Source organism: Nocardia altamirensis NBRC 108246, from assembly GCF_001612685.1.
Taxonomy (GTDB): Bacteria; Actinomycetota; Actinomycetes; order Mycobacteriales; family Mycobacteriaceae; genus Nocardia; species Nocardia altamirensis.
On record NZ_BDAY01000008.1, the window covers coordinates 1 to 57,671 of the forward strand.

At 66.6% G+C, this 57,671-nt stretch carries 49 protein-coding genes (1 of these 49 running past the window's edge); 23 read left to right on the forward strand and 26 right to left on the reverse strand.

What is annotated here, in order from left to right:
• Window positions 1-744 precede the first annotated feature (744 nt).
• Complete coding sequence (locus tag NA11_RS04460; RefSeq protein ID WP_084654130.1) at window positions 745-1,461, reverse strand: TVP38/TMEM64 family protein; 717 nt, start codon at window positions 1,459-1,461, stop codon at window positions 745-747.
• A 134-nt stretch (window positions 1,462-1,595) separates the two neighbouring features.
• On the opposite strand from NA11_RS04460, the gene NA11_RS04465 reads away from it, so the two are divergent.
• The gene (locus NA11_RS04465) at window positions 1,596-2,747 is read left to right on the forward strand and encodes an alpha/beta hydrolase family protein (protein ID WP_069160511.1); all 1,152 of its coding nucleotides are present in this window, start codon (window positions 1,596-1,598) and stop codon (window positions 2,745-2,747) included.
• A gap of 457 nt (window positions 2,748-3,204) precedes the next feature.
• Here NA11_RS04465 and NA11_RS46255 read toward each other — a convergent pair whose 3' ends face one another.
• A complete protein-coding gene (locus tag NA11_RS46255) occupies window positions 3,205-3,687 on the reverse strand; it encodes an excalibur calcium-binding domain-containing protein (protein ID WP_084654132.1) in 483 nt (160 codons plus the stop codon).
• 301 nt (window positions 3,688-3,988) lie between these two features.
• Here NA11_RS46255 and NA11_RS04470 point away from each other — a divergent pair, with 301 nt between their 5' ends.
• On the forward strand, window positions 3,989-5,236 hold the full coding sequence (locus NA11_RS04470; RefSeq protein WP_069160461.1) for an APC family permease: 1,248 nt from the start codon (window positions 3,989-3,991) through the stop codon (window positions 5,234-5,236).
• A 217-nt stretch (window positions 5,237-5,453) separates the two neighbouring features.
• Here NA11_RS04470 and NA11_RS04475 read toward each other — a convergent pair whose 3' ends face one another.
• Window positions 5,454-6,242: an aminoglycoside adenylyltransferase domain-containing protein gene (locus NA11_RS04475; RefSeq protein WP_069160462.1), complete on the reverse strand. Its 789-nt coding sequence runs from the start codon at window positions 6,240-6,242 to the stop codon at window positions 5,454-5,456.
• A gap of 120 nt (window positions 6,243-6,362) precedes the next feature.
• Here NA11_RS04475 and NA11_RS04480 point away from each other — a divergent pair, with 120 nt between their 5' ends.
• On the forward strand, window positions 6,363-6,995 hold the full coding sequence (locus tag NA11_RS04480; RefSeq protein ID WP_069160463.1) for a VOC family protein: 633 nt from the start codon (window positions 6,363-6,365) through the stop codon (window positions 6,993-6,995).
• A gap of 66 nt (window positions 6,996-7,061) precedes the next feature.
• Here NA11_RS04480 and NA11_RS04485 read toward each other — a convergent pair whose 3' ends face one another.
• From NA11_RS04485 to NA11_RS04505, 5 genes are all read right to left on the reverse strand, one after another.
• Window positions 7,062-7,559 (reverse strand): carboxymuconolactone decarboxylase family protein, encoded by a 498-nt coding sequence (locus tag NA11_RS04485; RefSeq protein WP_069160464.1) that lies wholly within the window; start codon window positions 7,557-7,559, stop codon window positions 7,062-7,064.
• Between the two features lie 101 nt (window positions 7,560-7,660).
• A complete protein-coding gene (locus NA11_RS04490; protein ID WP_069160465.1) occupies window positions 7,661-8,314 on the reverse strand; it encodes a TetR/AcrR family transcriptional regulator in 654 nt (217 codons plus the stop codon).
• A gap of 81 nt (window positions 8,315-8,395) precedes the next feature.
• Window positions 8,396-9,367, reverse strand: a complete 972-nt coding sequence (locus NA11_RS04495; protein ID WP_069160466.1) for an LLM class flavin-dependent oxidoreductase — start codon at window positions 9,365-9,367, stop codon at window positions 8,396-8,398.
• Between the two features lie 191 nt (window positions 9,368-9,558).
• A complete protein-coding gene (locus tag NA11_RS04500; protein WP_245745720.1) occupies window positions 9,559-10,032 on the reverse strand; it encodes a nitroreductase family deazaflavin-dependent oxidoreductase in 474 nt (157 codons plus the stop codon).
• Window positions 10,033-10,147: 115 nt separating this feature from the next.
• Window positions 10,148-11,035: a Sco1979 family transcriptional regulator gene (locus NA11_RS04505; RefSeq protein ID WP_069160513.1), complete on the reverse strand. Its 888-nt coding sequence runs from the start codon at window positions 11,033-11,035 to the stop codon at window positions 10,148-10,150.
• A gap of 342 nt (window positions 11,036-11,377) precedes the next feature.
• Between NA11_RS04505 and NA11_RS04510 the strand changes: the two genes are divergently transcribed.
• Complete coding sequence (locus tag NA11_RS04510) at window positions 11,378-12,169, forward strand: SAM-dependent methyltransferase (RefSeq protein WP_069160467.1); 792 nt, start codon at window positions 11,378-11,380, stop codon at window positions 12,167-12,169.
• Between the two features lie 25 nt (window positions 12,170-12,194).
• On the opposite strand, the gene NA11_RS04515 is transcribed toward NA11_RS04510, so the two are convergent.
• The gene (locus NA11_RS04515) at window positions 12,195-13,574 is read right to left on the reverse strand and encodes an acyl-CoA dehydrogenase family protein (RefSeq protein ID WP_069160468.1); all 1,380 of its coding nucleotides are present in this window, start codon (window positions 13,572-13,574) and stop codon (window positions 12,195-12,197) included.
• Window positions 13,575-13,722: 148 nt separating this feature from the next.
• Here NA11_RS04515 and NA11_RS04520 point away from each other — a divergent pair, with 148 nt between their 5' ends.
• A complete protein-coding gene (locus NA11_RS04520) occupies window positions 13,723-14,139 on the forward strand; it encodes a Fur family transcriptional regulator (protein ID WP_281196814.1) in 417 nt (138 codons plus the stop codon).
• Window positions 14,140-14,173: 34 nt separating this feature from the next.
• Window positions 14,174-16,393, forward strand: coding sequence for a catalase/peroxidase HPI (gene katG / locus NA11_RS04525; protein ID WP_069160470.1), 2,220 nt, complete (start codon window positions 14,174-14,176; stop codon window positions 16,391-16,393).
• A 62-nt stretch (window positions 16,394-16,455) separates the two neighbouring features.
• On the opposite strand, the gene NA11_RS04530 is transcribed toward katG, so the two are convergent.
• Window positions 16,456-17,628 (reverse strand): GGDEF domain-containing protein, encoded by a 1,173-nt coding sequence (locus NA11_RS04530; RefSeq protein WP_084654157.1) that lies wholly within the window; start codon window positions 17,626-17,628, stop codon window positions 16,456-16,458.
• 325 nt (window positions 17,629-17,953) lie between these two features.
• Between NA11_RS04530 and NA11_RS04535 the strand changes: the two genes are divergently transcribed.
• Window positions 17,954-18,328, forward strand: coding sequence for a VOC family protein (locus tag NA11_RS04535; RefSeq protein ID WP_069160514.1), 375 nt, complete (start codon window positions 17,954-17,956; stop codon window positions 18,326-18,328).
• A 265-nt stretch (window positions 18,329-18,593) separates the two neighbouring features.
• Complete coding sequence (locus NA11_RS04540; protein ID WP_069160472.1) at window positions 18,594-19,535, forward strand: esterase/lipase family protein; 942 nt, start codon at window positions 18,594-18,596, stop codon at window positions 19,533-19,535.
• Between the two features lie 81 nt (window positions 19,536-19,616).
• On the opposite strand, the gene NA11_RS04545 is transcribed toward NA11_RS04540, so the two are convergent.
• Complete coding sequence (locus NA11_RS04545) at window positions 19,617-20,486, reverse strand: AfsR/SARP family transcriptional regulator (RefSeq protein ID WP_218023244.1); 870 nt, start codon at window positions 20,484-20,486, stop codon at window positions 19,617-19,619.
• A 402-nt stretch (window positions 20,487-20,888) separates the two neighbouring features.
• Between NA11_RS04545 and NA11_RS04550 the strand changes: the two genes are divergently transcribed.
• The 8 genes from NA11_RS04550 to NA11_RS04585 are packed head-to-tail and all read left to right on the forward strand — an operon-like array spanning window position 20,889 to window position 32,582.
• Window positions 20,889-21,149 carry an acyl carrier protein gene (locus NA11_RS04550; protein WP_069160473.1) on the forward strand — a complete coding sequence of 87 codons (261 nt, stop codon included), beginning with the start codon at window positions 20,889-20,891 and terminating at the stop codon, window positions 21,147-21,149.
• Window positions 21,146-22,906: an aminotransferase class I/II-fold pyridoxal phosphate-dependent enzyme gene (locus tag NA11_RS04555; RefSeq protein ID WP_069160474.1), complete on the forward strand. Its 1,761-nt coding sequence runs from the start codon at window positions 21,146-21,148 to the stop codon at window positions 22,904-22,906. Before NA11_RS04550 ends, NA11_RS04555 begins: the two co-directional genes overlap by 4 nt.
• Window positions 22,903-24,597, forward strand: coding sequence for an amino acid adenylation domain-containing protein (locus tag NA11_RS04560; protein WP_069160475.1), 1,695 nt, complete (start codon window positions 22,903-22,905; stop codon window positions 24,595-24,597). Before NA11_RS04555 ends, NA11_RS04560 begins: the two co-directional genes overlap by 4 nt.
• A complete protein-coding gene (locus NA11_RS04565; RefSeq protein WP_069160476.1) occupies window positions 24,594-25,649 on the forward strand; it encodes an SAM-dependent methyltransferase in 1,056 nt (351 codons plus the stop codon). Before NA11_RS04560 ends, NA11_RS04565 begins: the two co-directional genes overlap by 4 nt.
• Complete coding sequence (redH, locus tag NA11_RS04570; protein ID WP_069160477.1) at window positions 25,646-28,348, forward strand: undecylprodigiosin ligase RedH; 2,703 nt, start codon at window positions 25,646-25,648, stop codon at window positions 28,346-28,348. The genes NA11_RS04565 and redH overlap by 4 nt, the downstream gene beginning before the upstream one ends.
• A gap of 12 nt (window positions 28,349-28,360) precedes the next feature.
• Window positions 28,361-31,090, forward strand: a complete 2,730-nt coding sequence (locus NA11_RS04575) for a polyketide synthase (RefSeq protein ID WP_084654135.1) — start codon at window positions 28,361-28,363, stop codon at window positions 31,088-31,090.
• Complete coding sequence (redW, locus tag NA11_RS04580; protein ID WP_069160478.1) at window positions 31,087-32,259, forward strand: L-prolyl-[peptidyl-carrier protein] dehydrogenase; 1,173 nt, start codon at window positions 31,087-31,089, stop codon at window positions 32,257-32,259. The genes NA11_RS04575 and redW overlap by 4 nt, the downstream gene beginning before the upstream one ends.
• Window positions 32,260-32,273: 14 nt before the next feature.
• Window positions 32,274-32,582 (forward strand): RedY/HapK family protein, encoded by a 309-nt coding sequence (locus NA11_RS04585; RefSeq protein ID WP_069160479.1) that lies wholly within the window; start codon window positions 32,274-32,276, stop codon window positions 32,580-32,582.
• A gap of 23 nt (window positions 32,583-32,605) precedes the next feature.
• On the opposite strand, the gene NA11_RS04590 is transcribed toward NA11_RS04585, so the two are convergent.
• Entirely contained in the window at window positions 32,606-33,847 is a 1,242-nt protein-coding gene (locus tag NA11_RS04590; RefSeq protein WP_084654137.1) for a hypothetical protein, read from the reverse strand.
• Window positions 33,848-34,143: 296 nt separating this feature from the next.
• Here NA11_RS04590 and NA11_RS04595 point away from each other — a divergent pair, with 296 nt between their 5' ends.
• From NA11_RS04595 to NA11_RS04605, 3 genes are read left to right on the forward strand one after another with little or no spacing between them, the layout of a single operon-like run.
• Window positions 34,144-36,225, forward strand: a complete 2,082-nt coding sequence (locus tag NA11_RS04595; protein ID WP_084654138.1) for an AMP-binding protein — start codon at window positions 34,144-34,146, stop codon at window positions 36,223-36,225.
• Window position 36,226: 1 nt separating this feature from the next.
• Window positions 36,227-37,270 carry a 3-oxoacyl-[acyl-carrier-protein] synthase III C-terminal domain-containing protein gene (locus tag NA11_RS04600; protein WP_069160481.1) on the forward strand — a complete coding sequence of 348 codons (1,044 nt, stop codon included), beginning with the start codon at window positions 36,227-36,229 and terminating at the stop codon, window positions 37,268-37,270.
• A gap of 22 nt (window positions 37,271-37,292) precedes the next feature.
• The gene (locus tag NA11_RS04605) at window positions 37,293-39,911 is read left to right on the forward strand and encodes an aminotransferase class III-fold pyridoxal phosphate-dependent enzyme (RefSeq protein WP_069160482.1); all 2,619 of its coding nucleotides are present in this window, start codon (window positions 37,293-37,295) and stop codon (window positions 39,909-39,911) included.
• Window positions 39,912-39,932: 21 nt separating this feature from the next.
• Here NA11_RS04605 and bla read toward each other — a convergent pair whose 3' ends face one another.
• Window positions 39,933-40,853, reverse strand: a complete 921-nt coding sequence (gene bla / locus NA11_RS04610) for a class A beta-lactamase (RefSeq protein ID WP_084654160.1) — start codon at window positions 40,851-40,853, stop codon at window positions 39,933-39,935.
• A 166-nt stretch (window positions 40,854-41,019) separates the two neighbouring features.
• On the opposite strand from bla, the gene NA11_RS04615 reads away from it, so the two are divergent.
• Together NA11_RS04615 and NA11_RS04620 are read left to right on the forward strand one after the other, a co-directional pair.
• Window positions 41,020-41,895, forward strand: a complete 876-nt coding sequence (locus NA11_RS04615) for a LysR family transcriptional regulator (RefSeq protein ID WP_069160519.1) — start codon at window positions 41,020-41,022, stop codon at window positions 41,893-41,895.
• A gap of 8 nt (window positions 41,896-41,903) precedes the next feature.
• Window positions 41,904-42,827 (forward strand): serine hydrolase, encoded by a 924-nt coding sequence (locus NA11_RS04620; RefSeq protein ID WP_069160483.1) that lies wholly within the window; start codon window positions 41,904-41,906, stop codon window positions 42,825-42,827.
• Window positions 42,828-42,830: 3 nt separating this feature from the next.
• On the opposite strand, the gene NA11_RS46130 is transcribed toward NA11_RS04620, so the two are convergent.
• A complete protein-coding gene (locus tag NA11_RS46130) occupies window positions 42,831-43,109 on the reverse strand; it encodes a hypothetical protein (RefSeq protein WP_174567657.1) in 279 nt (92 codons plus the stop codon).
• Between the two features lie 268 nt (window positions 43,110-43,377).
• Here NA11_RS46130 and NA11_RS04630 point away from each other — a divergent pair, with 268 nt between their 5' ends.
• Together NA11_RS04630 and NA11_RS04635 are read left to right on the forward strand one after the other, a co-directional pair.
• Window positions 43,378-45,567 (forward strand): aminotransferase class III-fold pyridoxal phosphate-dependent enzyme, encoded by a 2,190-nt coding sequence (locus tag NA11_RS04630; RefSeq protein ID WP_167837567.1) that lies wholly within the window; start codon window positions 43,378-43,380, stop codon window positions 45,565-45,567.
• A gap of 309 nt (window positions 45,568-45,876) precedes the next feature.
• Window positions 45,877-46,593: a response regulator transcription factor gene (locus NA11_RS04635; RefSeq protein ID WP_069160486.1), complete on the forward strand. Its 717-nt coding sequence runs from the start codon at window positions 45,877-45,879 to the stop codon at window positions 46,591-46,593.
• On the opposite strand, the gene fabG is transcribed toward NA11_RS04635, so the two are convergent.
• The 12 genes in view from fabG to NA11_RS04695 are tightly spaced (at most 25 nt apart) and all read right to left on the reverse strand, a layout consistent with a single transcriptional unit that may run on beyond the window.
• On the reverse strand, window positions 46,539-47,243 hold the full coding sequence (gene fabG / locus NA11_RS04640) for a 3-oxoacyl-ACP reductase FabG (protein WP_069160487.1): 705 nt from the start codon (window positions 47,241-47,243) through the stop codon (window positions 46,539-46,541). The two genes, NA11_RS04635 and fabG, sit on opposite strands and share 55 nt — an antisense overlap.
• A gap of 19 nt (window positions 47,244-47,262) precedes the next feature.
• On the reverse strand, window positions 47,263-49,620 hold the full coding sequence (locus NA11_RS04645; RefSeq protein WP_069160488.1) for an ABC transporter permease: 2,358 nt from the start codon (window positions 49,618-49,620) through the stop codon (window positions 47,263-47,265).
• Window positions 49,617-50,375 (reverse strand): ABC transporter ATP-binding protein, encoded by a 759-nt coding sequence (locus NA11_RS04650; RefSeq protein ID WP_084654142.1) that lies wholly within the window; start codon window positions 50,373-50,375, stop codon window positions 49,617-49,619. Before NA11_RS04650 ends, NA11_RS04645 begins: the two co-directional genes overlap by 4 nt.
• Window positions 50,376-50,378: 3 nt before the next feature.
• A complete protein-coding gene (locus NA11_RS04655) occupies window positions 50,379-51,200 on the reverse strand; it encodes a class I SAM-dependent methyltransferase (protein ID WP_069160489.1) in 822 nt (273 codons plus the stop codon).
• A 25-nt stretch (window positions 51,201-51,225) separates the two neighbouring features.
• Window positions 51,226-51,981 (reverse strand): SDR family oxidoreductase, encoded by a 756-nt coding sequence (locus NA11_RS04660; protein ID WP_069160490.1) that lies wholly within the window; start codon window positions 51,979-51,981, stop codon window positions 51,226-51,228.
• A 22-nt stretch (window positions 51,982-52,003) separates the two neighbouring features.
• On the reverse strand, window positions 52,004-53,284 hold the full coding sequence (locus NA11_RS04665) for a beta-ketoacyl-[acyl-carrier-protein] synthase family protein (protein WP_084654144.1): 1,281 nt from the start codon (window positions 53,282-53,284) through the stop codon (window positions 52,004-52,006).
• Window positions 53,281-53,757 (reverse strand): 3-hydroxyacyl-ACP dehydratase FabZ family protein, encoded by a 477-nt coding sequence (locus tag NA11_RS04670; protein WP_141717410.1) that lies wholly within the window; start codon window positions 53,755-53,757, stop codon window positions 53,281-53,283. The genes NA11_RS04665 and NA11_RS04670 overlap by 4 nt, the downstream gene beginning before the upstream one ends.
• Window positions 53,758-53,766: 9 nt before the next feature.
• Window positions 53,767-54,528, reverse strand: coding sequence for an SDR family NAD(P)-dependent oxidoreductase (locus tag NA11_RS04675; protein ID WP_069160493.1), 762 nt, complete (start codon window positions 54,526-54,528; stop codon window positions 53,767-53,769).
• The gene (locus NA11_RS04680) at window positions 54,525-54,968 is read right to left on the reverse strand and encodes a holo-ACP synthase (RefSeq protein ID WP_141717411.1); all 444 of its coding nucleotides are present in this window, start codon (window positions 54,966-54,968) and stop codon (window positions 54,525-54,527) included. Before NA11_RS04680 ends, NA11_RS04675 begins: the two co-directional genes overlap by 4 nt.
• Window positions 54,965-56,323, reverse strand: a complete 1,359-nt coding sequence (locus tag NA11_RS04685; RefSeq protein WP_167837568.1) for a B12-binding domain-containing radical SAM protein — start codon at window positions 56,321-56,323, stop codon at window positions 54,965-54,967. Before NA11_RS04685 ends, NA11_RS04680 begins: the two co-directional genes overlap by 4 nt.
• 11 nt (window positions 56,324-56,334) lie before the next feature.
• Window positions 56,335-57,633 (reverse strand): beta-ketoacyl-[acyl-carrier-protein] synthase family protein, encoded by a 1,299-nt coding sequence (locus tag NA11_RS04690; RefSeq protein WP_069160496.1) that lies wholly within the window; start codon window positions 57,631-57,633, stop codon window positions 56,335-56,337.
• Window positions 57,630-57,671: the final stretch of a hotdog family protein gene (locus tag NA11_RS04695; protein WP_069160497.1), read on the reverse strand. The gene runs 447 nt beyond the window's last position; only the last 42 of its 489 coding nucleotides appear in the window; the start codon falls outside the window, past its right edge; the stop codon is at window positions 57,630-57,632. The genes NA11_RS04690 and NA11_RS04695 overlap by 4 nt, the downstream gene beginning before the upstream one ends.

The window sequence follows — 57,671 nt, forward strand, 5'->3', positions numbered from 1 at the left end:
GAACCCGTGAGCGACTGCGGAGGTCAGCCGGGTACGGCACACGAAGCAACCACGCTATCCAGTGCAAACCCCGTGATGTCCTGGTGCTTGGAAACCGTCGAACCCGCGGATAAACCACCACCCCAAACGCAACCCGCCCTGACCAAAGCCGCACTCGCCCAAAGCCGCGTCCGTCCGGGCCGGGTTGGTCTGACACTGCTCCGCTTTGGGCTCGGCGAAGGCAAAGCTCCTTCGGCTCTACGGGTCTCCTGACGAGTACAGCATCTCGGGGTTTGCATCCGATTAGCGTGGTGGCGTCGTCTGCCGTACCCGGCTGACCTCCGCAGTCGATCACGCGGCGTCTCGTCCCAGCCGGGTTACTTGGCTGTGCTCTCGTTTCGAGAGCTTTCAAGATCGAAGAAGTCGAATGGTTAGGCACACCAAGAAGTTTGCTGCTCATCGGTTTCCCCGGGCGCACTTGACGTACAGAACATGCACTTGACCCTGCTGCAGCATGGGTCAAGAGCGCAATTCCTACGTCAAGTCACGTCAGGTCGCGCGCGGGTCCGGGGTTCACGGCCGAAGGCTCGAATCCGTACTCGCTCTGTGGATTCGCACTGGCTCTGGGCTGCTAGAAGGGTGCGGATTCACAGAACGAGTGCGGATCTACAGGAGAGGTGCGGATCTTGGGCCGGGCGATGCTGACGGGTGGTGGGTGGGGCGACGCCGAAGGGTGGGGTCGACGGGGTGTGCGCGGCGGCGGGGTTAGTCGGCTGGATTCGGGTCGGGGGACTGTGTGGTGTGGGGGCGGGCGTCTCGCCAGGTTCGGTAGCCGCGGTGGGCGGCGAAAGCGCCGATGATTGCCACGACGCACCAGACTGCGATTGCGGTGTAGGCCAAGGGTGCTGAGAGGTCGCCGATCGATGCGCCGAGTGCGGTGTAGACGAATGCGCGTGGTGCCGATCCGATGAACGCGCCGACTGCCATCTGCCACAACGGGATTCCGAGTGCGCCGAACACGTAGGAGGCCAACGCATCCGAGATGCCTGGGACGAAGCGTTGTCCGACGACCGCCCACAGACCGCGCCGTTCGATCTGTGCGTCGATGCGCTCGGTTCGGTCGGCGCCGAGCAGTCTGCGTGCACTGTCGCGTCCGGCCTGCCGTCCGAGCAGGTTGGTGATCATCGCGGTGCCTACCGTCGCACCGAGTGTCACGAACGTCCCGAGCAGTGGTCCGAACAGTAGGCCGCTCGTCGCTGCCAGGATCGGGCCGGGGACGAAGATGGCGCCGAGGGCGGCCGACACCAGCACGTAGAGCAACGGTGCTGCCGGACCGGTCGCCGCGATGAAGCTGCGCACGCCGTCGACGTCGATCACTCGCGCGATGGCAACCAGGTAGAACATCGCGAACAGGAACACGGCGAGCAGAGCGAGCCGCGCGATGTCTCGCCGTCGGCCGCGGCGGGCGTCGTTGTCAGTCATGGTGCGCCTCATCCTGCCAGCGGCGACTTCTTACATGGTTTTGCCGTTGTCCTGTCGTCGCTGTGTGGTTCGGCGGTGAGGATCGGGATGTCGGCGACTCGCGCCGAGCAGGTTTCGGAGAGGAGCTCACCACGATGCGCATCGCCGCTGCACTCGTGCTTGCCCTGGCGACAGCACTTTCGGTGGTTGCCTGTTCATCGGGGACCACGGACGTGCCGTCATCGACCGAGTCCGCTGCGGTCGACACGAAGCCGGTGCTCAGGCCTTCAGGGCCGTCAGCGGTCGGACGCGATGTTCTGCATCTTGTGGACTCCGGTCGCACGGATCCGTGGACGCCCGGCACGCCGCGGGAGCTGATGGTCAGCATGTACTACCCGGCGCAGCGAGGTGGTGGTGCGCACGCGCCGTACGCGACCACCGCCGAAAGCCGCGCGATGCTGGTCGGATTGGGGCTCGACAAGGAGGTGCCCGCCGAAGTGCTCGCGGCGGTGCACACCAACAGTGTCGAGGGGGCGCCGCCCGTTGACGGTTCGCATCCGCTGGTTGTCCTTTCGCCGGGTTTCACCGCGCCGCGTTACACGCTCACCGCGCTGTCCGAAGAGCTCGCCAGCCGCGGCTATGTCGTTGCCGTCGTCGACCATGCCGGTGAATCGTTCGGTACCGAGTTCCCTGGCGGACGGATGTCGACCTGCGTTGCCTGTCAACGCACCGACGAGGGGGAGCCTCTCACCACCATTGTCGAGACCAGGGCTCGCGATGTGGCATTCCTGCTGGATCGGTTGACCGGTCCGCAACCGAGCTGGCCGCACGCCAAGCTCATCGACCGCACCCGGATCGGCATGGCGGGTCACTCGATCGGCGGCGCCGCCACCGCCGAGACGATGGCCACCGATCAACGCGTCCGCGCGGGACTGAACATGGACGGCACCTTCTTCGGCGACGCACCGCTGTCGGCGTTGGGCGACCGCCCGTTCCTGCTGTTCGGCACCGACGCCGACACCAGGCCCGGCGGCCACGATCCGAGCTGGGACCGAGCCTGGTCGGAACTCCCCGGCTGGAAGCGCTGGCTGACCGTGGTCGGCACCGACCACAACTCCTTCATCGACACCGTGATGCACCTGGAACAGGCTGCCACGCAGCAAGATTCGCTGTCCGGCCGACGTGCCGTCGAAATCACCCGCGCCCACGTAGCCGCCTTCTTCGACCAACACCTACGTGGAATCCACCAACCCTTGCTCGACCATCCGGACCCGGCCTACCCGGAAGTGCGTTTCAACAATCCGTGACGCACCTCCGCGCCGCCCGCCCTCAACGCAGTGGTCGGAAGAAGGCACGGACTTCTCCGACGAGCCGCTCGGCGCATTCCAGCGCGGGGAATTACCGCCGCGGTCGAGCACGGCGTATCGCTGCGGGTTGCTGCTGCGGTCGCGTCCCGGTCGAGCCGACCGCCTCAGCAGCTTTGCCACCCGCTCGAACCGAATCTCGCGAGGGCGGCCGCGGAAAGGCCTCGACCGCCACTGGACAAGTGATCACTGGAACTGGTGCAGGTGGCTTCTCGGCCGATGCCGCCACCAGTTCCCAGTATTCGGATGACCAACTGAGAGCCGCTGGATCAACCGATGCGTCAACTGCTCGGGCGCATTTTCTACGACGAACCCGGGTAGGGCGATCCTCTGTCGCTGAGCGAACTGCCTCGGTTGGGCCAGTCGACGACCAAGTGGTTTGCGACCGGGTCGGTTGTGCTTACTCGCAGGCGACTCCGTCGCCGTCGCGGTCGAGCTTCGCGCTGTAGCCTGGGTCGCCGCGGTGCAGGGGCGCTGCGCCGGCCGCGCGGGCGGCGGCACAGCTGGCGTAATAGACGCTCGGGGCGGGTTGGGCGGCGGTAGTTGTGCGAGGTGGGGGTGCGGGGGCGACTGGCTGTTGCGGCACAAATGGTTGTGGTGCAGGTGGTTGTGGCGCGGCTGGTTGTGGTGCAGGTTGTGGCGCGATCGTCTCGGCCGGTGGTGGCGGGACGGGTGGTTGTGCTGGGACTGGTGTCGTCGTCGAAGTCGGAGGGCGGGTGGTGGATGCTGGTGTGGTGGTTGTCGGTTGGGTGCGCGTGGTCAGGGTGGCTGAGGGGGTCACCTTCGGAGCGGGGGTGGTCTCGCCGCTGCATGCGGCGGATCCGAGTGACGTTGCAGCGATCAGGATTGCGGCGATTGCGTAACGTCGCGGTGAGATTGTCATTGTGTATGCCTTGGGTTCAGCCGGGTACGCGCGTTCGCGTTATGGACGATTGTTGGGCGCGTGGTGTTGGCCTGCTTCGTATCCCGCACTCGCTGTCCCCCCTGGGATGTGCCGATAGCTACGCAGACGGTGGCACGGGTGGAGCGCTCGATTTCGTTGTTGCGCTGTCGCGTTCGTTGGTGAGGCGAAGTCTATTGTGCGCCTGGTGCGGTGCGTATCCGTCGAACAACGGACGTGCTGTGCCGGGATACGAGCATCCGGCGGAACACCCTCGAGAATCGACTGCCATGAGGAACTTGTTGTGACTGAAGAGGTTTCGGCGAAACTGGCTCGTCGGCTCGGAGTCGGGGATGCGGTGGTCATCGGGCTCGGTGCGATGCTCGGGGCCGGCATCTTCGCTGCCATGGCCCCGGCCGCCCAGGCGGCGGGGTCGGGTTTGCTGGTCGGGTTGGCGATCGCCGCGGTGGTCGCCTATTGCAACGCGACGTCGTCCGCGCGGCTCGCCGCCCGATATCCCGCGTCCGGTGGAACCTACGTCTACGGGCGCGAGCGGTTGGGGCCGTTCTGGGGATATCTGGCGGGCTGGAGTTTCGTGGTTGGCAAGACGGCGTCGTGCGCGGCGATGGCGTTGACGGTTGGCGCATATCTGTGGCCCGGTCACGCCCATGCCGTGGCCGTTGCGGCGGTGGTGGGGTTGACCGCTGTGAACTACGGCGGAGTGCAGAAGTCGGCGTTGCTGACTCGCGTCATCGTCGCAGTGGTCATCGCGGTGCTTGCCGCCGTCGTTGTCGCTGCCCTGACCTCCCAGGAAATGGATGGGAGTCGACTGGAATTCGATAGTGGCATAACCGCTTTCGGCGTCCTGCAGGCCGCAGGATTCCTGTTCTTCGCCTTCGCGGGTTATGCCCGCATCGCCACCCTCGGCGAAGAAGTGCGTGATCCGGCCCGAACCATCCCGCGCGCAATCCCGTTGGCCCTTGGCATCACTCTTGTCGTGTACGCGGCAGTCGCGGTTGCGGCACTGAGCGTGCTCGGCCCGCACCGGCTCGCCGCAGCTACCGCGCCCCTGTCATCTCTCGTGCACGTCGCGGGTGTCGGATGGCTGGAACCGGTTGTCCGCGCGGGCGCCGCGATCGCCGCCCTCGGCTCGCTGCTCGCGCTGATCCTCGGCGTCTCCCGCACCACGCTGGCCATGGCTCGTGACCGGCACTTCCCACCCGCGTTGGCGGCGATACATCCTCGCTTCCAGGTTCCGCACCGCGCGGAGTTGGCTGTCGGTGCGATCGTCGCCGTCGCCGCGGCCACCGTCGACCTGCACGCGGCGATCGGCTTCTCCTCCTTCGGCGTGCTGCTCTACTACGCGATCGCGAACGCCTCGGCTTTGACCTTGTCTCGTGCCGAAAACCGGCCTGCGCGAGCGATTCCCGTCGTCGGACTGGTCGGCTGCTTGGCGCTGGGCTGCGCCCTCCCCGGATCGTCGGTGCTGACCGGGGCCGCGGTCATCGGCGTCGGTGCGGTCATCTACGCGTTCCGCGTACGCCGCCGCTAGCTTGCCGGGGATCAACCGCTCGGTTCGGCGCGCCGAGCGAATTGCGGCATTTTCTGGCCGAGGAGCAGCGGGGCCGCTCCGGCAGGGATCTCGTGAGCGCGCGCGGCGAAGTACTCGAGGACGGCCAGGGTGTGGCCGTCGCTGTACGGCTTGGTGCGCTCGACGGCGACGTCTCGCTCGATGGCGTCCCGCTGCCTTGCGCATGTCCGTCTGCGGTTTACGCTGCTTTGGCGGCGTCCGCTACGCGTTCGGCCACCCAGTTCAAGAAGGTTCGGACTTCGGCAGTCGGCAGGGGGAGTGCTGCCGAGCGCGGGCGCTCGAAGCTTTGCACGGCAGCTTCCACGAGGGAGCGGAAACCGGCCTCTGATGTTGCGATCGATTGTGCGGCTTTGCGTTTGGGAAGCCAGCGACCGGTGCGACAGAACACTGCCGAGCGGCAGCCGTTGAGTACTCGGTTGTCGTTCAGGTGGCCTTCGGCGGTGCTGTGCTCACGGACGGAGGCTGCCAGGGCGGTGAACAGGTCGTGTTGCGTTGGCGCTGTGAGGACTTGCCGGACGGGCTCGCCGGCGAGCAGACGTCCGGACTGGTAGGCGATCGAACGATCGATGACGTACCAAAAAGACTGTGCGCCAGACGAATCGAAGTCGGCGCAGGGTGGCAGCATGGGGCCGGTATTGAGATTCAGGAGGTATCCGGCGTTTCCGGAGGGGCTGGCGGTGAAATCCGAGCCGTAGACGACCAGCTCCAATCCTGCTGCGGGGCAGGGGAGCGTTGGGTGGGTCAGTGATTCGGCCAGTTCGTGTACGGCGGGTGCGGGGAGAGTCGGGTCGACCACCATTGTCACGTCGATGTCGCTGCGGCCGTGCCGGTAGTCGTCGAGCGCGATCGAGCCGACCGCGAAGATGCTGCGCAGGTGCGGTCCGCAGACGGCGGTGCTGCGCTGAACGAGTTCGTCCAGGTAGGGGCGGACCTCTTCGGGCAAGGACGGCGGGTCGGCGTGGTGCACCCGACCAGTATCTCTCGGGGTCCAGGCACGGTACGGGGGCTCCTCAGTGCTCGGCTCAGTGGACACGTTCCGTGGTCGGCACGGATGTTTCGATCCCGCGCCGAAATTAGCGTTAGCTGCATGAACATCACCACTGACACCAACACCGGCATCAACATCCACCTCGAGGTCCCCGACCCGGCCGCCGCCGAAGCCACCTACGCCGCAGCCTTCGGGCTGGGCGACAAGCTGAGCTTCCGGGCCGCACAGGAACCAGCAACGGGCTTCCGCGGGTTCATGCTCTCGCTGGTGGTCGCCCAGCCGAGCACCGTCGACAGCCTCGTCGGTTCCGCACTGGCCGTCGGCTTCACGATGTTGAAGCCCGCGAAGAAGAGCTTCTGGGGCTACGGCGCGGTCATCCAGGCACCGGACGGAACGATCTGGAAGGTCACCTCGTCGAACAAGAAGGACACCGGCCCGGCCACCCGCGAGGTCGACGATGTGGTGCTGCTGCTCGGCGTCGATGACGTCAAGGCGAGCAAGCAGTTCTATGTCGACCGCGGTCTGACCGTGGCAAAGAGCTTCGGCGGCAAGTACGTCGAGTTCGCGAGCCCGAAGTCGGCGGTCAAGCTGGCGATGTACCCGCGCAAGGCCGCCGCCAAGGATGCGGGCGTCGCCGTGGACGGCACCGGTTCGCACCAGATCGTCATCGGCGGCAATGCCGGTTCCTTCGTCGATCCGGACGGGTTCGTGTGGGAGGGCACGGTGGACTGAAATGGCAACGGGGACTGCGGGTCCGGGGTGTGCGATGAGGGCGCACCCCGGAATCGTCCGCGAGTCTCACTCTGCCGGGAACGCCTCGGTGGGCAAACCCCACGATGCCACGTTGGCCGCCACGACGGCGTAGTCGTTCGGTGGGTCGATCTCGACATCGAGGGTGCTTGCGAGTCGGTTCTGGGTCCAGAAGTAGCCGCAGAGGTGTATCGCCTCGACGATTTCGGCGTCGGAAAGATGGTGGCGCACAGCGGCAAAGGCTTGCTCATCGATGCGCGGGCTTTTCACTACGGCAGTGGCGAACTGGACCAGTGATCGGTCGTAATCGTCGAGGATGTCGAGGTTTTCCGATTGGATCGCCGCGCGTTGCTCGGCGGTCACGCCGAACGACGCCGACGTCGTTTCGTGTTGGCGCCACTCGTATACGGCGTCCATTGCGTGACAGGTCGCCAAGATCACCAGCTCGCGGGAGCGCGTCGGCAAGATGGTTGCGGTGAACAGTGCGACCCCGAGCCTGATCCACGGCTGGATCGTCCCTTGCGAATGCATCAGCATGCTGAGCATGTGGTGCTCCGGTACGTCCGTGGGAATGGGTACAGCCCGAACTGATTTCGGACGTTCGGGGTAGGGAATCCGCGCCATGGTGTGCTCTTTTCTTCCCGGGTTTACTCCGTGGACCCGAATCGGGTCGAGATGTCGGCTAAGTAGTTGCGTAGCAATGCCTTTACTTCGGTGATGAGTTGGGGGTCGCCCGCCGGATCCAGTCGGAAGGCCGCCAAGACGATCGCATCGACAGCCAGCACTGCCGCGTGGCACGCGGCCGTCAATCCCGCTGCCTCGACGGCGATGCCTTGGGCGAGCACGATCTGCCGGACGTTGTCGGCGATGGCCTGGATATAAGCCCGGTCCGCTTGGATCAGTTCCTCGGAAAGACGGGCGTCGACCAGGATCGCGAGTAGTGCGGGCCTGCCGCGGAACTGGTGCACGAACAGGTCGACCAGCACGTCGGCAGGATCGGCCCACCTCTGCTCGCCTGCTTGCTGGACGAGCTCGCCGAGGGTGTTGTCGAACTGGAGCAGGAAGCGCTCGGCCAGCGCGCCCAGGATCGCTTCCTTGTCCGGAAAGTACCGGTACATCGCGCCGACCGACATGCCGACCTCGGCGGCGACCCTGGTCGTGGTGACCGCCGAGACGCCCGCCTCGGCCAGCAGTCGCTCGGCGGCATCCAGCACCGCGCCGATCCGTGCGTGACTGCGCGCCTGCTGGGGTGCGACGCGGAGCCTGCTGGTGGTGGAAGCACCGCTGATGCGGTCGGTCATGGCACCTCCGAGGAGAATACGAAACCGAATTCGGATTCGCATTTGAAGATAGCAGACGGCTATCGCTGGCGTCCAGCGATGCTATGAAACGAGGGAATAGACCCGCGTGAGGGCGGCCGCTCGCTCGGCCGGATCGGTCACCGCGTTCATCACCATCAGCTCGTCCGGACGGGTCGCGCCGACGATGTCGGTCAACCTGCGCCGCACTGTTTCCGGGCTGCCGACCGCCTGTGCCTGTTGGCGTGCGTCGGCCGCGGCGCGTTCGTCCGCGGTCCACGAGTAGGCCGCCGCCTCGGCAGGAGAAGGGAAACCCTCCGTGGGCCAGCCCTTCATCCGAATAAACGACAGCTGGGCCGGGTCGGCCAACCAGCGCGCCTCGGCATCGTCCTCGGCGCAGACCACGTGCACCGACACCATGGTGTACGGCGCGCCGAGTAGGCCGGAGGGGCGAAACTCCTTCCGGTACAACTCCATTGACTCCGCCGCCAGCTGCGGTTTGAGGTGATGCGCGAACGCATACCGCAGTCCGCATTCGGCGGCCAATCGTGCGCTGTCCAAACCGGAACCGAGCAGCCACAGCTCGACATCGCTGCCCTGTCCAGGCACCGCGGTCACCGCAGCGGAGCCAACGGTCAAATAGCGCAGCAGTTCTCGCAGTTCGTCGCCGAACACGCTGTCCGGCGGTCGCCGTAATGCCTCGGCCGCAACCGCATTGGTGCCGGGCGCCCGGCCGATGCCGAGATCCACCCGGTTCGGGTAGTACGCGGACAGGGTGCCGAACTGCTCGGCGACCACCAGCGGTGCGTGATTGGGCAGCATCACCCCACCCGAACCGAGCCGGATCCGCGTTGTCGCCGCGCCGAGCACCCCCAGGATCACGGCCGGAGCCGCCGTCGCGATATTGGGCGAATTATGGTGCTCGGCAACCCAAAACCGCTGACAGCCGAGCTGATCGGCATGCAAAGCGAGCTTCAGCGTCGCCTGCAACGCCTCGCTCGGCGACCGCCCCTCCTCGATCGGCCCGATGTCGAGCACCGAGATCGGCAGCTTCATCGGCCGTCTCGGTCGTCGATCGCGCGACCCGCACCCGGACTCGGAACCAGCACCTTCCTCACCCGACCGACACTATCCCCGCCCCGCGACCCGCCGCCACCACGAATGGAAAGCCTCGGCATCCAGCAGCCCTGATCCGCAACGCCTGGCATCGGCGAGGATTCATCCTCGGCTGATGACTGATCGAGTGCTCAGCGCGGGTCGAGGATCATGATGGGGATTTTGCGGTCTTTGGCGAGGTGTTGGTAGAAGTCGTAGTCGGGGAAGAACGCGACGAATTCGGGCCAGAGTTGAGCTCGCTCGGCGTCGGTTGCGACGCGTGCTCGGACCGGGCGGGTTTCTTGGCCGATTCGAATTGTGGTGTCCGGGTTGGCTTTCAGGTTGTGGAACCAGGCGGGGTGGGTTGGCTGGCCTGCTTTCGAGGCCACTACCGCAACGAAATTGTCGCCGGCGTAGTACATCAGCGGCGAGGTGCGCCGGAGTCCGCTCTTGGCTCCGACGTGATCCAGCAGCAGAATCTTTGCCTTCGGCGATCCGGGGAGATGGCCGCCGATTTTGCCATTGGACCGCCGATACAGGGCCGCATGGACTTTCGCCGAACGCTTGCCCATGTAGATCCCGTGTTTGTTGGCGAACCGCGAGGCCGACGAAATGATCCGCGTCACCAAGGAATCTCCGCCCCGCCCAGTTTCGTTCGTGCCCGCACCGTTTCGCATAGGACCTCCCCATCCTCGATCTACTACAACTGATAGTAGGCAGCGCTCTGCTGGCTGGCAATGGTCAGAGGGCGGCCGCGGCTTCGTGCAGGAGGCTGTTGGTTTCGGCGGGTGGCGCGGCTTGCACAGCGAGCTGGTCCATGACTTCGTGGTACCGGCCGACCTCGTCGCGACGGTCGAGGTAGATGGCGCTGGCGAGTTGTTCCATATAGACGATGTCGGGCAGCTCGCGTTCGGCGAAACGGAGCATCGTGAACGAACTGCCCGCGGCGGGATGCCCGCCGGTGCGATAGGGCAGGACTTGGATCGTCACATTCGGGCGGTCCGTCATGCGCGTCAGATGCTCGATCTGCGCGCGCAGCACGGCGATGCTGCCGATCGGGCGGTGCAAGACCGCCTCATCGAGCACGGCCCACAGCTTCGGGGGTGCAGGCCGATCCAGGATTTCCTGGCGCTTTCTGCGCAATTCGACCCGGCGGACCGAGTCGGGACTCTTGTGCCTGACCGCGACGACCGCGCGGGTGTAGTCCTCGGTTTGCAGTAGCCCCGGAACGAGTTGTCCCTCAAAGGTTCTGATCGTGTGCGCAGCGCCTTCGAGGCCGATGTAGGTTTCGAACCAGTGCGGCAGCAGGTCGTTGTAGCGATGCCACCAGCCGGGTTCGTTGGCCTTGCGTGCCAATTCGAGGAACATCTCGCGCTGGTCGGAGTCGGTGACGCCGTAGAGGGTCAGCAGATCGCGCACGTCGCGGTCTTTGAAGCCGTGTCGTCCGAGCTCGAGACGACTGATCTTGGCGTGCGAGCTGCGAATGTGTTCGCCCGCATCGTCGCGGGTGATGCCCGCCGCCTCGCGGAGTCTGCGGAGTTGGCCGCCGACGGCGATCCGTAGCGCGGTCGGACCTCGGTCGGCCACGGTCGGATCGACCCCTTTGATCCGAACCGGTTGTGCGACCACGAGTTTTCCTGTTCCGAACGTGATGACAGCGAGTGCGAGGGCGGCCACGACGTCGGCGGGCACACCGCTCCTCTTAAATGCTAGCGCTCGAACACGGGTGAGGAAATGAGCTCGCCGCGTGGACGCCGGACGCCGAGGTGCCCGAGTCGCATTGCTGCGTGCGCAAGATTTCGTCCCGACAGCGAGCGAACGCCGCGGCCGAGGCGCCGAGTACTGCAACATCTTCGAGTGTCCCCATCTCCGACGGAATGTCTAGTACCGTCACATCCGCACCAGCAGTTGTGGGTTCAACTCCCCACTCAGGCGCGCAACGCGTCACTCGAACCGATATAGGAGTTGACAATGTCGAACGACCGGTTGATTCGCACCGACATTCCCCATTCCGCGCGGATCTGGAACTTCTGGATGGGCGGCAAGGACAACTACGACGTCGATCGTGCCGTCGGCGAGGCGAGCCTGGACATCGATCCCGATATCGCGACGATGGCGGTGCAATCGCGCGAGTTCCTCATTCGCGCGGTGCGTTACCTGGCGCGCGAAGCCGGGATGCGCCAGTTCCTCGACATCGGCACCGGGTTGCCGACGATGCAGAACACCCACGAGGTCGCCCAGGCGGAGGCGCCTGCCGCGAAAATCGTCTACGTGGACAACGATCCGCTTGTGCTGACCCACGCGCGCGCGTTGTTGAACAACACCACCAGCCAAGGCGTCACCACCTATATCGATGCCGACTTCCACGTTCCCGAACAGATCGTGTCCGACGCGCACAACATCCTGGACTTCACCCAGCCGATCGCGGTGATGTTCATGGGTGTGCTCGGGCATGCTCGCAGTTACGAGGACATGCTGCGCATCGTGCGCACGGTCGTCGATTCGGTTCCTTCGGGCAGCTATTTGGTGCTGTGGGACGGCACCACCGAAAGCGAACCGTATGTGACGTTGTGCGCGGAGTATGCGAAATCCGGTGGCGTGCCCTACGTTCCACGCACCGGTGACGAGATCCGCGCCGCCTTCGACGGTCTCGAATTCGTCGAACCCGGATTCGTCTCCATCACCGAATGGCGTCCCGAGGTCAACGACGTCGGCGATACCAGGCCGATCTCTGCCCGTGGGGGAGTCGCTCGTAAACCCTGACGGGTAGCCATGTTCCGGGCCGAGCTCAGCGTGGCGGGCGAAGCATCCGCATCGCGACCTTCAAGATCGGTCCAGGCACGTGGTCGCGCAAGCCGAGCGCCGCCGCCGCGGCTCTGGTGCGCACCTCGGTGCCGCGGCCGAACGCCTTGCTGAGCGGCCCGCCCGACGGTTCGAGATCGACGTGCAGCGGCGGCCTGCCGTCGGCCGCGCCGAGCGCATGCGCGATCACGATGCGCTGGATCTCGCTTGTCCCCTCGAAGATGGTGTACAGCTTCGCATCTCGGTACCATTCCTCCACCGGATGGTCGCTGATGTAGCCCCAGCCGCCCATCGTCTGGATCGCGCGTTCGGTGGCTTTCACCGCGACCTGGCTGGCCGCCAGCTTCGACATCGACCCTTCGCCGCGCTCGAAGGGCACGCCGTTGGCCGCCATCCAGGAGGCCCGCCAGGTCAGCAGCCGCGCGGCGTCGATCTCGGTGGCCAGGTCGGCGATCGGGAAGGCGATGCCCTGATTGTCGATGATCGGTGCGCCGAAGGCCTCCCGCCGGTTCGCGTAGGCCGTCATGTATTCCAGTGCGGCCCTGGCAATTCCGAGCGCTTGCGCGGCGACCATCGGGCGGGTCTGCTCGAATGTGCCCAGCGTCACCGAGCCGGCGCGGCCGCCGCTACGCACTGCTTCACGTCGCTTGGCAAGCGTGTGCTCGAGCTTCTCGATCCCGCCGAGCAGATTCTCCGCGGGCACCCGCACGCCGGTGAACCGCAATTCCGCGGTATGCGATGCGCGACAACCCATCTTGTCGAGCTTGCGCACCAATTCCAATCCCGGTGTGCCGCCCGGCACCACGAACAGTGCCTGGCCGCGGTGCCCGAGCTCCGCATCCACCACCGCGTTGACGACGTGCACATTCGCGATGCCGCCGTTGCCGATCCACATCTTGTGGCCGTCGATGACCCAGTCGTCGCCGTCGCGCACCGCCCTGGTGCGCAGGTTGCGGACATCGCTGCCGCCCTCGGGCTCCGAGATGGCGAGCGCCGCGAGCTTCAGATCCCCAGGCGTGCCGAAACATTCGGGCGCCCACCGCAGCATCTGCTCGGGGGTGGCGGCCTGGCCGATCGCCGAAAGGGCAAGTGCGGGCATCACAATCGCCAATCCGATGCCCGCACAGCCCCAGAACAACTCCTCCATGAACATCGGCAGCGACAGCCCGGTCGGGTCGCCGATGAGGTCGCGGTAGAACAGCGGGCTGTAGAAGCCACGCTCGGCGGCCGCTTCGAGCAGCGGCCACGGGAACTCCTGGGCCCGGTCGTAGTGGGCGGCCGCGGGCCTGATGCAGTCCTCGGCGAATTCGTGCGCACGCTTGGCCAGGTCGTGCTGCGCCGCCGTCGGTGTCAGGTCGAAACTCACGACTTGGCGATACCCAGCCTCGGGCCGTGCACACGGCGCAGATCGGATCGATCGCGGCAGAATCGGCCAGGGACCCAGCAAATGCTTGACTGGTTCCAGAAACCGGACAAGACTTCCGAGCGTGCCAACGGACACGGAATTCCAGCAGATGCTGCGGGGAGTTTCGCTGCGCGTGACGGCGCCGCGGGTCGCGGTGCTCAGCGCAGTGCACGATGATCCGCACGCCGACACGGATTCGATCATCCGCGCCGTGCGCGCCCGCCTGGCGGCGGTCTCCCACCAGGCCGTGTACGACTCCTTGCACACGCTCACCGCCGCAGGCCTGCTCCGCTGCATCCAGCCGTCCGGCTCGGTCGCGCGGTACGAATCGCGCGTCGGCGACAACCATCACCACGTCGTCTGCCGCGGGTGCGGCGTGATCGCCGACGTCGACTGCGCCGTCGGCGCGGCCCCGTGTCTGACCGCGTCGAACGACCACGGTTTCTCGATCGACGAGGCCGAGGTCATCTACTGGGGTCTGTGCCCCGCATGCACCGCGGCACCGGCCGCCCCCGCACGTCCCTGACCACAGCCCGCACCACCCATCAGGAAGGAACGTCGTGACCACCGACAGCCGCCCACCCACTCCTGACAGCGCGACACGCAGCGAGAGTGAGAACCCGGCAATCCCGTCGCCGACGCCGAAGACCGACCATCGCCCGCGCACCAACAAGGATTGGTGGCCGGAACAGATCGACGTCTCGGTGCTGCACGCGCACTCGTCCAAGAGCAACCCGCTCGGCGAAGACTTCGACTACGCTGCCGAATTCCGCAAGCTCGACGTCGACGCGCTGAAGGCGGATGTCGCTGCGGTACTGACCAATTCGCAGGACTGGTGGCCCGCCGACTACGGCAACTACGGCGGCCTGTTCATCAGGATGAGCTGGCACGCGGCAGGCACCTACCGCATCGCGGACGGCCGTGGCGGCGGCGGTCAGGGCGCGCAGCGCTTCGCACCACTCAACAGCTGGCCAGACAACGCCAACCTGGACAAGGCGCGTCGGCTGCTGTGGCCGGTGAAGCAGAAGTACGGCAACGCCGTCTCCTGGGCCGACCTGCTGGTGTTCGCCGGCAACGTTGCGCTCGAATCGATGGGGTTCCAGACCTTCGGCTTCGGCTTCGGCCGCCCCGACATCTGGGAGGCGGAGGAGATCTTCTGGGGGTCGGAGGACACCTGGCTCGGCGACGAACGCTACAGCGGCGAGCGTGAGCTGTCGGGTCCGCTCGGCGCGGTCCAAATGGGCCTGATCTACGTGAATCCGGAAGGGCCGAACGGCCGCCCTGATCCGGTGGCCGCCGCGCGGGACATCCGAGAGACGTTCGGGCGCATGGCCATGAACGACGAGGAGACCGCCGCGCTGATCGTCGGTGGGCACAGCTTCGGCAAGACCCACGGTGCAGGCGATGCCGACCTGGTCGGCGCCGAACCCGAAGCCGCTCCGCTCGAGCAGCAGGGCCTCGGCTGGAAGAGCGGGTACGGCACTGGCAAGGGCAAGGACGCCATCACCAGTGGTCTGGAGGTCGTCTGGACGTCGACACCGACCAAGTGGGGCAACGGTTTTCTGCAGAACCTGTACGGCTACGAGTGGGAGCTGACCAAGAGCCCCGCCGGCGCGCATCAGTGGAAGCCGAAAGACGGTGCGGGCGAAGGCACTATCCCCGATCCGTTCGACGGGCCCGCGCGGACGCCGACCATGCTGACCACGGACCTCGCGCTGCGCGAAGACCCGATCTACCGAGAGATCACCAGTCGTTGGCTGGAGCATCCCGAGGAGCTGTCCGAGGCGTTCGCGAAGGCTTGGTACAAGCTGCTGCACCGCGACATGGGGCCGATCACCCGGTATCTCGGTCCGTGGGTGCCGGAACCGCAGCTGTGGCAGGACCCGGTTCCCGACGTCGACCACGACCTCATCGGTGCGCCGGAGATCGCGGAGCTCAAGAGCAAGGTGCTCGAGTCGGGACTGTCGGTGGCGCAACTGGTCAAGACCGCGTGGGCGTCGGCGGCGAGCTTCCGCAGCACCGACAAGCGTGGCGGCGCCAACGGCGCTCGGCTTCGCCTCGAACCCCAAAAGAGCTGGGAGGTCAACGAACCCGCCGAGCTGGCCAAGGTGCTGCCCGTGCTCGAGCAGATTCAGCAGAACTTCAACGGCGCAGGCGGCAAGAAGGTGTCGCTGGCCGATCTGATCGTCCTCGCCGGGTCGGCGGCGATCGAGAAGGCGGCCAAGGACGCGGGCCACGACGTCACGGTGCCGTTCGCGCCCGGCCGCACCGATGCCTCGCAGGAGAGCACGGACGTGGAGTCGTTCGCGGTGCTCGAGCCGCGCGCCGACGGGTTCCGCAACTACGTGCGGGTCGGGGAGAAGACGCCGCTGGAGCGGTTGCTGCTCGAACGGGCATACCAGCTCGACGTGACGGCGCCGGAGCTGACCGTGCTGATCGGCGGCTTGCGCGCACTCGGCGCCAACTACAACGGCACCGAGCACGGTGTATTCACCGACCGGCCAGGCACTTTGACGAATGACTTCTTTGTCAACCTGCTCGACCAGAACATCGAGTGGAAGGCGTCCGCGTCGGCGGAGAACGTCTACGAGGGTGTCGACTCGAAGTCGGGCAAGACGGTACGGACGGCGACGGCCAACGATCTGCTCTTCGGGTCGCACTCGGTGCTGCGTGCGGTGGCTGAGGTGTATGCCCAGCAGGACGCGGGGGCGAGGTTCGTGAAGGACTTCGTCGCCGCGTGGGTCAAGGTGGTCGAGAACGACAGGTTCGACCTCGCCTGAGCGGGACTGAATTCCAGGCTGGCCCTTCGGGGTCGGCCTGGATTTGTTTGGGGGACTTGGGTTTACCGGTTCCGAGCGGGCTCCGTTTGCGGTGCCGTCCCTGCTCGGAATCCACTGACCGATCCTGTGTCGATCGTCAAGCCTGGCGCGACAACAGCGTTGCCGCCCAACTGTTTCGCCTGAAACATGGCGGCGTCGGAGCGGCAGAACACGGTGCGATACGACAATCCGGTGCGTGGTTTCCTGGCGGATTCCGCGACCGCGGCGCCGACGCTGGCGGTGACCGTGGTCGGCAGGCCTGGCATTGTCGCGATGGCGTGGCGCAGCCGCTCCGCCGTGACCGAAATGGACTGGCCGCGTAGATAACCCACCACCGTGAACTCATCACCGCCGGTGCGTGCGATGACCGCGCCCGGCAGTGCGGCGGCGCGCAGGCTCTCGGCCGTCCGCAGCAGCACCTCGTCGCCGACGGCGTGGCCGAAGGTGGCGTTGACGGAGGTGAACTGATCCAGATCGACCGCGACGACATAGGCGTCGCGGCGGCTGTCGGGGCCGAAGAAGCGCCGCAGCTGGCAATCGAGGCCGCGTCGGTTCGGCAGCGTGGTCAACGGATCCGAGAGCGAATCCAGCCGCAGCAGCCAGTGGCAGAAGTGCACCATGGGGAGCGCGAGGCCCGCTGCGACGACCCCGACCAGAACCACCGCTACTCCGAGGGCGAAGTCGCCTTTGCCGAGTTCAGTGTTCGCGGGCGTGCCGAGGACCATCAGGACCGATACCACCGTGATCGACAGCAGTGTCCAGCCGGTGTTGAGTGCCAGAATCCGCGGACCGTGGAAGATCGTCACGTATCCGCCGGTCGACAGCATCAGGATGATGCCGAGCACGCCGAGCAGGCGGTTCTGGACCACGACGGCGTTGGCGGCGATGCCGACATCGAGGAGCACGATCCACATCAGCGACTCGGCTTCCCGAGGCCACGGCAACAACCACCAGCGCAGCGCGAACAGGCCTGCGAGCACGGCCCCGATCCCGCACAGTGCGTGACCGACCGGGCCTGTCGCACCGGCCTGCGTCGACGCAGTCAGCATCGCGATCGCCACCATGACGATCCCGCCCGCGCCGATCGCGACCTTCAATGGGCCGAGCGCCGAATGGGATTCGAGCGTCTCGACAACCCAGTCATAGTCGACCGAGTCGCGCCACCACGTCTGAAGCATTGCGCGGGTGTTGGTCATCAGGATACCGCCTTCGTGCTGTTGCGGCACAATAACCGAATGGAAATATTCTCGGCAAGATGTCGGGGAAAATCGACGTCGACGGTGGTAGGTAGCCTGGTCCTGTAGTTCGCTTGAAGTTCGCGTGCTGAGGCGGGCCTAGAGCAGTTCGACCTCGTCGAAACCGACGGTCAGGCTGTGTCGCCGCTCCCGCAGCCAGAGTAATTCAACTCCCAGACCTCCGCCCGCAGGTCCAGAGTGGCTGCGGCGCCTGGCATCCGACGGTGTGGTATCGATGGAGATGCGGCATCGGCGCGAGGTCGGGGCCAACGGTTCGGGGGGCGATATGACTGCGATAGCCAAGTTCGGAGCAATTGCGCTCGACAGCGCGGATCCGCGCGGTCTCGGGAAGTTCTACCGAGCGCTGCTGGATTTCGAGGTCCGGTACGAGTCCGACGACCTGGTTGTGCTGCAGGGTGGCGGGGTGCTGCTGACGGTCGAGCGAGTGGAGGACCACAAACGACCGGACTGGCCCGGTAACGAGGTCCCCAAGCAGATGCACCTCGATCTCTTCGTCACCGACCTCGACAGCGCGGAGCAGGCGGCGATCGACTGCGGTGCGATCAAGGCGGACTTCCAACCTGCTCCCGATCGCTGGCGGGTGCTGATCGACCCGTCCGGGCACCCCTTCTGTCTCACGATTCCGGCCGGCGCGGCCTGACCGTATCTTCTGGATCCATAGAAGGGTTGCTGCTCAACCGATTTCGATGGTGTGTCAAGTGTTGTGGTGCGCCAAGGGGATTGGGTGGGGTGGGTGGAGTTCGGCTGTTCGACTGGGGATTTGGGCATATTGCCCAGTTGCTTTGTGAATTCTAACGTTTTCGGTGTACGTGACAGTTTTCAAGCGGCTTTGGTTTATCCCCTATCGCGAATCCGCGGCCGGATCGCGTGCTCCGGATTCGTGCACTGTCGTGCCAGGAGTAACAATGAAATCTTCTCTCACCACCCGTACCCGGATTCGTACATTCATGACGGCCGCGTTGGCGGCGGTCGCGCTGGCCTCGGGTGGTACTTCGCTATCACCGGGTCTCGCCGCGGCCGCCGACAACTCTGTCATCGTCACCACGCAAGAGGCGGAAAAGAACCACGGGTTGCCGCCGAGGGGCGCGAACAACTGGAAGTGCAAACCGAGCCGCGCCCACCCCAACCCGGTGGTGCTCGTGCACGGTGCCAGCGCGAACATGTTCGTGAACTGGGTGAAGATCTCCCCGATGCTGGCTGACAAGGGCTACTGCGTCTTCGCACTGACCTACGGCGTGCCGGACGGGACGCCCTTCCCGCTCAACCAGATCGGTGGCCGCAACGTCATGGAGCGCAGCGCGGTGGAGTTGGGCGCGTTCATCGACAAGGTCCTCGCCGCGACCAAAGCGACCAAGGTCGACATAGTCGGGCATTCCGAGGGCAGTTTGATGCCCAACCACTACGTCAAATTCCTCGGTGGCGCAGCGAAAGTCGACAAGTACGTCGCCATGACCCCGCTGTGGGACGGCTCCAAGGTGTTCGGTGCCGATGTTCTGTACAAGCTGGCCAGGCAATTCGGGCTCGGCCCGGTGATCGACAGGATCTCGGGTGAAGTCTTCGCGTCCGCGCCGCAGTTCCTGCACGGCTCCGACTTCCTGAACAAACTCAACGCGGGTGGCGTCGCCGTGCCTGGCATCACCTACACCAACATCATGACCCGCTACGACGAGGCCGTCATTCCTTACACCAGCGGTGTCATGAACGCCCCCAACGCAACCAACATCGTCGTGCAGGACCTGTGCCCGAAAGATCTCTCCGAACACGGACTGATGGCCATCGACCCGGTGACCGCCAAGGTCATCGTCAACGCCCTCGATCCGGCGCACGCCAAGCCGGTCACCTGCTGACCACACCGCCGAAAGCCGCTCCGAGCGAGCGGCTTTCGCCGTGCGAACGCGACGGCGACGCCAGCTCGGGCCGACGAACGGTCAGTGCCTGGCGATCCCGAATTGCGAGCCCTTCAGTACCACCTCGGGGCAATCGAGGGCCGGGTGTTGGGTGAGGATGTCTTCGTAGAGGCGCAGCAGGGCTTTGCCGGGCTCGACGCCGAGTTCCTCGTCCAGATGCTTGCGCGTGCAGTGGAACAGCCGGAGCGCGTCGGACTGCCGGTCGGTGCGGTAGAGCGCGAGCATGAGCAATGCGCAGAGGCGCTCGCGGGTCGGGTGGGTGGCGACGAGGCGCCGCAATTCCGTTGCGGCCTGGCGATTGTCGCCGAGCAGCAGGTGGGCGCTGGTCAGATCCTCCCAGGCGAGCAGGCGCCGTTCCTCCAGGAATGCGGCGGCGCCCCGGCATCGTTCGCCGGTGTGGGTGTTGAGCAGTGCCGGGCCGCGCCACAGGTCGAGCCCCTGCCGCAGTAGTCGCGCGGCCTCCGCGGGATCGTGCGACAACGCGGTCGCGCCGCGCGCGGTGAGATCCAGGAACCGATTGCTGTCGACCAGTTCGTGCGGAATGTCGAGTATGTACCCGTTGTACACCGCACGCAGGGCGCAACATTGATCGGTCTGCAGTATGGATCGCTCGAAGGTCCTTCGTATCCGCGTGGCATGCGCTTGCAGTGCGTTGCGTGGATTCTTGAGGGATTCTCCTGGCCACAGTTCTTGGACCAGCTCGTCATAATAGACAATTCGCCCGGCATCGAGTGCGAGGGTGGCGAGCATCGATCGAATTTTCCCGGCCCGAAGTTCGGTGCGTATCCCGTCGGCGACTACCGAAACAGAGCCGAGGAGGTCGACTCTTACCGTACTCGCATCGATGGTGGAACCGACCTGGGCGTTATCGGCTTGCTTGCTGTCGATCATTGTTGATACACCGTCCGTGCTGTGAGCCCCGATCAGTTCATAAGGAAGCCAGATCTAGACGGCGCTGCTGGCGGACAACACCTGGCAAACAGTATTGCATGTCACAGTTGAGTCTCAAACGGTTGAACTTCGCATGTGACGCGTTCCATAACCAAACCACTTAAGTGGTGTGCATCATACCAGATGGAAGTATCTTGCTTCGGATCCGTCGTCATGGCGCCGCCTGCAACTACCTGGTCAGATGCTCAGTTTCGGGATCAGGGCAGGTCGGCAGGCCGGGCTTGGGTGCCATCAGCGGTTCGTCAGCGGTCCTGTCAGCGCCGTGGTCAAGAGTCTGACGCCATGGGCTCGGCGAGTAACCGTCGGGAATGCCAGGAATTTGCCGCAAACCTCAGGGAAATCATGACCACTGAGCAGTTTCTCCAGGATTTGATCGTCGAGTCCTGGCTGGACGGAAATGGTGACGGGTTGCGCGCGGACACTCCGATCCTCGAGCTGAACATCATTTCATCGGTCGAGATCTTCGAGCTGGTGCATGCGATTCAAACGGAATTCGGGATCGTGATACCGCTGCCGAATATCAGGCCGGAGAACTTTCGGTCCATCGAGGCGATCGCCGGGTTGATCGAGCGATTCCGAACGAAGGGGAAGGACTCCCGATGACCGACCTCACGCACCAGCACGCACCCGTCGACCGGGTCGATTACGAGGTCCTCGACATGCTCGCGTGCAATACCGGGGCCGCGTCGTCGATCGTCCCAGAGGCGGTGGGGGAGACGGTATCCGAGCTGGTTGTCACAACTGCGATGACCTACACCCAATACCGGCGCGATCAGCTCGCGCTCGACGCCGATCTCGAAGGCGACCTCGGCATCGATTCCGTCGTCCTCATGTCGATCATCGACGATGTGGCGAAGGCGCTGTCGCTGCCCGATGGGCTCGCGGCGGAGATCGATGTTCAGAGTCTGCGCGGGCTGATCGCGGAGCTGGCCGCCCGCTGCGGTGTGGAGGTGATCGAGGCGCAGCGGGACGACGCAATGTCCGAGCCCGCGACATCAGCGGAACTGGCTGTCGGAGAGCTGGATCCGATCCGCCCGCCAGGGACGACGCCGTGGGACGACCGGTCGATGCGTGACTTCATGGACGCCGGCGATCCCGATCTGTTCGCCAAGACAGCGGAATTCGCCGCGCACCGCAGGGCCAGGGAGGCCGAACACCTCTACTGGTACGGCATGCCGCTGCGTTCCCGCTGCGCGAACCGGGCGCTGATCCATGACGAATTGACCGGGCGCACCAGGGAATTCCTGATGTTCGCGTCGAACAACTATCTCGGCCTGGCGAATCACCCCGAGGTCGTCGACGCGATCTGCACGGCGACCCGGCTGTACGGCGCGACCAACACCGGTTGCCGGATCATCGGCGGCACGAATGAGCTGCACAAGGAACTCGAGCGCAGGCTCGCCGCCTTCAAGGGGCGCCAAGCGGGGATCGTCTATCCCGGTGGGTATGCCGCCAACCTCGGCTGCATCTCCGCGCTGGTCCGTATCAAGGACGCGTTGATCGTGGACCGGCTGAACCATATGAGCATCGTCGACGGCGCGAAACTGTCGGGTGGCCTGCGAAAGATCTATCGCCACAACGATATGGCGGACCTGGAGCGCGTGCTGGACCGGTGCGCAGGCCAGGCCAGGGGCATGCTGATCGCCACCGACGGCGTGTTCAGCATGCACGGCGATATCTGCGATCTGCCGGAGATAGTCCGGCTGGCCCGTTCGTACGGGGCACGGGTCCTCGTCGACGACGCGCACGCGACCGGGGTCCTCGGCGACCGCGGCACCGGCACCGCCGAACATTTCGACATGAAGGGTGAGGTCGATCTCGAGCTCGGCACCATGAGCAAGACACTCGCGGGCATGGGCGGGTTCGTCGTCGGCGACGAAGAGGTCATCGACTACCTGCGTTTCTATTCCAACTCCTATGTATTCGCCGCCACCATCCCGGCCGGGGTGGCGGCGGGCATGATCGCCGCGATCGGCGTCATGGAGCGCGAGCCCGAACGAATCACCGCCCTGTGGGCCAACATTCGCCAACTGCACAGGTATCTCACCGACGCCGGATTCGATCTCGAGGATTCGCGGAGCGCGATTATCCCGATCGTCGTCGGTGACGAGCGCCGAGCGATGGAGATGGGCCGTGCGGTCCGAGCGCGCGGCCTGTTCTGCCAGACCGTCGTGTTCCCCGGCGTCGGGCTCGGCCATGCCAGGCTGCGGGTCAGCGTGACATCGGAACACACGGCCGAGGACCTGGCGCTTGCCGCGCAGATCTTCATCGACGCCGGGCGGGAGACCGGGGTGTTGCCAGGCACGGAGGCGGCGGTCGGCGGCGGCAGACAGCTGACGCAGGAGGCCGAGCGCCGGTGACCGCACGACTCACCGACCTCCGCGCCGATCGCGTGATCCGCCTGCCGGACATCGAATCCGACGACCATGGCGCCCGCAACGCATTGCTCGGCCGGCGCACGGTCACCTACCGTGAACTCGCGGATACGGTCGACCGGCTGGCGGCCCGGCTGCGGGAACTCGGTGCGGCGCCGGGGGATCGGGTCGTCATCTGGATGGCAAAGGGGCCGGAGTTCGCGCAGGCCATCCTTGCCGCGCTGCAGGCGGGCTGCGCCTATGTGCCGGTCGACGGCGGTCATCCGGCCGGTCGCCTGGACGCGATCCTGTCCGATACCGAGCCGATCGCACTGTTCACCGACGCACGGCATCTGCGGTTGCGGACCGACTCGGCGTTGCCCGAGTCCGTGCGCAGCGTCGTAGTGGTCGGCGAGGAGCACGAGGTGCGGCCGTCGACCGCGCACGCGCGCGACGCGCCCTTGTCGGACAACAGGACTGCGGTGCCAACCGTCACCTGGGCCGAGTTCCTCGGCACGCCGCACGACGATCCGCCGATCCTCGCACCGCCGACCGGCAGCACGCCGGACGGTCTTGCCGCGATCCTGTACACGTCGGGATCCACCGGCGCCCCGAAGGGCGTGCAGATCTCCCACCGCAATCTCGCGGTGTTCATCGATTGGGCGCGTAGGGAATTGGCGGTCGGACCCGACGACGTCTTCGCCAATCACGCCTCCTTCAATTTCGATCTCAGCACCTTCGATCTGTTCGTCGCGCTCTCGGTGGGCGCGGCGGTGTGGATCGTCGAGGACGGCGAGGCCCGCGACGTAGCGGCGCTCGCCGCCGGTATCCACGAGCACCGGGTCACGGTGTGGTACTCCGTGCCGTCGATCCTGATGCTGCTGACCGCATCGTGCGCGCTGACGCCCGAGGTGACCCGCAGCCTGCGGTACGTGCTGTTCGCCGGAGAGGTGTATCCGACGCCGCGGCTGCGTGAACTCGCTGCCGTGCTTGCCGATTCGGTGCATCCCCCGGTGCTCTACAACCTGTACGGTCCGACCGAGACCAACGTCTGCACCTTCCATCGGGTGACCGACGCGGACCTCCTTACCGATGATCCGATCCCCATCGGCCTGCCTGTCGGCAATGCCGAACTGCTGATCGTCGACGCCGACGGGCAGCAGATCGGGGAGCCAGACGCGCTGGGTGAGCTTGTGGTGCAAGGAGATTGCGTCACCCCCGGATACTGGCGCCGGGACTCGGAGCCCGCGGCCGAGCAGCATCGACGCGGACGGCATCCGACCGGTGACCTGGTCGCCATGGTCGACGGCAGGCTCGTCTATCGCGGGCGCAAGGACCGCATGGTGAAGCTGTCCGGCTATCGCATCGAGCTCGGCGAGATCGAATCGGTGGTGTTGCGGCACTTGTCGATCGACGCGGCCGCGGTGGTTGTGCTCGGGGCGGGCGCCGAGGCGCGGCTCGCCCTCTTCTATACCGTCCGCGCCGGAGCCCCCGAGCCGACGCTCATCGATATCAAGCAGCACTGCGCGCGGCACCTGCCTCGATACATGGTGCCGCGCACCGTCACCCGCATGACGGCGTTGCCGCGCAACGGCAACGGCAAGATCGACTACCGATCCTTCGCCGAGGTGCCGCCGACGCTCGCGCGCAGGCGGCCGGGTGCGAGGCACGACGAGCCGCGAAGGAGCCTGTCATGAAGTTCACGACCGTGGCCAAGATGGCCACCGACGGCAATCTCACGCTGCTGGTGTCGCTGGCGGCGAAATTCGCGAAACCGTTGTACCGGGCCAGCTTTCTCGTCGGCGCCTGGCGCGCCGGGATACTGCAGCACCTTGGCGACCAGCCCCGCGCTGTGGAGGCCTGCGCAGACCTGCTCGGGGTAGCCGGTGACCGGCATCGGTTGCGCGCCTGGCTAGAGCTCGGCGTGCGCTTCGGTGATCTGGCCGTCGAAGACGGTCACTATCGGTTGCGCAGCCGCACCGCCAAAGCACTCGCCCGGCCAGGAAGCGATGCTGCCGCAGCGGCTTTGGCGGAGGTCGTGCTGTTCCACGCGCCCGCGCTGCTGAATGCGCCGGATATGCTCCGCAGCGGCAGGCGGCTGACGCTGACGGATCAGGACGGCTCGATCATCGCCCGATCGAGCCGGGTCGTGCAGCCCTTTGTCGAGGAGGCCGTCGAGCGCGTGCTCGACCGGCAGGCACCGCTGCGGTTACTCGACATCGGCTGCGGCAGTGGGATATACGTGCGGCACGCGGCCATGCTGAACCCCAGGCTGACCGCAGTGGCCATCGATTTCCAGGCCGAGGTGGCCGCAGCGGCGGCCGCGAACGTGATCGCGTGGGGTCTGGCCGACCGCGTCGAGGTGCGGCGCGCCGATGTGCGCGAGTTGTGGCTGGAACCGCAGTTCGACGTGATCACGATGCACAACAACATCTACTACTTCCCGGTCGCGGAGCGAGTGGCGCTGCTCGAGCATGCGCGGTCGCTGCTCGCGCCAGGCGGACGGCTCGTGCTCACCACCTCGTGTCGCGGTGGCACCCTCCCGATGGAGGTGTTGAACCTGTGGTTCGAGTTCGCCGACTTCGGTGGCCCGCTACCGGATGTCGCCGAATTGACCGGCCAGCTGCAAACAGCGGGTTTCGCCGAGATCGACATGCGCCGCCTCATCCCCGGTGACCAGTTCTTCGTTTTCGTCGGAGGCAACCCGCTGGCCGCGGCGCTCCCCGAACCAGGAAGGCGGACCGCATGACCGGCACCGAGGAGGCGGCGTACGTCGCCGTCAGCGCCGCCGCGCACGATCTCGTGGTCGTGCTCGGTGGGCCGCGGCGATATGCACAGGAGTCGTTGGGCGGCAAGGGTGCTCGGCTCGACGAGTTGATCAGGGCGGGGCTGCCGGTACCGGCGGCCTACTGCCTCACGACCGGGTTGTTCGAGCGCTTCCTGCGCGGTAGCGGCCTCGATTCGGCAGGCCGGGATCCGGGTGGGATGCGCGACGCGATCCTCGCGAGCGAGATCCCGGAGGACATCGCGGTCGCGGTTCTCGACGCGTACGCAGCGCTCGGGTGGCCGCGCGTCGCGGTGCGCTCGTCGGCGGGACGGGAGGACTCGGCCGCGCAATCGTTTGCCGGACAGCACGACACGGTGCTCGACGTGTGCGACGGGCACGCGCTGCTCGAGGCGGTCAAGGTGTGCTGGGCCTCGCTGTGGTCGGACCGGGCCGTCGCGTATCGCGCCGACGCCGACGCGGGCGCCATCGCGGTGGTGATCCAGCGGATGATTCCCGCCGATGTGGCGGGTGTGCTGTTCACCCGTGACCCGATCAGTGGGCGCACGGATCGTTTCGTGGTCGATGCCTGTTTGGGGCTGGGCGAAGGTCTGGTTGCGGGCAAGGTGACCGCGGATTCCTTCGTCGTCGATCCGGGTAGCCGCGACGTTGTCGAGCGCACCGTCCGTTACAAGATCACCAAATGCGCCGTGGTCCGGCCGGGCGTCGTGGAGTTGGTCAAGGTCGCCGAGGCGGAACGCGCCATATCGTCCCTGACTCCCGCGCAGTTGAGCGAACTCGTGGAACTGGCCGTGCGAGTACGGGATCACTATGGCGCCGAACAGGATATCGAGTGGGCGCTGTGCGACGGCGCGCTGCATCTTTTGCAGGCGCGTCCGATCACCGCAGGCCCGGTACGGGCCGCGACGGTCAGTCCCTACGCCGAACCGCAGCCGGACGCCGTGCAGCACGGAACTCTCTGGTCCCGCATGGATATCGGGGAGATCTTCACCGGTGCGATGACGCCGCTCGGCCTGTCCTTCGCCCACCACTACCAGTACCACGTACACGGTGCCTGCGTGCGCGGCGCAGGCGTCCGGGATACCGGCGATCCGTCCGTGCAGATGGGCTACTTCCAGGGCTACGTCTACCTGAACGTCTCCTATGCCAGCTATCTGCTGAGCCAGAGCCCGGCGATGCGGGATCAACGCGATGCCACCGAACGCTTCGCCAGCGAGGAGGTGGACCTGGCGTCCTATCGAAATCCCTTCGGCAGCTACAGCATCGGGCCCGATGGTTGGCGATCCGCGCTGTTCTGGCTGCGGACCGCCGGTGCCGAGCTGCGGGATATGCGCAAGCGCACCGTGCGGATGGTCGAAGCACGACGCTACGAATACGACCGTGCCGGCCGAATCAGGCTCGGCGAGTTGGACCGTCGCGAGCTGGGTATCGAAATGCGGCGTCGCCTAGCGCATTTCCACGATATGCATGTCGGGTACATGCCGTACTTCCTGTATGCCTTCGGCTACCACGACCTGTTGGCACAGCTGTGCGTTGCCTGGCTCGGCGATGCGGGCGAGCGGCTGCAGAACCGGCTCAAGACCGATATGTCGAACCTGCGCACCGTCGAATGTGCGCGTGAGGTCTGGCAACTGGCCCAGGTGGTCCGGGATCAGCCGAGGGTGCTGGAGATCGTGCGCTCCGGTGCGCCGTCCGACGTATCCGCCCGGCTGCGCGCCGACGCGGCCGGATCGGAGTTCTGGGCGGCGCACATGGAACCCTTCCTGCGGGAGAACGGGGTGCACGCCCATCAAGAGATGGAGTTGACGAATCCGCGCTGGATCGACGACCCCACCTACGTATTTCAGTTGATTCGCCGCTATGTCGATGACGGGTGCTCGATCGACGACGTCCTCGAATCGGTGCACGACGCGCGCGACGACGAGGCTGCCGCGGCCGTGCGTGGACTGAGCTGGCCCAAGCGCCGCGTGCTCAACGGCGTGATCTGGCTGTACAAGACCTGCAGTTCGCTCCGAGAGACCGCCAGGGTATCGATGATCGGCTCCATCTGGCTGGTTCGTTCCGTGGTCTACGAGGTAGCCGATCGCCTGCTCGAGACCGGGGTGCTGCGCTCGGTCGACGAGGTCGCCTACCTCGATTTCGCGGACATACTGCGCTATCTGGCAGGGGAGCAGGATCCGCGCGAGATCTTCTCCCGCGCAGCGCTGGAGGAGGGTAAGCGGATCTCCCGAAACCATGGTCGAATGCCCGCGCCGCCACTGAGTTTCCTCGGCGAATGGGATATCACCCGCTCGGTCGAGCCGCCGCCGGACGGCGCCAGGCTCGATGGCCTCGGCACCAGCCAGGGGCGTGCCGTCGGCCGCGTCCGCATCCTGGACGACTTGGCATGGCAGGCCGACGAATTCCAGGCTGGTGAGATCCTGGTGACCCAGTACACGGATTCCACCTGGACTCCGCTGTTCGCCGTCGCGGCGGGCATCGTCACCGATATCGGTTCGATGCTGTCGCACAGTTCCATCGTCTCGCGAGAGTTCCGGGTGCCCGCCGTCGTCAACACGAAATACGCGACGCGCGTGCTGAAAACCGGAGATCTGGTGGTGGTGGACGGCGACCGCGGCGTGGTCGAGGTGATCGAGCCCGCCGATCCGCCCGGACGCGGATAGTCAGGGAGCCGCATGCCGCATTTCGACCGAGAACCGATCACGATCACCGGTATCGCGTGCCTGCATCCCGAGGCCGCCGGTGCCGACGAGTACTGGAAGCTGTTGACTCGGCCTGCCACGGGAGCCGGGCAGCAGCGCCTGAACGATGCGGATATCGATCTGGCCCGGTTCGGCATCCCGCCCGCACAGCGGGGCTCGATCAGCCGGCTGCAGCTGCTCATGCTCGAAGCGGCACATCGGTGCCTGGCCGACGCCGGATATCCGGCGCGATCGCCTGCCGAGCGCACCGATGTCATCGTCGGCACCTGTTTCGGCTCGGATCGTCAGTACGCCAACGCACTTCGCATCGAAGGTGCGCGGTACGCGCGCCATCTCGGGCAGGTGGCCGCGCTGGATCCGGACGACCGGATCAGCGGACGGGCCGCGCAACTGCCCGCGCAGCTGCGCGCTCGTCTCACCGAACGACTCGGTGCCTCGCCGCACGACCGGGTCGGGGAGATGGCGAGCGCGATTCCGGCCCGTATTGCCACGGCATTTCGGCTGACCGGTCGCACGATCGCGGTGGAGTCCACCGACGCGAGTTCGTTCGTCGCGCTGCGGCACGCGGTCGACAGCTTGCGTGCAGGCACCGCCGAGGCGGTCCTGGTATTGGCAGGACAGTGCCGAGAGGGCGAGCTGATCGGCGAAATGCTGGCGGCCAAGGGGCTTTCCGCGACCGACATGCTGGCCGAGGGTGTCGTTGCGCTGCTGTTGAAACGACGATCGTCGGCGCTGCACGACGGTGACCGAGGCTACGCATCGATTCTCGAATGCCGGGTGCGGCACGACCCGCACCCCGGCGTGCTGCGCTACGCGACGGAGGCCGAGCAGTATTACCGGGTCGCCGACGAGACGCACGCGGCGGCGAGTATCGCGCCCGAGGCGGTCGGGTACGTCGACTGGGTCGGCCCGTCGATCCCCGCGGTGACCGCGGCAGGTGTCGGTGGGCTCGGCAAGGTATTCGGCGCTGCCGCACCGGGATCGGTGGGGTTCGGCGGCACCGGTGATCGGCTCGGCCACGGATTCGCCAACGCGGGACTGGCGAGCATCGCGAAAACCGCTCTCGCGCTGGACCATCGCGCATTGCCGCCGGGGCCGCTGCGTTCCGCTGACCTGGCCGCGACACCGTTCCGACTCGCTGACGATCTCGAAAGATGGCCTGCCGACGCGCGATATGCGGCAGTATGCGGGACCGCGCTGGGTGGCACGGCCTCCTATCTGCTCCTCGAAGGGTACGAATGCCCGTCGCCCCGGCATCGGCCGAGACCGGCACTCGTGCGGTCCGCGCCCGCGACGCCGGAAGCCATCGCGATCGTCGGATTCGGCGGAGCCTTCGCGGACGCACCGGACGCGACCGCCTTCTGGCACAACATCAGATCCGGTCGGGACAGCCTGCGACAACTCCCTGACGACGTGCTGGATCGCGACCTCTACTTGGCGCAGGGCGCGCTCACCCTCACCCACAGCTACTGCGCGGTGGGTGCGGCGGCATCGATCCCTGAGCGGCCACCGGCGTCGCTGCCCATCACCCCACGCCGCTACCAGGCGATGGATCGCGCTCAGCGGCTCGCGCTTTCGGTCGCCGAGGAAACGCTGGCTCGCTACGGTCGGCGGCATACGCTGTGCGCAGGCGACGGCACCGTGGTGCTTGGGAGCACGCTGAGTCTGTCGCGGGAACGCAGTCTCAACGCGGAACGGTCGGTCGGGAAGTTGGCCGATATCGCTGCGGCGCTGGACGATATGGCGGACCTGCCCGGCGGGGTCCGTGACCGCATTCTCGAGCAAGTCGGCGAACAGTATGTGACCTGGCGTGCGCCGGTCACGCCAGCGGATCTCGACGGCTGCCTGGCCAGCGGCGTCGCGGCCTTGGCTGCCAACGAGTTCCGGTTGTCGGCCGTACCGCTCGCGATCGAGGCGGCCTGCGCTTCGACGCAGGCGGCCATCGACTATGCGATCACGGCACTGCGCGCAGGCTCTGTCGACTACGCCATCGCCGGCGGCGTCGAATTGGCCTGCAATCCCCGTGATTTGGTGCTCTGTTCGGCGCTCGGCATGCTGTCGCGCAGCCGAATCACGCCGTTCGATGTCGAGGCCGACGGATTCAGCCCTGGCGATGGCTGCGCCATGTTCGTGCTCAAGCGACTCTCCGACGCACGGCGCGACGGCGACGAAATCCACGGTCTGATTCGCGGTATCGGCGCGGCCAACGATGCGAAATCATGCATCGCACCGGATGTCGACGGACAGGTGCTTGCCATGCGTCGTGCCTTCGGTCAGGTGGAATTCGAGCCTGCGGAGGTCGATTACCTGGAGGCGCACGGTACCGGGACCCGAGTTGGCGATCGGGTGGAAATCACCGCTGCCGCAAAGGTTTACGGTGGAAGAGTCCAGCCATTGGTGATCGGTACGGCGAAATCCTTCATCGGGCACACCTTCGCCGCCGCGGGCGCCGCGGGACTGCTGCGGACGCTGCAAGCAATGCGGGCCGAGACCTTTCCGCCCACCGTGAACTTGCATACGCGCAATCCGGAATTGCCGCTGGACCAGATCCCTGCGGTGTTGCCGACCGTGGCCGCGCCGTGGCCCGCCGTGCCAGGCCGGCCGCGCCGTGCCGGTGTGAGCTCCTTCGGCACCGGCGGGATCAACTACCACCTGCTTGTCGAGGAATACCAGGAAGACTGCCACAGAGACAGGGCGTCATGAACTTCGATCTACCACCGGAAACCGAGACCATGTGCGCTGCGGTGACCGCGTTCGCCCGCCGTGATCTGGGTGGTCCGAAATCCTACGACCCGGAGTTGTTCGACCACGACGATTTTCGGCGGCGCTGGCGGCTGGCGGGCAGGCAGGGCCTCGTCGGCGCCACGGCGCCGAGCGCGCACGGCGGCTGCGGACTGGATGCCCTCACCGCCACCGCGCTCATGGAGGCGCTGGGCGCGGGCTGTGCCGATACCGGTTTCGCCTTCTCCATCGCGGCCCATTTGTTCGCCTCGGTGATGCCGATCGTGGAGTTCGGCACGGGCGAACAACAGCAGCAGTGGCTGTCCGGGTTGAGCTCCGGTGAGCTCATCGCGGCACACGCCATCACCGAACCGAACGCGGGATCGGACATCTTGAACCTGACTACGCGCGCAGAATGCAGCGGCGACCATTGGGTTCTCAACGGGGTCAAGGCTTTCACCACCAATGCGCCGGTCGCCGACCTCTTCGTCATCCAAGCCGCCACCGAGCCGGGCGGCGGCTACTTCGGATTGACCGCCTTCCTGGTCCCGGCCGGGACGCCAGGGCTGCTGGTCGGTGCGCCCCACGACAAGGTCGGTCTGCGCGGTTCGCCGACGGCCGATGTGCACCTCACCGACTGCCGTATCCCGTTGGACTGGGTGCTCGGTGGTGTGGGAGCCGGGGCGAGTGTCTTCGCCGGTTCGATGAAATGGGAACGCACCTGTTTGTTCGGCGTCTATCTCGGCGCGATGCGCCGCGTTATCGACAGCACGATCGAATTCGTCGGGGAGCGAACACAATTCGGTACACCCATCGGCGAATTCCAGTCGGTCGGTCACCGGATCGTCGACATGGTCGCGACCCTGCAGTCCGCCAGGCTGCAGCTGATGCTCGCCGCCTGGGAACTGTCTCGGGGTGCGGACGGCACGGTGTCGTCCGGACTGGCGAAGGTGGCGGTCAGTGAGGCCGCGGTCAAGATCGGACTGGACGCCGTTCAGTTGCGCGGCGCGCTCGGGGTCACCGCGGGGGATGCCGAAACGCTGCTGCGTGACGCACTCCCCGCACGAATCTTTTCCGGCACCAACGAAATTCAGAAGAACAACATCGCACGCGCGCTCAGGGTTGGTCGTCGTGCTCGCCCGCGTCGCTGAAGGAGTTGCAGACCATGGAGCTGATCGTGCATTTGATCCGGTTGCACGCCGATACCGATGCCGCGGCGTTCGAATCGTGGGTCCGTGAGGTCGACTACGCGACCTGCCCGGAGTTGCCGAGTATCCGGTCGTTCAGCGTGCAGCGGATCCCCGACTCGCCACGCCACTACTTCGAGGTGATCCAGGTCGATGACCTCGCCGAGTTCGAGCGCGATACCCGAACCCCGGCTTTCGCGAGACTGGTGGCCGCGTTCGACGGGATGGCCGCGGTGACCACCGAGATTGCCGGAACACGAGTTGGCCCCGGGTATTACGCGGCATGACGGCCGCGCGCCAGCGTCTCGGCTCAGAGCGCAAGCACGGCCGGTGGCCTGCGTGGTGCGGGCAGGAACCGCACGGTGGGGCGCCCGAGCCTGGCGACGAAGACGACACGGCCGGGCAGCTGGAACTCGGTCTGGAGTTCGTAGCGCAGATCATCGTGTTGGACGACGACGCTGATCGGGTGCATGGCCAAGCCTGCGCCGGTGACCCGCAGCCAATAGTCGCCGAGCAGCGCACCCGCGTCGACCATATCGAAATCGGCATTCTCCCAGGGGGATACGCTGATCGAGACGATGGCGGGGGTGCGAAGCACCAGCCCGGCGAGCTGTCCAGCGATGGCCCTGGGAAAGCTGGTCACGCTGAGCACGGCCATGACGGCCGGTGTGAACATCAGCCGCCGCAGCAGCCGTTGTCGGGCCGAGAGTGGTCCGAACAAGTGGGTGAGCGTGAAACCGTCGCCTTTTGCTGCGGCTTCGGCCTCGCTATGCCTGATGTAGGAATGTGTTTCGCGCCAGGCGGCGCGATGCGTGAAATCCCGTTCGGCGTATCGGGCGATGAACGCGGCGAACCGGTGCAGGTCAGGGCCGGAGCTCAGGTACCGGATGTGCAGCTGTGGCGTGGGATTCACCTGGGCCGTCCCGTTTCGGACGCCCGGCAGACCAGCGCGGTTGCGTTGGCCGCGCCGCGTGCGCTTCGCGGCAGTGCGGTCCTCCGCGAGTTTGTCGAGGAGGATCGGTGCGATCGGGCCGTCTTCGTAAGGGCCTCTGTTGGTCTGGCGCCGCATGGCAAGGGCGCGCACTTCGCCCAGGGTTTCGGTCGGTTCGGGGTGCCAGCGAAAGTGCGTCAATCGCAAGGGAACCCACGTCACTGGAAAGCCGATGCCTGCCAGCTGCGCCGGATCGGGGCGCACATCGTGGCACGCCACCCACCCCTGTGCGGCGAGTGCGCGGTGCAGCAGGTGCCAGAAAAGGCCACAGCTGAGCCGCATTTCGGTGTGGTGCGTCGGGAGTGCGGCGATCTCCCTGGTGCGGTCGACGGCCAGGATGAGGGTTTCGGTCGGGGCCTGGTCTGCCGTCGGTAGGGCGCCGATTCGGGTCGCGATGTGGTCGCGTGCGGCGTTGCTGACCAATCGCGCCACCGCCCACGGTTGGCAGTTGTGCGATGAGGGGCTCGTCATTGCGATCGCGAGCGCGGACGTCATGGCTTGGTCGAAGGAGACGAATGTTGCTCGCAGTGAACCGGCTTCGTTGATGATCGGCTCTGCCACGTGGACTCCGTCTTTTCGGATAATTGGGCGTGATACGAACTATGTCAATATGCCGACCATCGCTGACAATAGGGCTGATAAACCGCTGACAAGTTGCTGACGAGCGCGTATACCGCCGAGATTGCATGGTTCCATTCAGAAAAGTATTGACGGGTCTACGAAGCCGAGGATAGATTGGCCCGGTCGCTCGATCCGGCAATTATGCGGCGGCTGAATATGGTTTGCTAGAAATCGATGAAAGCCGTGATCGAGTAGCTCATTCGGCCGCTGGACAAACGAATCGCAAAGAGGTACGCATGCAGCCCTTGTCCGTGGACAACGCTGTCGAAGCTGGTAACTGGGTCGATCTTGTCAGAACACGGGCTCGTCGGCAGGGAAACCAAGAAGCATATGTGTTTCTCGATGAGAACGGCCGGGAAGCGGATTGTCTGACATTCCAGGAGCTCGATAATCGGGCGCGTGCGGTGGCTGAGCGGTTGACCGATACGGTCGGTCGCGGCGAACGCGCCCTGCTGCTCTATCCGGCCGGATTGGACTATGTCGCAGCCTTTTTCGGATGTCTGTACGCGGGCGTGATCGGCATACCGCTGTTTGCGCCAGGGGGTAACCGATCAGCCCACATCGATGCCATCGCGGCCGATGCCACGGCTGCCGCCGTATTGACCACCGCCGAGATCGTTGCTGCGGGGGACACGGGCTTGTCGTTCAGTCGATTGCCGCACATCGCGACCGATACGCTCGGCACGGCACAGGGCCGCGGTACCGCCGTCGCTGGCATAGTGGCTTATCTGCAGTACACCTCGGGCTCGACGTCGGCGCCGAAGGGCGTGGTCATCGATCATGCGATGAGCATCAACCATTGCGGACAGCTCGCCCGCGCGTGGCAGGTCGACCACGAGAGCGTCGTCGTATCGTGGCTGCCGCACTTCCACGATTACGGCCAGGTCAACGGTGTTCTGCTGCCGGTCTACGCCGGTTGCCGCGCGGTACTGATGGCGCCGACGACGTTCGCGAAGAATCCCATCCGGTGGCTGGATGCCGTCACGGCCTATCGGGGAACCCACAGTGGCGCACCGAATTTCGCCTTCGACCTGTGTGTGGACAAGACGACGGCCGCGCAGCGTGCCTCGCTGGATCTGCGCAGTTGGCGGCATGTGGGCAACGGCGCGGAGCCGGTGCGCAAGGCCACCTTGGACAGGTTCGAAGCGACTTTCGCAGCGCACGGTCTCGACGGTGCGGTGCTCACCCCTGGCTACGGTCTCGCGGAGGCAACGCTGGTCCTAACGTGTGGTGGCTCGCACGAGCGTCGAGTAGCGCGACGATTCGACCCGCAGGCCCTCGGTCGGCGCAGAGCCGAAATCGCCACCGCACCAGGCGGAGTCGAACTCGTCGGCGTCGGCGCCCCGGTTCCCGGCACCGAAATCGCCATCGTCGACCCGGAATCGGGTCGGATCCTGCCCGACGGCGTGGTCGGCGAGATCTGGGCGGCGGGACCAAGTGTGTCGCCACGGTATTGGGGCAAGCACGACGATTCCTTGCGGACGTTCGGCGCCAGATTCGCCGGCGGCGACACCCGCTGGTTGCGCACCGGCGATCTGGGCTTCGTCTACGACGGCGAGCTGTTCGTCAACGGCCGCTTGAAGAACATGATGATCGTCAACGGTGTCAACTACTACCTGGAGGACATCGAAGCCACCGCGGTCGGCAGTGCCGAGGCTCTGCGGGCAGGCGGCGTGCTCGCCTTCGGTGTCGGAGAGGCCGCGCAGGAGCGGCTCGCGCTGGTCGCGGAGTATCGCGCCGAGGGCAAGGTGGAGCCGCACCAGTTGGCCGCAACGATGCGCGACGCGGTCGCCAGGCGGCACGGAATCGCCCCGATCACAGTCGTATTGATCGTCCAAGGCGCGGTGCCGCGGACGACAAGCGGAAAACTGCGTCGCCAAGAGTGCCGATCGGAATTCCTCGCAGGCCGGTTGCCGGAGATCTACCGCTGGACGGAAGCGACGACAGATACCGAGCCGTTGACGGCTGTCGCACGCGTTCCTGCCAATGGCCCGCAGCCGAACAGCCTGCCCACCATGACCGAACTCGTGCGGCAGGGTCTGCTCACCCAAGTGTCCGACTGGATCGCCACCAATGCCGGGCCAGGCGCACCGGCCTTCGATGCCGACCGCACGCTCGCCGAATACGGCTTCGGATCGGTCGATCAGATGAACCTGCACCAGCAGCTCGAGGACTGGGCGGGCAAGCAATTCGCGCCCGAGCTGATGTGGGATGCCGAATCCATCGGCGCCATGGCCCGCGCGATCGCGGAAGTGTTGACGGGGGCCGAGCCCGGCGAATCGAGCACCGCCGCAACGCAACACGAAGCGGTGGCCTGAGATGCGCCTGCGGTCCGCAGTGGCGGGCCTACCCTCGCGCGTCGTCGGCAACGCCGAAATCATCGACCTGATCGGCCAACACAGTTCGGACGGCTTCGACGGTGATCTCGACGGCATGTTGCGGTCCGTCGACCTGTACCTGCGCTATGCGGGTTCACGGGAGCGGCGTTGGCTCGACGCGGGCGAGCGTCCGATCGATCTGCTCCGCACCGCGGCGAACACCGCACTGGCGCAAGCGGATACCGGCGCCGACGAGATCGATCTGCTGATCTACACGGGCATCGGGCGCGGTTTCCTCGAACCGGGTGGGGCCTACCATTGCGCGGCCGCGCTCGGGCTGGCGAACGCGCAGTGCTTCGACATCATCGACGCGTGCATGAGCTGGACCAGGGCCGTGCACGTCGCGGAGGCGCTGATGCGCGCAGGACGGGCCAGCGCGGCCCTGATCGTCAACGCGGAGTTCAGCCTGCGATTCGGCGGCCACGTCTTTCCTGACCTGTTCCGGGTCGAACGGGCGGAGGCGCTCGCGTCGACCTTCCCGGCCTACACCCTCGGTGAGGCGGCCACCGCGACCGTGCTCACCGCCGACGACAACGCACCGTGGGAGTTCCAGTTCACCTCCCGCCCGGATCTGGCCGCGCTGTGCAACGTCACTCTCCCCGGCTACGAGGGATTCTGCGATCCCGACGACAAACTCGCGGCCAATGGCGTCGGGCGGTTCAGCTCGTTCGGCTTCGAGATGCACGAGGCAGGCACCGCGGAGGTGCTCGCTGTCTTCGAACGGCTCGAGGTCGACCCGGAAAAGGTGGCGGCGCTTTTCACGCACGCATCGAGTAAGCGAGATTGGCAGGCGATGGCCGACAAGGTCGGCCTCGGCGAGGTGATCCACCACGTGTATCCCGAAACCGGCAACATCGTCTCCGCGTCGGTGCCTGCGGCGATCGCCTCGGCGATCGATGCGGGGGCACTGCGGCCGGGTGATCGTGCGGTGGGCTGGGTCGGCAGCGCGGGCATGTCCTTCGCTGGATTCTCTTTCGTGTTCTGACGATCTCCGGAACGGATGAATCATGCTCGGACATCTCACCAAAGCGGCAGGTTACGGGCTACTCGGCGGAGCCGAATACCTGCTCGGCTCGATACGCGGGCGTGGGCGCGGCCACGAGCAGCGCCGGGCGGAGGTGGTCCTCGCCTTCCTGCTCCGGATGGGTCCGATCTACATCAAGATCGGTCAGATCGCCGCGACCAGATCGGATCTGCTGCCGGAATCGTGGGTGCAGACGCTGCGGGTGCTGCAGGATCAAGCCCCGCATATGACGGTCGACCAGACCAGACGCGCGGTCGAGCGCGAGCTCGGCGCCGCGCTGGAAGCCACGTTCGTCTCGTTCGATCCGGTGCCGATCGCCAGCGCTTCCGTCGCGCAGGTGCACGTGGCCGAGCTGTCCGATGGTCGCAAGGTCGCGGTCAAGCTGGTGAAGGATGCGGTGCCCGAGCAGCTCGAGCAGAGCCTGAGCGCGCTCGCCACGCTGGTGCGGCTGGTCCATCTCGCGGTACCGCCGGTGCGGAATCTCAACCTGCCCAAGCGATTCGAGGAACTCGCTCGGCTGCTGCGGCCCCAGGCGGATATGACGCACGAGGCCGATCGGCAACAGCGGATATACGCCAACTTCCGCGCTCACCCGTTCGTGAAAGTGCCCGCCGTCGTGCCCGAGCTGGTGACCCAGCGCATGTTGGTGATGGAGTTCATGGACGGCATTCCGGGCAAACACGCTGACACCGTGCCGTTTCCGCGCGCGAGGCTCGCGCAGCGGTTGCAGGACGTCATCTACACCATGCTGTACATGCACGGCATCTGCCACGGCGATCCGCATCCGGGCAATGTGATGTTCACCGAGGCAGGCGAAGTGGTGCTGGTGGACTACGGCGTGACGGTGGAGCTGAGCGAGGACGAGAAGTGGGGCCTGTCCTCCTTCTATTACGCCTGCAGCCGCAAGGAATGGGAAATCGCCACCGACCGATTCACCCGGCACTTCGTCATCGCGGGCGCGCCGCTGCACCAACGGCGTCCGGCCTATGACGCGCAGATGATCGAGATACTGCGCCACCACTTCGACCTGTCCACCAACCGCTGGTCCACCGTCGCCTTCTTCAACGACGTCAATGCGGTGCTGCGTCAATATGATTCGCGGTACACGACCAATTTCACCAAGGTCGAGCTCGTCTTCCTCTCGGGCGAGGGCTTCGCCACCCAGATCGATCCCGATATCGATATCTGGTCCAACGCAAGGAATTTCACCGACCGGTACTCGCCGTATGTGAGCGCCGAGGTGGCACAGCGATTCGAAGCCGAGTTCACGTTGCAGATGCCGACCTCGCTCGGCCTGCGCGACCGAGCGCGGTCGAGCCTGGTCGCGCCGACCCATATCGACCGCTACTTCTTTCCGAGCGGCTTCCCGGTGTTCGTCAAGGAGGCCGCGGGCGGCAGCATCAAGGACTTCGACGGCAACGAATACATCGACCTGTCCGGCGGATACGGCCCGCACCTGCTCGGCTACGCGCATCCGGCGATCACGTCCGCGATTACGGCCGGCGTCGATCGCGGACTGGTCAACGGCATCGGCCACGTCGCCGAGATCGAGCTGGCCGAACTGCTTGTCGACGCCTTTCCCGCGGCGGACAAGGCGATCCTGTGCAACTCGGGCACCGAGGCGATCCTGTTCGCCATCCGGATCTGCCGCGGCTATCGGCGGCGTACCGCGGTAGCGAAATTCGAAGGCCACTATCACGGATTCGCCGACCAGGGCATGGTGAGTTCCTGGTTCCGATTCTCCGGCGACCGCCACCATCCCGAACCGGTCGCCGGGACACTCGGCACCGATCCGGCGACGGTGGCGGGAACCGTTGTCCTGCAATACGGCGACATCGGCGGACTGGACCGGTTGCGTGCCCATGCGGACGAACTCGCCTGTGTCATCCTCGAACCCATGCCGACCTCGGTGGTCGCGCTCGACCTCGAATTCCTGACCGAATTGCGGCGGCTGTGCACCGAACTCGATATCCCACTGGTCTTCGACGAAGTGGTCTCCGGATTCCGGGCGGCCTACGGCGGCGTGCAGGTGCTTGCCGACATCCACCCGGATCTGACCTGCCTTGGCAAGGTGATCGGCGGCGGCCTGCCGTGCGGTGCGGTGATCGGCAAGCAGGCACTGATCGACATGGCGAAGAGCTCGCAGGACCCGTTCAACGACTACGAGAACAAGGTGTTCGCGGGCGGCACCCTGAGCGGCAACTCGCTCACTTGCACAGCAGGTTTGGCCGCGGTGCGGCACCTCGGCACGCATCCGGAGATCTACCCGATGCTCGACGCGAATACCGCGCGGCTCGCGGAGGCGATGCGCGAAGCGGTGCGCCAACGCGAGCTGGCCTGCCGGATCAACGCGCGAAATTCGATGTTCTCCTTGAACTTCAGCCACCGCGAGGCCGGTCTGTATCGAGAACGCATGGCGGGCAGCAACTTCAAGGCGACCATCGCGCTCGCCTACTACATGCGCAAACATCAGGTCTATCTCCCTGAGCTGCACGGCTTCCTGATCAGCGCCGCCCACTCGATCGAAGATCTCGATCAGGTGGCGCACGCCTTCGAGAAGAGCCTCGACGAAATGCTGGCGGACCAACTGTTCGTCACCTAGGCAGCCGCATCGCCTCGCGTCCTACTGCAGCGCGGTGACGACGGCCTTGGTGGCGTCGGCGATCAGCGCGTTGGCCGGCTCGGCGTGTTCCTGGTCCTTCGCCGACAGCGCGGCGATGACGAGGGGCGCGCGGCCGGGCGGCCAGGTGACGGCGACATCGAGGGCGCAACCGTAGGCCGGGGTGCCCGTTTTGTCGCCGACCCGCCAATCGGCGGGCAGGCCTGCACGGATGCGGGTGGCGCCGGTGGTGTTCGCGACCAGCCAGGTGGTCAATTGGTCTCGTTCGGGTTTGGCCAGGACATCGTCGACGACCAGCGCGCGGTAGTCGGCGGCCAACGCGGCCGGAGTGGTGGTGTCGCGGTCGTCGCCGGGGATGGCGGTGTTGAGGTCGGTTTCCCAGCGGTCGAGCCTGCTGGTCTGGTCGCCGATGGAGCGCAGGAACGCCGTGAAACCTTCGGGGCCGCCGAGGAGTTTGAGGAGTTGATTGCCCGCAGTGTTGTCGGAGACGGTGATGGCGGCGTGGCAGAGCTCGGCGACCGTCATGCCGGTGTCGACGCGGGTCTCGGTGATCGGTGAGTTCGCGACGATGTCGGTGGCGGGGAAGCGGATGACCTGGTCGAAGTAGCCGGTGGACAGCGGGTGATCGCGGAGAAGGGCGCCGCACGCGAGTCCTTTGAAGGTGGAGGCGATCGGGAAGCGTTCGCCGTCGCGCTGGGTGACTGTGCGGCCGGTACCGGTGTCGACGGCGAAAACGCCAAGGCGCGCACCGTATTTCGCTTCCATATCAGTGAAGGGCGCGAAGGATGTCGCCTTGATTGTCTGGGTGGGGGCTGTGGTCTTGTCCGAGTCGGCACCGCACGCGGCGACCGTAAGGGCGGAGACGGCGAGCGCGGCGGCGAGCAGCCTGCGTCGGCGGAGGGGGTTCAGCACGGAGTTCGTCACCACCGCAGGACATCATCGCAGGGATAGCCGGGGCCAATATCGCACCATGGCGTGTGCGAGTCGAGATCGGTATCGGCACTGGTCCGACGCACGGTCCGGCCCGGATATGCGGTGCGGCTCGGCGGCGGGGCCGGGGCCGGACGGGCGCGCTGGTTCAATGAATCACATGGATCTGATCCGCCACCTCAGCTTTTTCGTCTCCGTCGCGGATGAGGGGCACTTCGGGCGGGCTGCGGCCGCCCTGGATATGACTCAGCCGCCGCTGTCGCAGGGACTTCGTCGCCTGGAGCGGCATCTCGGCGTCGATCTCATTCATCGCACGCGGCAGGGCGCAATGCTGACCTCGGCGGGGTTGCAGATGCTGCCGCGAGCTCGGCTGCTCGTCGACGACGCTGAGCGGTTCCTCGCAGAATCGAAGCGGATCGCACACGCCCGTGGCGACGTGCATTGGGGCGCGACCGCGGCATTGCCCGACCGGGTGGTCACCGCGTGTGTGACCGCGCTGCGCAGCAGGGTCGAGGCGGGTGCGGTGGTGTCGACGACCGTGGGGACGACCGTCGATCTCGTTGCCGACGTTCGGGCAGGTCTGTGTGATGTCGCGGTGGTCGAACACCCTGCCCTCGTCGACGGGCTGGACGCAGGGCCGGTGGTCAAGGTGCCGCGCTGGCTGGTCGTGCCGTCGGAGCATCGCAGTGCCGTCGCCGAGCGGCCGACCTTCCGGATGCTCGCCGATCTGAGCTTCGCGCACGCGCCGCGGGCCGCCAATCCGCCTGCGTACGACACAATTCTCGACCTGCTGCGGGAGCGGGGGCTCGACACGTCGACGGTGGTGGCGGCGGACGAGCGCGCGGTCCTCGCCGCCGTGGCTGCCGGGATGAGCTTCGGGCTGACCGCGACGCCACCGTCCGCGACGCCGGGTGTCACGTGGCTCGGCATGGCGCCACAGGCGGTGGCGCTGCGCGTGCGGGTGGTCCGGCGGGCGGGAGTCGACATCGATATCGACGTGGTGGATCGCGTGCTGTACCGGGAGCGGCTGCAATGAGAAGGGCGATGCTCGGGGATGGGCTGACCGGCGTGCGGGCCGCAGAGCAACGCATTCGCGCGGTCTTCGCCGATGCGGGCTGCACCGGGTGGCTGCACGCGCGTCGCTGCACGGACGCCGGCGCCGAGATCTCCGTGGACGGCCGGGACCGGGTGGTCACCGCGTCGGTGTACAAGTTGCTGCTGTTCGTCGCGTTCTGCAGGCACGTCGACGCCGGACGGATCGACGCCACCGAACGGCTCACGATCCTGCCGTCCGACTGCACGCCGGGCCCGACCGGCATTGCTGCACTGCACGATTCGGTGACCATGAGCCTGCGCGATCTGGCGACGTCGATGATGACGGTCTCGGACAATGCCGCCGCCGATGTGCTGCTCGGTCAGGTCGGGCTCGGCCCGGTCGCCGCTCTGATCGACGAACTCGGCCTCGCCGAAACCAGGGTCGTCGGCGGCACCGCCGACCAGCATCGCAGCCTGGTCCGCGACACCGACACCCACAGCACCGCAGCGGCTTTCGCGGCACTCGCCGACAACGACGACGCCTGGTCGGTGTCGGCCTACGACCCGTCGTACACCAGTGCGTCGACGCCGGAGGAGATGACCCGGTTCCTGCGGGCGCTCTGGTCGGGCGCGGTGCTGTCGCCGGAGCAGACCGAGTTCGTCAAATCAGTGATGCGCAAACAGGTTTGGGCGCACCGCATCGCCGCGGCCTTCCCGCACAGCACCGTGCGCGTCGCAGGGAAGACCGGCACCATCGGAGTGATCCGCAATGAGGTTGCGGTGGTGGAGTTCCCAGGCGAATACCCCGTCGCGGTCGCGGTGTTCACCCGCGCCGCCCGTGCCGACCCGAACCTACCCGTCGTCGACGCGGCGATCGCCGAGGCCGCCCGCATCGCAGTCACCGAACTGCGTAGACCACTGTCGGAGGAATGAGCGCTAGCCGTTCGATTTGGTCGCTGCCACGGCGTACAGCAAGGGGATGCGGGTGTCTGTCGGCGGCAGCCGCCACCATCCGCTGGCGTCGTCGCGGATCAGGTCGCGGTCGGCGAGTGGGCCGAGGTCGTCCCATTCGAACGGCGCGAACCACGACTCCGCGGGCGTCGTGCCGTCTGCGCCGTAGAACCGGGAGGCCGCGTGGATCGGGGCGCGTGCATCCCAATTCCGCTCATTGGCGCGCATCAGTTCAACAGTGCCGGAATCGAATCCGCTGTTCATCTCACCCCTTGTCTCGCCGTCCGTGCACTTCCCGCGCGCCACCATATCGACTTGTCGCCGAACTCATTGGCGCAGTGTGGGGTACGCGAACGTACCAGTGGTGTGTCCTTATCCGACAAGCGTTGATACCCGGCTCATCAATCGTCCGATGATCGCCGGTTTTTGCGACGTTATTCTGACGACACTCAGTCAGATCCACGATAAGTGGATGGGTGGCTTCGTCGATGAACCGCTGGTACCTCTGGTGAGTTCGGCAAGGAGCGTGGCAATGTCCACCGGTGTAGCTCCGGAAGGCTCACGAGAGTCGCGGCAACACAGAGCGACCGCTTTTCGCGGTCGGCACGACCGGGCACGCGCGATATTGGCTGAACGGGTTGCCGCCCGGTCGCCGAACATGGTCTTGGCGAGCACCTACGTCCCGCCGGAGGGCGCGGTGGCCGCATACCTGCTGCACCGGCTGCTCAGTCGCGGCGATTCCACCGGCACCGCATGGCATTCGGTGTTCGTGAACTCCGGTGTCGAGGCGCTCGGCACTGTGACGAAGTACGTGCGCAACCGGCACAATCGCGGTGCCGCAGAGGGGATGTGCCGCATCCTGGTGCTCGACCCGACCTGGACCGCGCGCTACGCCTTCGGGCATACGGTGCCAGGGTTGCGTGCCACGGTCACCGACGGCATGGCGATCGTCGGCACCCCCGGCGAGTTCCTCGGCCTCTGCGGCGCGGGCTGGAATGCCTATGTGGTCGTCGTCGACGGCCTCACCGATGATCAGCTGGCGCCGGTGCGCACTGCGCTCGAGGCGATGCGCGCGAGCGATTGCCCGGTGGCCTTCGGCCTGCTCGGTGACGTCGACGCACTGGCACCGTTGCGTGCCTCGGTGGCCTCCGCCGATATCGTGTTCTTGGGTGAGGTCTGTGTGGACAACGAGATGCCGTGTGGCACTGTCTCGTTCACGCGAGAAATGTTCGCGCTGTGGAACAACACGATGGACAGCATCGCGCACGTGTCGACGTTCGGCGGCAACGGGCTCGCCATGCACATGCTGTGTGAGACCTTGACGCGCTGGCGGCCGACGGACCGGCACGAACGTGCGGCGATCGAACGGATGCGGCGGGGCAGGCTCACCCGTAGCGCCCGGCTGCGCATGCACAGCAATACGTGGCAGACCAGAGCGATCGATCTCGCGGCCATCAATACGACGTTCGATCGCGCCGAGGGCGTCACCTATCGTCGCGGCGAAAAGTCCTATGTCGACCTTGCTTCCGGCACCGGTCCCGCGTTCCGCGGACACAACGTGCAATCGGTCGAGGTGATCCGGACGGCAGGCAGCGCGGGCGACGACAATGCGCGCCTGGAAAGCAAGCTCGCGCAGCTCACCGGTTTGCCGTTCATGCTTCCCGCGGTGAGCGGGCAGAGTGCTGTCGATCTCGCCGTCCTCGCCGCGCTGTGTTGCAGGCCGGGCCGCGGTGCAGTGCTCACGTTACGTGGCAACTATTCGGGCAAAGGCCCAATTTCGCTGGCCTTGAGCAGGACCAGTTCGTTCTTCCGCGACCGAGACGAGCATGCCTTCAGCCCGTACCCGGTCGAGGTGATCGAGGTCGATCCCGAGGACATCGCCGGGGTGCGGGCGGCGCTGCGCCGCGACGATATCGCCCTGGTCTGGTTGGAGATCGTGCAGGGCTACGACTGTCGCGAGATACCGGAGGCCGTCCTCGACGAGATCGAACTTCGGCGTGCGTCCGCCGGGTTCCTGGTCGGCGTCGACGAGATATTCACCGGCTTCTGGCGGTGCGATCTCGACCATTTCCTGGCGAGCACCGGTCGCGGGTTCCGGCCCGATCTGGTCGCCTTGTCCAAAGGGCTGAGTGACGCACTCGTGCCGATCGGCGCCGCCATGCTCTCGGCCGATGTCTTCGCCACGCTGACGCGCACGGCGCCGGACACGGCGAACTGGTTGCGCGCGCACTACCGCAACGACATGGCGGCCGCTTTGGCTCTTGCGGCGATCGAAGCGGCCGAGCCGGCCAGGCGCGACGCCGCGCAGGTAGCGGAGGCGATGGAGGCCATGCTGCAACGCGCCTCGCGCGCACCGTTGTTCGCGGGCTATCGGCGAGTCGGACTGCTCGGTCGGCTGGTGCTTTCGCCGCGGGCGATCGGTGCGCGGCCGCGGCCTTCGGTGCAGAACTATGCCGAGGCGGTGATCGCGCGGCTGATCGTAAAGCAATGCGGCGCAATTACTTTGCAAATGCGGATCGTGCCGAGCGTGGCCGGTGACGGCTCCGCCGAGTTGATCGCGGTCATGGCCGAAGTCGGTAAATTCCTGGAACGAATGCCGCGATGGACCGTCGACCGCACCACGCTCGCCGCATTAGTAGGCACCGTAGGCCGGGAAATTGCTGCGACCGTGCTGCGGATGCGTGAGGCATACGGTGATCGAAAGGGACGCGTTGCGAATTGATTATCGGCCGCCATGAATCAGCAATGTGCACAGGAAGAATCGTTGATTTGTACATTGTTTCGTCGCTGAAACAAAGCGGTGTCCGAACGGTAGCGTGCTACCCTGGTTTGCGTTCGCTGGTTAATGATGGGAGCGTGAGATGTCGTGTCACGCAATGGAAACGGGCCAGCGGATCTCCGTGCTCGGCAATCGTGCGACACAATTGTGCCACTCGTCCCCATTCCGACGGTGAACGAGTGTCGTCCTCCGGGCGCTGCGGCGTATAAACAGGTCGTCATCCGCGTCGTGGTCTGTGCCGATAGTCCGCTCATGCGCAGAGGTCTGTGCGCGCAATTCGATCGCGAGCCGGATATTGATGTGGTGGACGATGTTTCGGGCGGCCACAGTCTGCTCGGCGCCGTCAAAGCGCACGCACCCGACGTGGTATTGCTCGTCGGTGCGATCGAAGGAAAACATCGCCTCGCCGAGATTGTCGCTGCCTCGAAAGTAATCATGGTCTTGACCGAGGAGGATGTCGCACGCGCCGTCAAACTCGTTCGGGCAGGCGTGCGTGCACTATTGTCCTCGGGCTGCTCGCCGTTCGAGCTGCTGTGCGCCATCCGGGTGGTCGCGGTCGGCAATCGGCTCGTGGTGCCGCCCCAGATCGTCGGCGGGCTCGACCATGTCGTGGCGCCCGCGGTCGCGCGCAACTCGGATATGCAGGTGGCCGGGAGCCTGACCCGGCGCGAGGCCGAGGTGCTCGGGCTGCTCGCGCACGGCCGGTCCAACGCGGAAATCGCACGGCAGCTTTCGGTTTCGGCGACCACAGTGCGCAGCCACGTACACCACGTGCTGCAGAAGTTATCGGTCGGCACCCGCGGACAAGCCGTCGCGGTGGCCTATGAAACCGGGTTGATCGCGCTGCTCGACGACAGCGCGAGCAACGGACACGCCCGCGGGCCGCAACAGAGCGTCGAGGTGCGCCGAGCCCGTCAGTGGCCCATGCCGAGCCCGCCGTCGACCGGGATCACCGCGCCGGTGATGTAGGCAGCGTCGTCGCCGGCGAGAAACGCCACGACCCTGGCGATCTCGGCGGCATCGGCGATCCGGCCGAGCGGGATCTTCTTGGTGACCTCCGCGCGCCACTTCGGGGTCAGCGACGCGGTCATGTCCGTGTCGACGAACCCGGGCGCGACCACATTGACAGTGATGTTGCGGGAGCCGAGCTCGCGCACCAGGGACCGCGCCAGCCCGATCATGCCCGCCTTGGACGCCGCGTAATTCGTCTGCCCCGCCGAACCGAGCAGCGCCGTCACCGACGACACCAGGATGATCCGGCCGCGCCGCTGCCGGATCATGGTCCGCGCGGCCCGGTTGATCACCCGGAAGGTGCCGACCAGGTTGGTGTCGACCACGGACGCGAAGTCGTCCTCGGTCATCGCCGCGAGCAGCACGTCCTTGGTGATGCCCGCGTTCGCGATCAGGACGTCGACCGGGCCCAATTCCTGCTCGACCATGGCGAAGGCGGCGTCGACCTGCCGCTCGTCGGTGACATCGCATGGCACGCCGAACAATCCGTCGGGCGGCGCACCCTTGCGTGTCGTCACCGCCACCGCTTTGCCGCCGCGCGCGAGTTCGCGGGCGATGGCCAGGCCGATGCCGCGGTTGCCACCGGTGACGAAGGCGGAATGGTTCATCAGCGCATGTCCTTCCGCGTCAATCGGACCGTTCGCGCAGGATCGCGGCGAGGTCGAGGGTGCGGACGGCACGCAGCCCAGGGAGCAGCGACACGGTCGCGACGCACACGACGGCGAGCGCCGCGATGCCGAGCGTGCCCGGCCGGACGACCAGATCCAGCTGGAATTGGTCGTTGCGGTAGGTGTCGAGGAAGCTGCGGCCACCGAGGACGCCGAGCACCAGGCCCGGTGCCACACCGAGCATGGTCATCAGCAAGTTCTCGCCGGTGATCAGCCGCGCGACCATGCCAGGCGGCATGCCGCCCGCCCGCAGCACACCCACCTCGCGCCGCCGCTCGACAATGTTGATCGACATCGTGGTGAAGATGATCGCGAAGGCCATCAACCCGCCGAGCGCCAGCATCACGCCGATGAACACGAAGAAGAATCCGGCGTAGCGGTCGATGAGCCGGTTCACCTCGTCGAGATCCTCGTAGGCCGCGATGCCGGGGCGATCCGACAGCACGCGCCGGATCTGGTCCGGATCGGTGCCCGGCGCGAGGCGAAGCAGTGCGGAGTTGACCGGAACGGGCGCGCCGGCCAGCGCATCGAGTTGTTCGATGGTGCAGTAGGCGAAGGTGCCGATCGGCTCGTCGAGCACACCGGCGATCGGCACCTGAACAGCCTGTGCGCCGGATACATTCACCTCGACGGTGGCGCCGAGATCGACGTGCAGCAGCGGCCGGATGCCCTTGCCGACCAGGATGCCGTTCGCCGGACGGACCGCGGGCGAGCCTGCGACGGGACGCAGTCCGTGCATCGTGGTGTCTCTCGGCAGCGCGATCAGCACGGTCGAATAGGAATTACCGCCCGAACTCAGGGTGACCGGAAGCTGCACCATCGGCTCGGCGGCTGTGACACCTTCGGCGGCGGTCAGCTCGGCCAGGCGGCGCTGATCGACCGGAGTGGTGAAATCGACTCGCGCGTCGGCGGTTTGCACCTGATGGAAGGACACGTCCAGCGCCGTGGTCATGGTGTCGAGCATCGTCCACGAGGTGAGGATGACCAGCAGCGACAGCGCGGTGCCGAGCACTGTGCTCCAGGTCCGTCGTGGACTGCGGCCGATATTGCGGAGGACGAGCAGCCAGCGTGCCGGGAGGCGGCGCAGCATCGGAATCAGCCGCTCCGGCAAGCTGATTCGGCTGGCACCCGACGGTGTGGCGCCGCGCATCGCCGTCGCAGGTGGGGTGCGAAACGCGAGCAGCGCCGGAGCCAGCGCGCCGAGTGCTCCTGCCGCGACGCCGAAAGCCACTCCGCCGAGCAGGGTTGTCGGCAGCACCTCGACGACCGCCGCCGAGGCGGGCAGGTCGATCGCCCGGAGGTAGACACTGGTCAGCGCGCCGGATCCGGCCAGCCCCAGCAGGATTCCGCCGAGCGCACCGGCCAGTCCCGTCGCTATCCCGTACTGCAGGTAGTGCCACAACAGCGTCGTGCGACCGACCCCGCCCGCCAAGAGCACGCCGATGACCGGACGCTCGGCGCACACCCTCCGGTGCAGCAGCACATAGGCGACCAGCCCGGCGACGCTCAAGAACAACAGCGGGAACAGGTAGGAAAGCTCGCCGAAGGCGTTGATGTCCATGCGCAGCAGCCAATTCGAGGGTTGGTCGGCCCTGCTGACCACCTCCTCAGCACCGTGCGCGGCGGCCAGGTCCTTGATCCGGTCCGCCGTTGCGGCGCTGGGCGGTTCGGCGAATCGGATCAATGCCTGTTCGGTGCTCTCCGGCGCCAGTGCGGTGGCCAACGGCTCCGCCGCGAACAGCACGCCGAAGTTGTCGGGCAGCGGAAACATGTCCCGGCGGCTACGCGCGGGCCAGAGATACTCGGCCGAGGAGGCGACGCCCGCGACCGAGACCTCGCGCCAGCCGTCGGCACCGAGCACCGAGAGCGTTGCGCCACTGCGCAACCCGAAGTGCTCGGCGATGTGGTGTTCGACCAGCACTTCGTTCGCGGCAGGATAGTGCCCGGACAGGATGGTCGGCGCGTTGACGGTGGGCGGCCGGTCGGCGGGCAGGCCGACGACCCGGCCGCGCAGTTTGTCCGCGCCGACGCGCAGCGGCAGATCCGCCTGCCTGCGCACGATGGCGTCGGCGACGCCTGGCACGGTCCGCGCCTCGGCCGCGAGAGCTGTTGCCGCGCCGCCGGTCACCCAGACATCGGCGAAGCGCTCCGTCTCGAACGTTCCGCTGTAGGAGGCGTTGAGATTTCGGTACGCGCCGTAGGCGGCCGTGAACAGGGCGACGCCGAGCACGATGATCAGCGTCTGCGCGGCGAATTGCGGCCACTGGGTGCGGATGTCGCGCACCAGTTTCCGGCGCAGCGTCGGATGCCAGGTCACCAGGAGACCTCGTTCGCGGCCAACGGCGCATCCTGGCGGATCGCCTCGACGATATGCCCGGAGCGCATGCGCAGCACACGGTCGGCGATGGCGGCGATCGCGTGGTTGTGCGTGACGAGCACGACGGCACGACCGTCGCGGTGGCACAGCTCTTGCAGGAGGGTGAGCACGGTGCGACCGGTGTCGAGATCGAGTGCGCCCGTTGGCTCGTCGCACAGCAGCAGTCGTGGCCGGTTCACCAGTGCCCGTGCGATGGCGACCCGCTGCTGCTGCCCGCCGGAGAGCTGCGCCGGAAAACGGTCCGCGTAGTCGGCGAGGCCCACCTCTGACAGCACCTGATGCACCCGGGCCGCGACCGAGCCACCGGTCAATTCGGCGAGGACCGCGATGTTCTCCGCGGCCGTGAGTGTCGGCACGAGACCGAAGAATTGGTAGACGAAGCCGAGCGATTCCCGGCGCAGCGCCGACATCCCCTTCGCGTCGAGGCCGGTGAGCGCGCGGCCGTCGATGGTGATCGCACCGGAGGTCGGCGTCTCGATGCCGCCGAGCACGTTGAGCAGTGTCGTCTTGCCGGATCCCGACGGCCCGAGCACCACGACCAGTTCGCCGGCGGCGATGGTCAGATCGCACGCCGCGAGCGCGTGCACCGCGGTGCCGCCGCTGCCGAACGTTTTCGAAACATCGTGCAGCACAGCCAGCGCGGTCTCCGTAGGCAGTGTTGCGGTGCGGTGTTCGCGGCCCGGGGAGTGCGCCATCGGCTACGCCGGTCCGCGGGTGGCGTGGACGCGGACCTGGCCGAGCCTGCCCGCCGCTCCCTGCTCGCCGAGCGTCTCGAAGAAGGCAAGGCCGTCGTCGAAGAGTTTGTCGCCGAGCACCTCTCGCCCTTGGGTCTCGAAGATCCGATAGGACTCGGCCCAGCGCCGGTTGATCGCGACGAACATCGCGGTGCTGTCCTGCACCTCGATGTCGACGAATCCGGCGTGCGCGAGCAGACGTCGATACCCTGCGGGTGTTTGTGCGAACAAGCGACCGTAAACGGTCAACGCCCGCAGCGTGTCCGGGTCGCGCGGGAACGGGCCGGTGAGCACCTCATCGGTGAAGGCAAGGCGGCCACCGGGTTTGAGCACCCGCGCACATTCGGTGAGAACCCGGTGCCGGTCCGGCACGATGACGAGGCTGTCAATGCTGAGCACGGCGTCGAATGTCGCGGCAGGATAGGGCAGGTCACGAGCATCGCCGTTGTCGAAACGGATCGGCGGCTCGGTGGTGACCCGCCGGGCGATGTCGATCGCGGGCTCGGAGTAGTCGAGGCCGGTGAACGTCGCGCCGGTGGTCGCGGCCAGGTAGCGCGCGATTCCGCCGGTGCCGCAACAGAGATCGAGCGCGCTCTGCCCCGGCGCCAACCCCGCGGCGCGCACGATCTCGCGCAGTTGGTCCCTGGTCGTCCAGCTCAGCTGGCCGACATAGCCGCCCCAGTTCCGCCAGAGATAGGCCATCATGGCCTGCCCGGACGGGGTGAGCGTGATCTGACGGTGGGTCAGGTCGTAGATGCCGCGGGTCTCCTCGATCACGGTGCGCACGAGAGCTTCTCCTAATCGTTTGTTCTCATGACGTCAGCGACGCGCCGCCGTCGGCGGTGATGGTCTGGCCCCTGATCCAGCTCGCGTCGTCGGTGCACAGGAACGCGACCACCTTGGCGAGGTCCTCGGGCCTGCCGATCCGCTTCATCGGACCGACCTCGGCGACCTGGCGCATCCACTCGTCCGCGCCGGCAAGCGCGCGAACGGATTCGGTCTCGATGAGCCCGCCACAGACCGTGTTGACGTTGACTCCCGGCGCGAGCTCGACTGCCAGATAACGACCCATCGATTCGATGGCGGCCTTGCACACCCCCATGCCGCCGTAGCTGGGGAGGTAGCGGCGGCTGCCCATACTCGACAGCAGCACGATGGCGCCGCGCCCCTCCGGCATCAGCTCGTAGGCCGCGCGGCAGCCGAACAACGCCGCGGTGATGTTGGTGTCGAGGGTGTAGCGCCAGTGCGGGGTCTCCAGGGCGAACAGCGGTTTCATGATCGCCGACGCGGCGTTGTTGATGTAGAAGTCCAGTGCGCCCCACTGCTCGGCGATATCCACGAAAAGCTTTTTCAGCTGGTCTCTTTCGCCGACATCGACGCGAAGGGCGAGCGCGCGCCTGCCCTTGCGTTCGATCTCGGTCACCACCTCGCGGGCCGCGGATCGTCTGCGCCAGTAGGTGAGGATCACGTCCGAACCGCGGTCGGCGAACTCCAGTGCGATCGCCCGGCCGATGCCTCGGGAACCGCCGGTGACCAGGACGGTGCGCCCTGCCAGATCCGCTGTCATACCCGTTGCCTTTCTGTCGATCTCACGCCGCGCCGATGACCAGCGCGGCGACCTCGGGCCCGTCCACGTTGCGGCTGAGCGTGAGTAGATACGGTGCGTCGAGCGCCGACGGCCTGTCGACGATCTCGACCTCGCGCGCACAGTTGTCGGGCACACCGAGATTGAGCGTCGGCGGGACGACGCCGTCGCGGATGCTCAGGCAGGCGAAGGCCGACTCGGCGACATCGGTGGCCGGGCCCATGTGCCCGGTCGCGGCTTTGGTGCCGGTGAGCCGCGTCCGGCGTTGCCGCGCCAGGGTTTCCGCGATGCCGCGCAGTTCGGAACGATCGCCGTCCGCGGTGGCGTCACCGTGTCCGTAGACGTAGCCGACCTGGCGGGGATCGACGTCGGCATCGGCGATCGCGCGCGCGATCGCGTCGCGGACGCCGCTGCCCTCGGGATCGGGGGCGAGCGGCCGACCGCGATCGGTGGCGGCGCCGAAGCCGACGATCTCGGCCAAGACGTTCGCGTCGTTGGCCCGCGCCAGGTCGAGATCGGCGAGCACGAGCGCGGCCGCGCCCTCGGCGCAGACGTATCCGTCGCGGTGCAGGTCGTACGGCCGGACCGAGCGAACGCCGTCGCGACAGGCGGAGGTCAACCCGAACTCGTGCAGCGCGAGCCGCGCGAATTCGTCGGCGCCCGCGTCGGTTCCGCCGCAGACGGCGACGTCGACGCGACCGTCGCGCACGGCGCGGAAGGCCCGGCCGACGGCGCAAAGACCCATCGCCGATCCGTCGACCAGCGTGCTGTTCGCGCCGCAGATCTCGTGGCGGATGGTGATCTGGCAGAGCGCGGCATTGGGCAGACCGGAGAGCAGGAAGTCCGGCTTGGCCCGGCGCAGCGCGGCCTGGCCGAGCTGGAGGTAGTCGAGCGTGCCATCCGAGCGGCGCGCGGTGGCCAGCACCGGCGCGAATCGCTCGAGATAGTTCTTCTCGTCCTCGTTTTCGTTGGAACCGATGTAGATGCCGCGCCGCGGCGCCGCGGCCGCACGGAAGACCGGCCCCGCGTCGGCCACCGCCAGATCCGCCGCGAACACACCGAGCCGGGAGGCCCTGGTGAGTCGTTTGAGATGCTTGCGATCGGTGGCGGCGATCGGGTGCTCGGCGTCATCGACCGCGCCGAAATAGCCCAGCTCCGGCGCAGAGTCGTCGTCACGACGCCGTAAGCCGGTCTCGGCGGCCAGGATTCGCTGCCACTGTCGGCGATAGTCGCTGCCGAGGCACGACAGCACACCGGCGCCGACGACGGCCACTCTGCGCCTCATTGCCCGTTCACCTTCGACCCGTTGAGCAGCAGGACCTGATAGTGCCGACGGGTGGCCTCGGGATCCTCGAATTCGGCCAGCGGATAACTCCGGCAGCGGAAGGTCGCGGTCGCGATTTTGCGGCCGTGTGCCTGCGCCGTGCCGCGGAACTCCAGCTCGGTCCCCGGGACCGGCACGGTGCCGCCGTCGACGTTGTCCACTTCGACGGTGAGCCGATCGCCCGGCACGGCGAAGTCGATGAACTTGCTGTGCTGTACCGCGCTGAGTACAACGGTCGTCTGGAACTCGCTGCCGATGACGACCAGCCAGCGCGCGAGTTGGGTCATCGCCTCCAGCACGAGCACGCCGGGCAGAATCGGCTGCTGCGGAAAGTGATCGGCGAAGTAGTCTTCGCTCATCGCGGCATTCTTCACACCGACGGCCCTACGTCCGCCGTCCAAATCGGTGATCGCGTCAACCATGAGGAACCGCACGCCGAACTCCTATCCCACTCCGCCGACCAGAATGGCCTGCCCATTGAGGTATGCACTGGCTCGTGCGCCGAGAAAGACCGCGATATCGGCGACGTCGTCGGGCGCAATCGGGCGCGGCATGGCCGCCCGTCGCGCGAGATAGCCTGCGACCGCGCGGATGTCGACGTCGAAGCCGCCGAAATACTCCCGGCTGACGCCGCTGTCGGCGAGCGTCGGGCAGATCGCGTTGACACAGATGCCGCGGCGCCCGACCTCCTGCGCGACGCTGCGGGTGAAGCCGATGACCGCGGCCTTCGCGGTCGCGTACGCGACTTCGTCTGCGCCGCCGGTCAATCCGAGCGCCGAGGACACGGTGATGATCCGGCCGCTGCGCCGGGGCAGCATCCGGCGCACTGCCTGCCTGCTGCAATAGAAGACGGTGTCGAGGTTGGTCCGGAGCATCCGGTGCCAGTCGGCGTCGGTGTGGAAGACCAGCGGCGAGCGCAGTGCACCGCCCGCGTTGTTGATCAGTACGTCGATCTTGCCGAAGGTTTCGTCGGTGTGCTCGAACAGCGCGGCCACCTGGTCCGGTGCGGTCAGGTCGGCGACGAAGGTGGAAATCGGCACGGCGGCAACGGCTTCGACCGCCTTGGCGGTGGCCTGCAGCCGGGTCTCGTCGAGATCGGTGAGGATCAGCGCGGCGCCTTCTTCGGCGTAGCGCGTGGCGATGGCCGTGCCGAACACGCCTGCGGCACCGGTCACGAGGGCGACGGAATCACTGAGCCGGTTCATCGGTGCACCGCCCCGGCCAGCAGTACATAGGCGACGGCGTAGTCACCGTCGTGGCTCAGCGACACTGCGGCGCCGGTGATGCCGAGCCGCCGTGCGAGCGCCATCATGCGGTGGTGCAGCAGCAACCGTGGTGCTCCGGTGGACCGGCAGACCTCGATATCGCGCAGGCGCCTGGTCGCGGGTGGCACGCCGAGGCCGACGTGCAAGGCCTTCAGCGTGGCCTCCTTGGCGCTGAACCGTGCGGCGAAATGCGGTGCGGGATCGCGGAATCCGGTGCAGTAGGCGATCTCGTCGGGTCGGAAGACCTGATCGGCGAACGCCGTGCCCGCGGCGAGCAACGTGCGCACCCGGCCGACCGCGGCGATGTCGACGCCCGCCGTCATCCCGGTGCTGCCCGAGATCGCGGGCAGCAGAAACGATGTCGCTACGGCCGGGGTCACGAGAGCTGCTCCGCGTCGTGCGGGGAGCCTGCCACGCTGACGGTCGCACCGTAGTGCCGCTCGACGGCGCGCCGGTAGGCCAGGTTCAGGCCGATGACGGCTCGCTTCTTCGCCGCGGACTGCGGGCCGGGCAGCGGGGTGTTCAGGCGATAGCGGCGCAGCCGCTGCCGGGTGATCTCGCGGGAATAGGCTCTGGTGTACAGGTATTCGAGACCTTCTTCGAGCTGACCGACGGTCATCGACACCGGAGCCACCGAGGCGCGCAGATGCGAGGGTCCGCCGGGGCCGGGATCGACCATGCGACCCTCGCGCAGATGCTCGGCGTACAACGGCACGCCGGGACCGCTGCCGAGCGGATTGAAATGGCAGATCTCGATCTCGTTCTCGACCACGAACTCCAACGTCCGCTCGAACACGTCCGGCGTATCGCCCGCGAAGCCGAAGACGAACGATCCGATGACCCCGATGCCCGCATCGTGCAGGCGGCCGATGAGCATGCGGTAGTCGGTCGGACGGCTCCAGCCCTTGTCCGAGGAGATCAGGTTCTCCGGGCGCACCGACTCCAAGCCGAGGAAGACGAGCATGCAGCCCGCGCGCCCGGCCGCCTCGGCCAGCGCCGGGCGCTGGGCGATGGTGATCGTCGCCTGACTGCCCCACAGCAGTTGCCTCGGCTCCAGCTCGGCGAACAAGGTCCGCGCATAACGCGGATTGCCCACGATGTTGATGTCCGAGAACTGGACGAAATTGCCGGTGCGCGCGTCGATCTGGGCGAGCACGTGCTCGATCGGGCGGGTGCGGAACGCCTCGTGGTGGTAGCGGGTCTCGATGCAGAAGTTGCACGAGAACGGGCAACCCCTGGTGGCTTCGACCGGAAACACGTAGTCGTGCGGCGGCAGATGTGCGGGACCGTACTGCGGCAACGTCGCCAGATCCACGGGGCCGCCGAGGTATTGGGGGAGCAGGCGGCCGCTGCTCGCGTCATCGAGCACCTGCGGCCACACCCGCTCGACCTCGCCGCGGATCACCGAGGCGGCGCCGATGTGGCCTGCCTCGGGGTCGTAGCTGGGGAAGTAGCCGTCGATCACCACCGGTATGCCCAATGCGCTGAAGCCGCGCACCAATTCACCGGTTCGGCGCTCGCCGAAGAACTTCGAGGTGACGGCCACCAGGTCGACGCCGGCGAAGCGAGTGAAATCGGTGATGGGCGTGGAGTTCTCGTCGACCACCGTCACCTGATGCTCGACCGAGGTCATGGCCGCGCGATAGGCGAGGTTGACCGGAACCGGGTTGAGCATGCGGTTGCCGTAGATCACGCTCTTGTCCCGGACGTCGGGGTTCACGAGTAGTACGTGCATATGCGCCATCCTCAGACTGGTGTCATCGCGTCGTCGGCGGCGCGGCGCACCACCAGGGTGCCGTTCTGTCCGCCGAGGCCGAACGAATTGGTCAGCGCCACCTCGACCGGCACCTGCCGCGCGGTGCCCGGTACGTAGTCGAGATCGCATTCGGCGTCGCGATGGCGATAGTTGACCGTCGGGGGCACGGTGCCGGTGCGCACGCTGAGCACGGTGCTGATGAATTCCACTGCGCCGCAGGCGGCGATGAGATGGCCGGTCATCGACTTGTTCGCGGTGATCGCGAGTTGTGCCGCAGCGCTGCCGAAGACGTGTTTGATCGCAATGGTCTCTACCCGGTCGTTGAGCAGCGTGGCGGTGCCGTGCGCGTTGACGAGCCCGACCTGCGCCGGGCGCACGTCCGCGTCGGCCATGGCCGAGCGCATCGCCAGCGCCGCGCCTGCGCCGGCTGGATGCGGCTCGGTGAACCGGTGTGCGTCAAGCGATCTGCCGAATCCGGCGACCTCGGCATACCAGGGGGCCGATCGGCGGCGGGCATGTGCCTCGGTCTCTAACACGACCATGCCAGCGCCCTCGCCGACGACGAAACCCGTTCGGGTGGCATCGAACGGCCTGCCGGTGCGGCCGGGAAGGTTGTCGAAGGACGGTGCGCCGAGCGCGACCAGCCCGGCCATGCCGAGCGGGTTGATCATGGAATCCATTGCGCCGCACAGCACGACGTCGAGGTTGCCGCGGCGAAGCTGACGGAACGCGGTGCCGATGGCGTGCGCACCTGCCGCGCAGGCCGAGGTGATCAGGGTGGTCGGGCCCGCGACGCCGAGATGACCGGCCAGCAAGCCGATCACCAGGTCCTGTGGGTCACGGATCAGCGATACCGGATCGATCGTCGCCCGATCGGCCAGCGGGATCGGCAGGCGGAACCGTCCGTCCGCGCCGAGATGTCCGGCGATATCGCCCATCCGGACCAAGCCGAGCCCCGCGCCGAGTACCAGCCCGACCCGATCGGTGTCCGCCGCGAGCGGCTCGCCCGACCGGCGCAGGCCGCTGTCGGCGAGCGCCATGGCGCAGGCAGCGAGTGCGAAGCGCGCCTGCCGGTCGTCGCGCAGCGCAGCCGGAAACGGCCCGTCCCAGTACTCGTCGACGTCGAAGTCGGCGACCTCGGCGGCGATGCGGGTCGGCAGCGACGACGCGTCGAACAGGGTGATCGGCGCCTCGCCGGAGATGCCTGCGACCAGGCTGTCCCAGAATTGCTTGTGGCCGAGCCCGATCGGGGTGACCGCGCCGAGTCCGGTGACCACGACGCGATTCACGAGATCACCGGCTCGGTCGGTACGGCCCTGATCCGTTC

Bases quoted from the DNA above. Each gene is read 5' to 3' on its own strand.
- NA11_RS04510 (WP_069160467.1), top strand. From the start codon at position 11,378: ATGTCGAACGACCGGTTGATTCGCACCGACATTCCCCATTCCGCGCGG.
- NA11_RS04595 (WP_084654138.1), top strand. From the start codon at position 34,144: ATGCAGCCCTTGTCCGTGGACAACGCTGTCGAAGCTGGTAACTGGGTC.
- NA11_RS04550 (WP_069160473.1), top strand. From the start codon at position 20,889: ATGACCACTGAGCAGTTTCTCCAGGATTTGATCGTCGAGTCCTGGCTG.
- NA11_RS04575 (WP_084654135.1), top strand. From the start codon at position 28,361: ATGCCGCATTTCGACCGAGAACCGATCACGATCACCGGTATCGCGTGC.
- redH (WP_069160477.1), top strand. From the start codon at position 25,646: ATGACCGGCACCGAGGAGGCGGCGTACGTCGCCGTCAGCGCCGCCGCG.
- NA11_RS04675 (WP_069160493.1), bottom strand. From the start codon at position 54,528: ATGAACCGGCTCAGTGATTCCGTCGCCCTCGTGACCGGTGCCGCAGGC.
- NA11_RS04635 (WP_069160486.1), top strand. From the start codon at position 45,877: ATGCGCAGAGGTCTGTGCGCGCAATTCGATCGCGAGCCGGATATTGAT.
- NA11_RS04460 (WP_084654130.1), bottom strand. From the start codon at position 1,461: ATGACTGACAACGACGCCCGCCGCGGCCGACGGCGAGACATCGCGCGG.
- NA11_RS04620 (WP_069160483.1), top strand. From the start codon at position 41,904: ATGCTCGGGGATGGGCTGACCGGCGTGCGGGCCGCAGAGCAACGCATT.
- NA11_RS04605 (WP_069160482.1), top strand. From the start codon at position 37,293: ATGCTCGGACATCTCACCAAAGCGGCAGGTTACGGGCTACTCGGCGGA.
- NA11_RS04480 (WP_069160463.1), top strand. From the start codon at position 6,363: ATGAACATCACCACTGACACCAACACCGGCATCAACATCCACCTCGAG.
- NA11_RS04585 (WP_069160479.1), top strand. From the start codon at position 32,274: ATGGAGCTGATCGTGCATTTGATCCGGTTGCACGCCGATACCGATGCC.
- NA11_RS04600 (WP_069160481.1), top strand. From the start codon at position 36,227: ATGCGCCTGCGGTCCGCAGTGGCGGGCCTACCCTCGCGCGTCGTCGGC.
- NA11_RS04545 (WP_218023244.1), bottom strand. From the start codon at position 20,486: ATGATCGACAGCAAGCAAGCCGATAACGCCCAGGTCGGTTCCACCATC.
- NA11_RS04555 (WP_069160474.1), top strand. From the start codon at position 21,146: ATGACCGACCTCACGCACCAGCACGCACCCGTCGACCGGGTCGATTAC.
- NA11_RS04615 (WP_069160519.1), top strand. From the start codon at position 41,020: ATGGATCTGATCCGCCACCTCAGCTTTTTCGTCTCCGTCGCGGATGAG.
- NA11_RS04630 (WP_167837567.1), top strand. From the start codon at position 43,378: ATGTCCACCGGTGTAGCTCCGGAAGGCTCACGAGAGTCGCGGCAACAC.
- NA11_RS46130 (WP_174567657.1), bottom strand. From the start codon at position 43,109: ATGAACAGCGGATTCGATTCCGGCACTGTTGAACTGATGCGCGCCAAT.
- NA11_RS04685 (WP_167837568.1), bottom strand. From the start codon at position 56,323: ATGCACGTACTACTCGTGAACCCCGACGTCCGGGACAAGAGCGTGATC.
- NA11_RS04650 (WP_084654142.1), bottom strand. From the start codon at position 50,375: ATGGCGCACTCCCCGGGCCGCGAACACCGCACCGCAACACTGCCTACG.
- redW (WP_069160478.1), top strand. From the start codon at position 31,087: ATGAACTTCGATCTACCACCGGAAACCGAGACCATGTGCGCTGCGGTG.
- NA11_RS04465 (WP_069160511.1), top strand. From the start codon at position 1,596: ATGCGCATCGCCGCTGCACTCGTGCTTGCCCTGGCGACAGCACTTTCG.
- NA11_RS04495 (WP_069160466.1), bottom strand. From the start codon at position 9,367: ATGAAGCTGCCGATCTCGGTGCTCGACATCGGGCCGATCGAGGAGGGG.
- NA11_RS04530 (WP_084654157.1), bottom strand. From the start codon at position 17,628: ATGACCAACACCCGCGCAATGCTTCAGACGTGGTGGCGCGACTCGGTC.
- NA11_RS46255 (WP_084654132.1), bottom strand. From the start codon at position 3,687: ATGACAATCTCACCGCGACGTTACGCAATCGCCGCAATCCTGATCGCT.
- NA11_RS04520 (WP_281196814.1), top strand. From the start codon at position 13,723: ATGCTGCGGGGAGTTTCGCTGCGCGTGACGGCGCCGCGGGTCGCGGTG.
- NA11_RS04665 (WP_084654144.1), bottom strand. From the start codon at position 53,284: ATGAGGCGCAGAGTGGCCGTCGTCGGCGCCGGTGTGCTGTCGTGCCTC.
- NA11_RS04490 (WP_069160465.1), bottom strand. From the start codon at position 8,314: ATGACCGACCGCATCAGCGGTGCTTCCACCACCAGCAGGCTCCGCGTC.
- NA11_RS04485 (WP_069160464.1), bottom strand. From the start codon at position 7,559: ATGCTCAGCATGCTGATGCATTCGCAAGGGACGATCCAGCCGTGGATC.
- fabG (WP_069160487.1), bottom strand. From the start codon at position 47,243: ATGAACCATTCCGCCTTCGTCACCGGTGGCAACCGCGGCATCGGCCTG.
- NA11_RS04565 (WP_069160476.1), top strand. From the start codon at position 24,594: ATGAAGTTCACGACCGTGGCCAAGATGGCCACCGACGGCAATCTCACG.
- NA11_RS04540 (WP_069160472.1), top strand. From the start codon at position 18,594: ATGAAATCTTCTCTCACCACCCGTACCCGGATTCGTACATTCATGACG.
- NA11_RS04535 (WP_069160514.1), top strand. From the start codon at position 17,954: ATGACTGCGATAGCCAAGTTCGGAGCAATTGCGCTCGACAGCGCGGAT.
- NA11_RS04660 (WP_069160490.1), bottom strand. From the start codon at position 51,981: ATGACAGCGGATCTGGCAGGGCGCACCGTCCTGGTCACCGGCGGTTCC.